The sequence below is a fragment of the Pedobacter sp. 01N310 genome (assembly GCF_056399805.1).
Genome location: NZ_JBFTSB010000010.1, coordinates 1 through 57,671, shown reverse-complemented (window position 1 = coordinate 57,671; position 57,671 = coordinate 1). Strand labels below are relative to the sequence as shown.

The 57,671-nt window shown below is 36.8% G+C and carries 52 protein-coding genes (1 of these 52 running past the window's edge); 42 read left to right on the top strand and 10 right to left on the bottom strand.

Annotation, left to right across the window (positions count from 1 at the left end):
- The 5 genes from AC1DNH_RS18750 to AC1DNH_RS18730 form a co-directional block, all read left to right on the top strand.
- Positions 1-195: the end of a DUF3472 domain-containing protein gene (locus AC1DNH_RS18750; RefSeq protein WP_477578472.1), read on the top strand. The gene continues 1,098 nt to the left of window position 1, outside the view; 195 of the gene's 1,293 nt are visible here — the last part of the coding sequence; its start codon lies off the left edge, out of view; it ends in the stop codon at positions 193-195.
- A gap of 55 nt (positions 196-250) precedes the next feature.
- Positions 251-448, top strand: a complete 198-nt coding sequence (locus AC1DNH_RS18745) for a YwbE family protein (RefSeq protein WP_477578473.1) — start codon at positions 251-253, stop codon at positions 446-448.
- Positions 448-990, top strand: coding sequence for a hypothetical protein (locus tag AC1DNH_RS18740; protein ID WP_477578475.1), 543 nt, complete (start codon positions 448-450; stop codon positions 988-990). The genes AC1DNH_RS18745 and AC1DNH_RS18740 overlap by 1 nt, the downstream gene beginning before the upstream one ends.
- A gap of 104 nt (positions 991-1,094) precedes the next feature.
- Positions 1,095-1,343: a DUF4834 family protein gene (locus AC1DNH_RS18735; protein WP_055903040.1), complete on the top strand. Its 249-nt coding sequence runs from the start codon at positions 1,095-1,097 to the stop codon at positions 1,341-1,343.
- Between the two features lie 102 nt (positions 1,344-1,445).
- Positions 1,446-1,895: a nuclear transport factor 2 family protein gene (locus AC1DNH_RS18730; protein WP_477578476.1), complete on the top strand. Its 450-nt coding sequence runs from the start codon at positions 1,446-1,448 to the stop codon at positions 1,893-1,895.
- A gap of 6 nt (positions 1,896-1,901) precedes the next feature.
- Here the strand turns inward: AC1DNH_RS18730 and AC1DNH_RS18725 are convergent, their stop codons facing one another.
- The 6 genes from AC1DNH_RS18725 to AC1DNH_RS18700 all read right to left on the bottom strand — a co-directional run bounded on the left by AC1DNH_RS18725 (position 1,902) and on the right by AC1DNH_RS18700 (position 6,393).
- The gene (locus AC1DNH_RS18725; RefSeq protein ID WP_477578477.1) at positions 1,902-2,351 is read right to left on the bottom strand and encodes an SRPBCC family protein; all 450 of its coding nucleotides are present in this window, start codon (positions 2,349-2,351) and stop codon (positions 1,902-1,904) included.
- Between the two features lie 3 nt (positions 2,352-2,354).
- Positions 2,355-2,750: a hypothetical protein gene (locus AC1DNH_RS18720; RefSeq protein WP_477578478.1), complete on the bottom strand. Its 396-nt coding sequence runs from the start codon at positions 2,748-2,750 to the stop codon at positions 2,355-2,357.
- Between the two features lie 37 nt (positions 2,751-2,787).
- The gene (locus AC1DNH_RS18715; RefSeq protein WP_477609140.1) at positions 2,788-3,744 is read right to left on the bottom strand and encodes a TIGR01777 family oxidoreductase; all 957 of its coding nucleotides are present in this window, start codon (positions 3,742-3,744) and stop codon (positions 2,788-2,790) included.
- A 5-nt stretch (positions 3,745-3,749) separates the two neighbouring features.
- The gene (locus AC1DNH_RS18710) at positions 3,750-4,565 is read right to left on the bottom strand and encodes a DUF393 domain-containing protein (protein ID WP_477584970.1); all 816 of its coding nucleotides are present in this window, start codon (positions 4,563-4,565) and stop codon (positions 3,750-3,752) included.
- Positions 4,566-4,738: 173 nt separating this feature from the next.
- Positions 4,739-5,245 (bottom strand): GbsR/MarR family transcriptional regulator, encoded by a 507-nt coding sequence (locus AC1DNH_RS18705; protein WP_029278585.1) that lies wholly within the window; start codon positions 5,243-5,245, stop codon positions 4,739-4,741.
- 62 nt (positions 5,246-5,307) lie between these two features.
- Positions 5,308-6,393: an alginate lyase family protein gene (locus tag AC1DNH_RS18700; protein ID WP_477584971.1), complete on the bottom strand. Its 1,086-nt coding sequence runs from the start codon at positions 6,391-6,393 to the stop codon at positions 5,308-5,310.
- A gap of 129 nt (positions 6,394-6,522) precedes the next feature.
- Between AC1DNH_RS18700 and AC1DNH_RS18695 the strand changes: the two genes are divergently transcribed.
- The 34 genes from AC1DNH_RS18695 (at position 6,523) to AC1DNH_RS18530 (ending at position 47,624) form a co-directional block, all read left to right on the top strand.
- Positions 6,523-9,018, top strand: coding sequence for a YfhO family protein (locus AC1DNH_RS18695; RefSeq protein WP_477625577.1), 2,496 nt, complete (start codon positions 6,523-6,525; stop codon positions 9,016-9,018).
- Positions 9,019-9,672: 654 nt separating this feature from the next.
- On the top strand, positions 9,673-10,527 hold the full coding sequence (locus AC1DNH_RS18690) for a UDP-2,3-diacylglucosamine diphosphatase (protein ID WP_477583832.1): 855 nt from the start codon (positions 9,673-9,675) through the stop codon (positions 10,525-10,527).
- Between the two features lie 20 nt (positions 10,528-10,547).
- On the top strand, positions 10,548-11,537 hold the full coding sequence (locus AC1DNH_RS18685) for a glycosyltransferase family protein (protein ID WP_477583833.1): 990 nt from the start codon (positions 10,548-10,550) through the stop codon (positions 11,535-11,537).
- 852 nt (positions 11,538-12,389) lie between these two features.
- On the top strand, positions 12,390-13,370 hold the full coding sequence (locus tag AC1DNH_RS18680; protein ID WP_477583835.1) for a DUF6427 family protein: 981 nt from the start codon (positions 12,390-12,392) through the stop codon (positions 13,368-13,370).
- 154 nt (positions 13,371-13,524) lie between these two features.
- A complete protein-coding gene (locus AC1DNH_RS18675; RefSeq protein ID WP_477608325.1) occupies positions 13,525-14,259 on the top strand; it encodes a type III pantothenate kinase in 735 nt (244 codons plus the stop codon).
- Positions 14,240-15,553 (top strand): BamG family beta-barrel-assembly machinery protein, encoded by a 1,314-nt coding sequence (bamG, locus tag AC1DNH_RS18670; RefSeq protein WP_477625576.1) that lies wholly within the window; start codon positions 14,240-14,242, stop codon positions 15,551-15,553. The genes AC1DNH_RS18675 and bamG overlap by 20 nt, the downstream gene beginning before the upstream one ends.
- Positions 15,553-16,125 carry a hypothetical protein gene (locus AC1DNH_RS18665; RefSeq protein WP_477585994.1) on the top strand — a complete coding sequence of 191 codons (573 nt, stop codon included), beginning with the start codon at positions 15,553-15,555 and terminating at the stop codon, positions 16,123-16,125. The genes bamG and AC1DNH_RS18665 overlap by 1 nt, the downstream gene beginning before the upstream one ends.
- 274 nt (positions 16,126-16,399) lie before the next feature.
- Positions 16,400-18,484, top strand: a complete 2,085-nt coding sequence (locus AC1DNH_RS18660) for a peptidylprolyl isomerase (RefSeq protein WP_477583466.1) — start codon at positions 16,400-16,402, stop codon at positions 18,482-18,484.
- A 66-nt stretch (positions 18,485-18,550) separates the two neighbouring features.
- Positions 18,551-19,066 carry a DUF2480 family protein gene (locus AC1DNH_RS18655; protein ID WP_477583464.1) on the top strand — a complete coding sequence of 172 codons (516 nt, stop codon included), beginning with the start codon at positions 18,551-18,553 and terminating at the stop codon, positions 19,064-19,066.
- 150 nt (positions 19,067-19,216) lie between these two features.
- Positions 19,217-19,990, top strand: a complete 774-nt coding sequence (locus tag AC1DNH_RS18650) for a DUF3108 domain-containing protein (RefSeq protein WP_477583463.1) — start codon at positions 19,217-19,219, stop codon at positions 19,988-19,990.
- Positions 19,991-19,992: 2 nt separating this feature from the next.
- Positions 19,993-20,556, top strand: a complete 564-nt coding sequence (locus AC1DNH_RS18645; RefSeq protein ID WP_086549448.1) for a DUF3109 family protein — start codon at positions 19,993-19,995, stop codon at positions 20,554-20,556.
- A 242-nt stretch (positions 20,557-20,798) separates the two neighbouring features.
- Positions 20,799-21,851, top strand: a complete 1,053-nt coding sequence (rfbB, locus tag AC1DNH_RS18640; RefSeq protein ID WP_477611085.1) for a dTDP-glucose 4,6-dehydratase — start codon at positions 20,799-20,801, stop codon at positions 21,849-21,851.
- A complete protein-coding gene (gene rfbC / locus AC1DNH_RS18635; protein ID WP_477611084.1) occupies positions 21,851-22,399 on the top strand; it encodes a dTDP-4-dehydrorhamnose 3,5-epimerase in 549 nt (182 codons plus the stop codon). The genes rfbB and rfbC overlap by 1 nt, the downstream gene beginning before the upstream one ends.
- A complete protein-coding gene (gene rfbD, locus AC1DNH_RS18630) occupies positions 22,396-23,256 on the top strand; it encodes a dTDP-4-dehydrorhamnose reductase (protein ID WP_477580054.1) in 861 nt (286 codons plus the stop codon). Before rfbC ends, rfbD begins: the two co-directional genes overlap by 4 nt.
- Before the next feature lie 71 nt (positions 23,257-23,327).
- Entirely contained in the window at positions 23,328-24,188 is an 861-nt protein-coding gene (rfbA, locus tag AC1DNH_RS18625; RefSeq protein WP_477580052.1) for a glucose-1-phosphate thymidylyltransferase RfbA, read from the top strand.
- Between the two features lie 283 nt (positions 24,189-24,471).
- On the top strand, positions 24,472-25,749 hold the full coding sequence (locus AC1DNH_RS18620) for a nucleotide sugar dehydrogenase (protein WP_477610301.1): 1,278 nt from the start codon (positions 24,472-24,474) through the stop codon (positions 25,747-25,749).
- Positions 25,750-26,367: 618 nt separating this feature from the next.
- The gene (locus tag AC1DNH_RS18615; RefSeq protein ID WP_477580048.1) at positions 26,368-27,108 is read left to right on the top strand and encodes a tyrosine-protein phosphatase; all 741 of its coding nucleotides are present in this window, start codon (positions 26,368-26,370) and stop codon (positions 27,106-27,108) included.
- Positions 27,109-27,302: 194 nt separating this feature from the next.
- Positions 27,303-28,091: a polysaccharide biosynthesis/export family protein gene (locus AC1DNH_RS18610; RefSeq protein ID WP_477625575.1), complete on the top strand. Its 789-nt coding sequence runs from the start codon at positions 27,303-27,305 to the stop codon at positions 28,089-28,091.
- A 20-nt stretch (positions 28,092-28,111) separates the two neighbouring features.
- Positions 28,112-30,457 carry a GumC family protein gene (locus tag AC1DNH_RS18605; protein ID WP_477580044.1) on the top strand — a complete coding sequence of 782 codons (2,346 nt, stop codon included), beginning with the start codon at positions 28,112-28,114 and terminating at the stop codon, positions 30,455-30,457.
- 16 nt (positions 30,458-30,473) lie between these two features.
- Positions 30,474-31,601, top strand: coding sequence for a GDP-mannose 4,6-dehydratase (gene gmd / locus AC1DNH_RS18600; protein WP_477625574.1), 1,128 nt, complete (start codon positions 30,474-30,476; stop codon positions 31,599-31,601).
- Positions 31,601-32,560, top strand: coding sequence for a GDP-L-fucose synthase family protein (locus tag AC1DNH_RS18595; protein WP_477580040.1), 960 nt, complete (start codon positions 31,601-31,603; stop codon positions 32,558-32,560). The genes gmd and AC1DNH_RS18595 overlap by 1 nt, the downstream gene beginning before the upstream one ends.
- 2 nt (positions 32,561-32,562) lie before the next feature.
- The gene (locus tag AC1DNH_RS18590) at positions 32,563-33,267 is read left to right on the top strand and encodes a GNAT family N-acetyltransferase (protein ID WP_477580039.1); all 705 of its coding nucleotides are present in this window, start codon (positions 32,563-32,565) and stop codon (positions 33,265-33,267) included.
- Positions 33,255-34,397 (top strand): dTDP-4-amino-4,6-dideoxygalactose transaminase, encoded by a 1,143-nt coding sequence (gene rffA, locus AC1DNH_RS18585; protein WP_477609312.1) that lies wholly within the window; start codon positions 33,255-33,257, stop codon positions 34,395-34,397. Before AC1DNH_RS18590 ends, rffA begins: the two co-directional genes overlap by 13 nt.
- A gap of 5 nt (positions 34,398-34,402) precedes the next feature.
- Complete coding sequence (locus tag AC1DNH_RS18580; RefSeq protein WP_477625573.1) at positions 34,403-35,755, top strand: lipopolysaccharide biosynthesis protein; 1,353 nt, start codon at positions 34,403-34,405, stop codon at positions 35,753-35,755.
- On the top strand, positions 35,748-37,040 hold the full coding sequence (locus AC1DNH_RS18575) for a glycosyltransferase (protein WP_477610731.1): 1,293 nt from the start codon (positions 35,748-35,750) through the stop codon (positions 37,038-37,040). Before AC1DNH_RS18580 ends, AC1DNH_RS18575 begins: the two co-directional genes overlap by 8 nt.
- On the top strand, positions 37,033-38,268 hold the full coding sequence (locus AC1DNH_RS18570; RefSeq protein WP_477625572.1) for an O-antigen ligase family protein: 1,236 nt from the start codon (positions 37,033-37,035) through the stop codon (positions 38,266-38,268). The genes AC1DNH_RS18575 and AC1DNH_RS18570 overlap by 8 nt, the downstream gene beginning before the upstream one ends.
- A 7-nt stretch (positions 38,269-38,275) precedes the next feature.
- Complete coding sequence (locus AC1DNH_RS18565; RefSeq protein ID WP_477625571.1) at positions 38,276-38,827, top strand: acyltransferase; 552 nt, start codon at positions 38,276-38,278, stop codon at positions 38,825-38,827.
- A 28-nt stretch (positions 38,828-38,855) separates the two neighbouring features.
- The gene (locus tag AC1DNH_RS18560; RefSeq protein WP_477625570.1) at positions 38,856-39,629 is read left to right on the top strand and encodes a glycosyltransferase family 2 protein; all 774 of its coding nucleotides are present in this window, start codon (positions 38,856-38,858) and stop codon (positions 39,627-39,629) included.
- 50 nt (positions 39,630-39,679) lie between these two features.
- Complete coding sequence (locus AC1DNH_RS18555; RefSeq protein WP_477584982.1) at positions 39,680-40,792, top strand: glycosyltransferase family 4 protein; 1,113 nt, start codon at positions 39,680-39,682, stop codon at positions 40,790-40,792.
- Positions 40,792-41,484 carry an acyltransferase gene (locus AC1DNH_RS18550; protein WP_477608910.1) on the top strand — a complete coding sequence of 231 codons (693 nt, stop codon included), beginning with the start codon at positions 40,792-40,794 and terminating at the stop codon, positions 41,482-41,484. Before AC1DNH_RS18555 ends, AC1DNH_RS18550 begins: the two co-directional genes overlap by 1 nt.
- A gap of 72 nt (positions 41,485-41,556) precedes the next feature.
- Entirely contained in the window at positions 41,557-42,660 is a 1,104-nt protein-coding gene (locus tag AC1DNH_RS18545) for a mannose-1-phosphate guanylyltransferase (RefSeq protein ID WP_477608908.1), read from the top strand.
- Between the two features lie 351 nt (positions 42,661-43,011).
- On the top strand, positions 43,012-44,121 hold the full coding sequence (locus AC1DNH_RS18540) for a DUF1972 domain-containing protein (protein WP_477608906.1): 1,110 nt from the start codon (positions 43,012-43,014) through the stop codon (positions 44,119-44,121).
- A 393-nt stretch (positions 44,122-44,514) separates the two neighbouring features.
- Positions 44,515-45,906 (top strand): undecaprenyl-phosphate glucose phosphotransferase, encoded by a 1,392-nt coding sequence (locus tag AC1DNH_RS18535; protein WP_477625569.1) that lies wholly within the window; start codon positions 44,515-44,517, stop codon positions 45,904-45,906.
- 110 nt (positions 45,907-46,016) lie between these two features.
- A complete protein-coding gene (locus AC1DNH_RS18530) occupies positions 46,017-47,624 on the top strand; it encodes a gliding motility protein RemB (protein WP_477584705.1) in 1,608 nt (535 codons plus the stop codon).
- A 239-nt stretch (positions 47,625-47,863) separates the two neighbouring features.
- Here the strand turns inward: AC1DNH_RS18530 and dxs are convergent, their stop codons facing one another.
- A complete protein-coding gene (dxs, locus tag AC1DNH_RS18525; RefSeq protein WP_477584706.1) occupies positions 47,864-49,792 on the bottom strand; it encodes a 1-deoxy-D-xylulose-5-phosphate synthase in 1,929 nt (642 codons plus the stop codon).
- 190 nt (positions 49,793-49,982) lie between these two features.
- Between dxs and AC1DNH_RS18520 the strand changes: the two genes are divergently transcribed.
- From AC1DNH_RS18520 to glmS, 3 genes are all read left to right on the top strand, one after another.
- Positions 49,983-50,726, top strand: a complete 744-nt coding sequence (locus tag AC1DNH_RS18520; RefSeq protein WP_477625568.1) for a segregation and condensation protein A — start codon at positions 49,983-49,985, stop codon at positions 50,724-50,726.
- Positions 50,727-50,788: 62 nt separating this feature from the next.
- The gene (gene glyA, locus AC1DNH_RS18515; protein WP_477609214.1) at positions 50,789-52,060 is read left to right on the top strand and encodes a serine hydroxymethyltransferase; all 1,272 of its coding nucleotides are present in this window, start codon (positions 50,789-50,791) and stop codon (positions 52,058-52,060) included.
- 147 nt (positions 52,061-52,207) lie between these two features.
- Positions 52,208-54,046 carry a glutamine--fructose-6-phosphate transaminase (isomerizing) gene (gene glmS / locus AC1DNH_RS18510; protein ID WP_477584719.1) on the top strand — a complete coding sequence of 613 codons (1,839 nt, stop codon included), beginning with the start codon at positions 52,208-52,210 and terminating at the stop codon, positions 54,044-54,046.
- 561 nt (positions 54,047-54,607) lie between these two features.
- Here the strand turns inward: glmS and AC1DNH_RS18505 are convergent.
- The 3 genes from AC1DNH_RS18505 to AC1DNH_RS18495 form a co-directional block, all read right to left on the bottom strand.
- The gene (locus tag AC1DNH_RS18505) at positions 54,608-55,900 is read right to left on the bottom strand and encodes a hypothetical protein (protein WP_477584718.1); all 1,293 of its coding nucleotides are present in this window, start codon (positions 55,898-55,900) and stop codon (positions 54,608-54,610) included.
- Positions 55,901-56,041: 141 nt separating this feature from the next.
- Complete coding sequence (locus AC1DNH_RS18500) at positions 56,042-56,740, bottom strand: ComF family protein (protein WP_477625567.1); 699 nt, start codon at positions 56,738-56,740, stop codon at positions 56,042-56,044.
- A 725-nt stretch (positions 56,741-57,465) separates the two neighbouring features.
- On the bottom strand, positions 57,466-57,671 hold a 206-nt coding region (locus tag AC1DNH_RS18495), incomplete at its 5' end, for a hypothetical protein (protein WP_477584716.1).

Sequence of the window (57,671 nt, the reverse complement as noted above, 5' to 3'; positions counted from 1 at the left end):
TTAAAGTCTGCCCGCTTTACTACCGACAATACAGGAGCAAAAGGATACCGGATGGATTATCAGGGAGGGATAGATAAAGGCGCCTTTTATTTAAAGAACGGTGGCTTTTTTAACGATTATACCACACCAAGAAAAATTCTTACCAGAAGCACTACAGGTAAAAAACCTGAAATAGATTTCAGTAAATTACCTTAACACTCAAAATAATTATGGAATTTTGAAACTTTAATCATCATTACATTACAGCACAATGGACGGGCAAAACAGAAAAGACATTTATCCAGGCTTGGAAGTCGGAATTATTTTGAAGAAAGATCAGCAGTCGGGAAATATCACCTATGGTGTAGTGAAAGATCTGCTTACTTCATCGGCATTTCATTCCAGAGGGATAAAAGTGAGGCTCGAAGATGGTCAGGTAGGCCGCGTAGCTGAAATTATTGAAGATTAATGAAACATACTTATCTTATTATTTTAGTTTTTGTATTTATGGGTAGTGCATCTGCTCAGGTTGTTGATACAATGAATGTAAAACCTGTTGAAAATAAGGTTGTTACCGATCAAAAAACAATCAGGATTTGTGTGCCATCTAGAGCTGGTATTATTTCAAACCCACCTTTATATGTAGTGAACAATATTGTGCTTAGCGGCGTAAATGTAATGGAATACATCAGGCCAGCTGGTGTCGAGGCCGTATATGTGTTGAAAGATAGACCAGCAACTGAAAAGTATGGAGTGAATGGAAAGAATGGTGTAATTGAGATTACTTTGAAGAAAGATGTTCAATTATGGAGCCTGGAAGAACTGTTTAAAAACTTTAGGATAAAAAAGAGAGATAGGAACCTGCCGGTTTTTATTGAACTGGAAAGGTTGGTGGGCTACAACGATTTTTACATCGCCAGCGACATGGTAAAGAACGTAGAGGTTATTGCGTCAAAAGGTGAATTATCATCACAGGAAAGATTTATTAAGGTGTGGTTAAAACCTTTATAGGCTTATTTACGTATTATATTTGTAATCAAAATGCAATTAAAGGCTCAGTAAGTAACAAAATAAATTTTATGACGTCTATATTTGTAACAACAGTAATTTAAAAAATGGCATTAGTAAAATTCATTTTCATCACAATATTGGTACTTTGGCTGATCAGAATGTTGATTAGGTTAATTCTGCCAATGCTGTTTAATAATCTGGCCGGCAAAATGCAAAGTCAGGCTACGGGACAGCAACAACAAAGACGGTCAAAACCTGAAGGTTCTATTTCGATAGATTATATGCCTCCAAAGCCTGATCAAAGTAAAACAGATAAACTCGGCGACTTCGTAGACTACGAAGAAGTGAAATAAAACTAAACCCTGAACTTGTTTCAGGGTTTTTTTGTTTAAAGTATATAGTTTAAGTTTATATTTTTAAACCTCAACCAGAAAACCAAAACTATACCGGTAACTATGAAATATTTTATTGTTTTTATCTCCTTGTGGATGGTAAGTGCGAAATGCTTTAGCCAGACAAAACAGGATAGCTTAGAAATCAAACGTGCAGTCCTTGATTATATAGAATCGCAGCATATCCCAAACCCTAAACAAATGGAGCAGGCTCTGCACCCAAGGCTGGTTAAACGCACGTTTTGGACGGATAAGGAAACAAACAAGGATTATGTTCGTGAAACCTCTGCAGAATCGATGGTTATCTTAGCTGAAAGTTATAACCGCAAAAAAGATAAATTCCCTGCTGTTCCTAAAAAGGAAGTTAAAATGCTTGATATTTCAGAGAAAACGGCCTCAGTTAAACTAATTGCAGATGAATGGATAGATTATATGCACCTTGTTAAATTAAATGGGGCCTGGAAAATTATTAATGTGCTATGGCAATTTAATGATAGTGCAAGGCACAAATAGCGCATATTACCATTCAGCTTGAAATTTGATTACCTTATTTCTTTTCTCAATTAGTTTCAACATATAATTTTTAAGAAATATTTTTTCTACAAGCTGGCCTAATAAGCCAAATGGTGCCTGAAACTCAAAAACATCAGTCATTTCTGTCTGAGAACCAATTATTTTAAATTGGTGTTGGTGATGGAGTTTTTTAAAGGGGCCTTTAACCATCTCATCTACAAAGAGCGTTGGGTATTCCATTTTACTAATCTTATTTGTCATTTCGAATGGAATGCCAAAATGTTTGGCCCGCCAGGTAACCGATTCATGTAAATTGATCAAACCATCTCTCTTCCCAGCGATGGCTTTCTCACCGGAACTTTGCATCGACTGTACATGAAGGTCGATACTTCTAGCCAGATCGAAACAGCGTACAATAGATGCATTGATTAGTGTCTTTAAAATAATTGTTGCCATATTTCAGTTAAGAAGCCATATGCGAACCAGATAATGCCAGAGGGCACCGCCAATGAAGGAGAACAATAACGATGAGGTAAAAAGGATGATACCAATTTTATATTTTGTTTTTTTGTTTATTTTGAACGGTAAAAGGGATAAACAACTCCCCATCAATGATAAAAAATAGCCACTGGTAAATGCACTGTTCATTATTTCCAGATACCTGATATGTTTATCCCCTGGACTGTACATCGAGCGGATTGGAATCACCCTATATCCTTCTTGTGCAGAAAAAAAGCCATTTTTCATTAAATTAATAATGGTAAGCGGACCTCCAAAGGGGCTGCACAAAAATAGCAACAATTCTAGTGCACAGATCGATACCGAAATGATATAGATGACCTTTAATATTTTCATATCTTGAAAGACAATTGTATTTAAATATTATTCCCGCTCAATGCCTCCCGCCTTCCAACCCTCTGCCTTCTGACCCTCCTCCCTCAACCCCCTTCACTGCCTCATCTATCTTCGCATACTTAAATTCAAAGCCATTGTTCAACAATCTTCTTGGTTTAACCCACCTGCTTTTTAAAATCAGTTCGGTTTCGGTTCCGATTATTTTTGCGCCTATGGCCAGTAGCCAGGCAGGAGCAGGCAAACCAAAGTTGATGCCGTAAGCTTTTCTGATGCTGCGCATAAACACGTGGTTTTTAATTGGCTCAGGTGCGGTACAGTTTATTATACCTTCAATCTCATTGTGGTTCAGTAACCATTCAATACTACCTGCGGCATCTAACTCGTGCACCCAGCTTACATACTGTTCGCCATTGCCCTGTTTACCACCCATGCCCAGTTTAACCAGGTTGAGCAAGCGTGGAAATGCGCCATCTTTTAGTCCCAGTACAATGCCCATCCTAAGGGCTACTTTTCTGGTTTTTGGGGTTTCGTTTTCAAAGAAACTACTTTCCCAGGCCTTGCACACCTCAATCGAAAAGCCATCACCGATTTCTCCCGTCAGTTCATCTTGTGGACGGTCTTCGGCATGCCGGTAAATGGTCGCAGAGGTAATGTTGATCCAAAGTTTTGGTGGGTTTTGCAGGCTTTTGATTACTTCGCCGAGTAAACGGGTAGGGATTAACCTGGAACTGATAATTTCTTTCTTGTTTTTAGGGGTGTACCTACAGTTTACATTTTTACCACAAAGGTTAACCAATAAATCGGCACCTTGAAGGCTTGTTACCCAGTCACCCAGGGTTTGGCCATCCCACAGCAGGGTTTTAATGTTCCCTGCTGCGGCTTGTGGTTTTCTAGATAGGATAATCACTTCACCAGCCAGACGACTAAAGTGATTGGCCAGTACGGTACCTAAATATCCGTTTCCTCCTGCGAGTACAATTCTTCTGTATTTCATGATTCCTATAAAGTAAAGATTAAACCTAAAACAATTAAACGGTAAAGCACCCAGGTAATACTCATCGTCCAGCCCAAGTGTAACAGCTTGTTTCTGCGGAGGTGCTCCAAAAACATAAGTCCGGCCACCATCAAAAAGTAAAGAATAAAAAATATAGAAGGGATGATGAGGTATTGTGCGATAACCAAAACAGGCAAAAGCAAAAGTGCACCAGCAAAAGAGATGGTCATGATGTTGCCCAGGTAATCCCAGCGTTTTTCTTTTCTATAAAAAACAATGATGGCGCCCTGAAGAAATATTTGTCCACCACAGATGAGGTATTCACGATATTGGCTCCCCAGTGGGACAAAATCGGTAAGAAGATGTGCATAGGCGGTTAAAATGTAAGCTGTAACAAACCAGGTAAAAAGTAGATAGGCCAAACGGTATTGGATTTTAAAGCTAGGCTGTATAGTGTTTTCTTTAACGGGCGCAGGAATAATTACTTTACGGTTGTAAGAGATAAAGGCATAAAGCTTACGCATCAAATAAACAAATGGCCCAAATAAAAACAGCGATTTAAAGATGGGCATGGCATGCGCAATAATTTTAAATAAACTCTGGATACCATAAGTTACTTCACCGTTTTCGGTGTTTACGAGCGCAATCTCATTGGCGGCTCTTTGTTTGTCAACCAAAGGACAAATGTTTTCAGGCATACTTTGATAAGCCTCACGGCCACCTTTGGCCAGCATACCTGTTTTTACAAATGTTTTGGTATAGGCATAACACATTGGGCATTCATTATCAAATAAAATCACATGGTTCTTAAGCGTTTTCATTTTATTTAAATTTTAATACTTTCAGTAAAAAATGAAAGTTGTGGTTAAAAAATTAAGCCGAACTTAAGGGTAAGGCTTTTTAGTGGTTAGGGGTAATATGTCTTGATACCCGATACTTACTACTTGATACTCAAATCTTGCTACTCAATACCTCCCTCCCAAATCTCACGTCTCTATTTAAACACTTTCAATACCGAACCCCAGAACCAACTTTCTTCTGCTTTAAGCATCGTTTCTAAAGTTTTATCTACATTGAGGGCAAGTTTGTTAATATCGCTTACTGATTTTTTAAAGGTTTTAAATTCAGGATCTTTTTCATCGCCCACTACCGTTGACAGTTCATTTAAAACTTTTAAAACAGGCTCTAACTCTCTTTTTTTACGCTCTTTAGCTACCTGTCGGGAAATATTCCAAACATCCTTATCGGCAAAAAAGTATTCTTTGCGCTCGCCTGCTTTGTGCTGTTTTTCAATTAAGCCCCATCCAATTAAATCGCGCAGGGTCATGTTGGCGTTTCCCCTGGAGATACTCAACGCCTCCATAATTTCTTCGGTGGTAAGCGCTTCAGGAGAAATGAGTAATAGCGCATGTACCTGGGCCATGGTGCGGTTAATTCCCCATTCGGAGCCTAATTTGCCCCAGGCTTCTATAAATTTTAATTTTGCTGCTGCTAATTCCATACACAAATATAAACTTATTTTTAAACTTTCAATAATTATTGAAAGTTTATTTGTTTTGGAAGCTATTTGCTTTCTTGCTGTAGTTTATCCAATACCATCTGCCAGCTGGTATCATTGTTATTTACTTTTTTTAATAGATCAGCCTGTGCCCTATCGAAATAAACAGATAGTTTCAATACAGGTAAAGCCAAATCTGGTTTAAACATCGTCCCGGGAGCAAATCCAGGTTCATTGTTCTTTGTACGGTCGCGATCGAATTTAACGGTCGTATTCACATATTCTTCGTGCTGTTTTTCACCATTAATGTATGGGATCATCCATTCTACAGATTTTTTGATCGAAGATCCTTTCGGTGACTCATAAGTATAAAAATTGGTGCCTTTCGCTCTGTCGATCATAATGGCCAACTTTAACATAGGTTCCAGGTCGTAAATGTGGTAATGCATGGCATCGCGCTCTTTAAAATCCAAACTTGTTCCGTCAGCATATAGATTGATATTGATGTGGCTTTTTAAATTGTCGATAGTCCATTTAATAAAATCCTGATTGTTTAAGGTGTAACCGATTTCGCCAACTTCTTTTAGCCGGTGAGCATTCCAGTTATTAATGGCGGTAGCTCTCCCCGCTTTCATCCGCTTGCTGTTAATTTCTGCCCAAGCCGTTTCAGTAAGCCATTGTTCAATCTGTTTTTTATCAGCTGTTGGGATGTCTTTTTTAATCAGGTCGTAAGCTTCAATGGCTTTATCCAGATTGGTATCGTCAATAGGATCGCCATTTGGTTTATTGATTTTGGCCCATGCACCAAGAAATTCTACACATTTGTTTAAATATTTTTGATCATCGGTGATGCGGTATTGTAAGGCCAGTACAAACATTTTGTTCATATCTGCCAGGGCTAATCTGGTTTTCTCTTTTTTTGGATTTCCCTTTAATAATCCTTCAGTTCTGATGGTATCAATTGGATTCGGGTTTTCGTTTAGATAATTTAATGCCGATTTTTCAAAGCCCAGGTATAGTTTTTGGGTTTCCTTATCATTTTTGATCTGGGTTTTCAGCTTTTTAATTTCATTGGTATTTAAACTTACAATTTGCGAAAACGAAGAAAAAGATAATAAAGCCAGAGCGATTGTAACGACAAACTTTCTCATAATAAATAGGTTGAATTTTTATTCTTTGCTACAAATCTAATTTTTTATTCAGCATGCATTTAATTTATTACTTTTTTATACCGCCCAATTTTTTATTTTTGACGTTCGTTTAAACTTAAACAAACCTTAATGAATAACTGGTTTAATAAAAATGGCATTCACTTAGCCATTATTGCGTTTTTTGTAGTCATCACTTTTGCCTACTTCAGTCCTGTTTTGCAGGGTAAAGCGCCACAGCAGGGCGATGTTTTGCAGGCTAAAGCCATGCAGAAAGAAATTATGGATATTAAGGCGAAAGATGGTAAAGGACCACTTTGGACCAACCAGATGTTTGGTGGTATGCCCGCCTACCAGATTTGGGTGCAGTATCCTTTAAATATTACCACTTATGGTATCGATGTAATAAAAGGTATATTCCCTGATCCTGTTGGAACGGTGCTGTTATACCTTTTAGGTGCTTATTTATTATTTTGTGTATTAAAAATAAATCCATGGCTTGCTGCAGCGGGTGCAATTGCTTTTGCATTTACCTCGTATAATTTTATCATTATTGCTGCGGGGCATAGCAATAAGGCCCTGGCCATTGGTTTCTTCGCTCCTATTTTGGCTGCCATTATTCTCATCCTAAGGGGCAGGTATCTGGTAGGAGGCAGTTTGCTGGCGCTGTTTATGGCGCTAGAGATCCGCTCGAACCACATCCAAATGACCTATTATTTATTTATAGCGTTATTTATTCTAGGCTGTATAGAACTTTACCATGCCTTTAAAGCAAAACAGCTTCCGGCATTTGGTAAAGCTGTTGCTTATATTGCTGCGGGTATTTTCTTATCGGTTCTGGTAAATGCAGGTACCTTGTGGACAACCTACGAGTATGGCAAAGAAACCATCCGTGGTAAATCGAACTTAACTACCGATAAGGCTGAACCTGCAAATGGTTTAGATAAAGAATATGCCTACCAATGGAGCCAGGGTGTTGGAGAGAGTTTCTCATTTCTGATTCCGAATATTTATGGTGGTGCAAGCAGTATCGACGAAATTATTAAACCTGAAAGCAATACTTATAAAGCAGTTGAAAAAAATCTTCAGGGCGTTGATCCAAAGCAGGCCATTGGTTATGTGGCGCAAAATTTGGGTACCAACCAGTATTGGGGCAACAAACCGGGTACTTCAGGTCCGTATTATTTTGGCGCCATTATCTGTTTCTTATTTGTTTTCGGACTGTTTATTGTAAAACACCGCTGGAAATGGTGGATCTTAGGATCAAGTGTCTTATTGCTGTTCCTTTCCTTTGGAAGTAACTTACCGTTTATCTCGGATATATTCTTTAATTACCTTCCCGGTTATAACAAATTCAGGGCTGTTGAATCGATATTGGCCGTTGTAGGTTTATTGGTACCCTTGCTGGCTATACTGGCCATTAAAGAAGCACAAGAAGGAAAATACGATCAAAAATATTTAGTGCAGCGATTAACCTGGTCAGCAGGTATTACCGGTGGTTTTGCTTTAATTATTGCCGTGATCCCTACGGCGTTCTTCAGCTTTACGCAGGCCAACCAGGCACAGGTTTTAGATGCTTTAACACAAACCTTGCAGAACAACCGCGGTGCCGCAATGGAAATTTTAAATGGCATTGTTGCCGACCGTGTGGCTTTAGCACGTGCTGACGCTTTACGTACCGTATTGTTTATAGCCATTGGTTTTGGTGTTACTTGGGCTTTCATCACTAAGAAAATGAATATGCAATTGGCCTTCGGTTTATTGGCACTATTTGTTTTGATTGATTTGTGGCAGGTAGACCGTCGTTATTTAAACAACCAGAACTTTGTGAGTAAAAGTGACCTGAACAACCATTACCAGCCTAGAGATGTAGATAATTTTATCGCGGCTGATAAAGATCCAAACTTTAGGGTTTTCGATTTATCGTTGGGCGATCCGTTTAAAAGTGCCGAAACTTCTTATTTCCATAAAACCGTTGGTGGTTTCCACTCCGCGAGGTTAAAACGTTTTCAGGAGTTGGTAGATAACCAATTAACAAAAAGTGTTAACCAGGATGTGTTGGATATGTTAAATACCAAGTACATTATTACGCAAGATCCTCAGAATGGATCGTATAAAATGCAGCGTAATGCAACGGCCGCGGGTAATGCCTGGTTTGTACAAAGTGTTCAGTTTGCTAAAAATGCTGATGAAGAAATGAAGGCCATTAGCAGTTTTGATGCTAAGAAAGAAGCCATTGTTGATGAAAGTTTCAAAAATTCGATTGATACCAAACGTTTAGGAACGGGTCAGGAAGGTTTTATTAAATTAACCAACTACAACCCTGATCATTTAACTTATGAATACTCAACCGCTAAAGATGTAATCGCAGTGTTTTCCGAAATCTATTATGATAAAGGCTGGAAAATGTATATCGATGGTGTTGAAAAGCCATACTTCAGGGCTGATTACGTTTTACGTGCAGCGCAGTTAGAAGCAGGCAACCATAAACTTGAGTTTATTTTCCACCCAACATCATATTATACCGGAGAGAAAATCTCTTTAGCAGGATCTATCTTGTTGTTGGCCGGATTAGGTTTTGGGTTTTACTCAGAAGAAAAGAAGAAAAAGAAAGCAGTTAAAGCTTAATATTTCTTTAAATAGATTTACGCCCCGCAAGATCAAAATCTTGCGGGGTTTTGTTTTTTAGTTCTAAGTCGTTCACTCCCCGCAACTTATCATCCCTTCTTTTCTCGCGTCATTTCGAGCGGAGTGCAACGCAGTCGAGAACCCGAAGGCTCAGCGAAGCTAAATCTGTCCAGATAGATCTCTCCATTTCACTGCGTTCCAGTCGAGATGACGATTTTTCTATTGGAATCCGTCAATGATAGCGCAATCAAAAGATCTTTAATATGAATTCATTGCACACCTTGAGATTCTGAGCATTCACACTTGCGATCGTCCTCCTGAACTTGTTTCAGGATCTATGAAAAGGAACTAACCTAAATCTTTGCCATTAACCGATTAGCTAACCATTGCGCTAATGAACAATAAACGGAATAGAATAATAATTTAACAATGTCGTAACATTTGTTTGATATACAGAGTCTTACCTTTGTAATGTAAATCAGATGATATGTTAGAATCATTCTTTGCCGTGTGTTTATTAATTGTTGTACTTTATTTCTTTAGCCCCTTTGAGGTAAAACTCGATGAGGAAGAGGAGTGGTAACACAGCTAATCTATCTCTGAACTGCTTTAATCGAGCGGTAATAAGACTCTTCCCCCTAAAATTTCCCGTTTATGGATAAAAGAAATGTCGATGTAGTCGTAATATCCGATGTACATTTAGGTACCTATGGTTGCCATGCAAAAGAACTTTTAAAATACCTTAAGAGCATAAAACCCAAAACGCTGATCTTAAATGGCGATATCATCGATATCTGGCAGTTTAGCAAAAGTTATTGGCCCGAATCGCACATGAAGGTGATCCGTAAACTGATGAAATTCGTATCGGAGGGTGTTCAGGTTCACTACCTAACGGGAAATCATGATGAAATGCTCCGCAAATTTGATGGCATGGAAATGGGTACTTTCCATCTCCAGAATAAATTAATTTTAGAGTTGGACGGTAAAAAGGCATGGTTTTTTCATGGCGATGTTTTTGATGTTACCATGCAGCACTCTAAATGGCTGGCTAAACTTGGTGCGGTTGGCTACGATACACTGATCCTCATTAATAGTTTTGTAAACTGGGTACTTACCGCATTTAGGCGGGAGAAGATGAGCTTTTCGAAAAAAATAAAAGCAAAGTTTAAAGACGCCGTTAAGTTCATCAATAGTTTTGAGCAAACTGCGGCAGAACTTGCCATCGAAAAAGGGTATCAGTACGTAGTTTGTGGCCATATTCATCAGGCTGAGCAACGTGAAATTGTTACCGAGGATGGAAAAGTGATTTACCTGAACAGTGGAGATTGGGTGGAAAGTTTAACCGCTTTAGAGTATGAAAATAAAAACTGGACGGTTTTTAAGTACGAACATCAACATTTTACAAAAGACGAATTGGATGAAGGAATCCTTTCTGATGCCGAGGATTTAAAAAGTAAACTGGACATAAATATTCTTTTACAGAATATAAAATATGAAATTGCCCAATAATTTTAGATATTCGGGCATAAATGAAGATACTTTACGCAATACAGGGAACAGGTAATGGTCATATCAGCAGGGCGAGGGAAATTATTCCTTTACTTCAGCAGTATGGCGAATTGGATATTTTAGTAAGTGGAACACAGGCCGATGTGAAACTCAGTCAGCCTGTAAAATATCAATTGCATGGTTTCAGTTTTATCTTTGGGAAAAAAGGCGGTGTAGACCATTTTAAAACATGGCTGAACATGAATCTTTTCCGATTTAGAAAAGATATGAAGCAGCTGCCTTTGAAAGAGTACAACTTAATTGTTAACGATTTTGAACCTGTAAGCGCCTGGGCCTGTAAACTGCAGGGCATAGAATGTGTATCATTGAGCCATCAGGCTGCATTTAAATCTAAAAAAGTACCCCGTCCTAGAACTTTAGATTGGGGGAAGTTGATTTTGAGCCGTTATGCGCCTACCAAATATCACATTGGCTTTCATTTCGACCGTTACGATACTTTTATCCATACCCCGGTAATCAGGGCAGAGATCCGAAATCTGAAAAGTGAAAATTTAGGACATTATACGGTATATCTTCCAGCCATTGACGATAAACGTTTGGTAAAGCTTTTTACTCAGCTCCCTGAGGTTACCTGGCAGGTTTTTTCTAAACACAGTAAAGTTGCCTACCAGGAAGGGAATGTTTTTGTAGAGCCTGTTAACAACGAAAAATTTAATAAAAGCCTGGCCACCTGCGAAGGTTTGTTTACCGGTGGCGGTTTCGAAGGACCTGCTGAAGCGCTTTATCTAAAGAAAAAACTGCTGGTGGCGCCTATGCGTTTTCAGTTTGAACAACAATGTAATGCCTATGCCTTAAAACAGTTTGGTTTGCCAGTAATTTGGGGAAGTACCAGGAATTGGTTGCCGATTATCAAAAACTGGGTAGAAAATCCTCAAAAACATGAGTTCAATTTTCCGGATGAAACAGCGCAGATCATTGATGATATGGTGAAGAAATACGCGAGGGTTTAGTCCTGAGTTTTCAGTCCTGAGTTCAAAGTCAATTTGCCTATGATTTGTTATCCTGAGAGATAATTTTTTTTTCATAAAATTCAATAAATGCCAGTTGGATTAAAAAGTAAATCTCCTCAGATTATCGTCATTGCGAGAAGGCTTTTTCAGCCGACGAAGCAATCTTACAACGATCGCTACCAGCGTGCGCATTAAGATTGCTTCGTCGTTCCTCCTCGCAATGACGACCTTTCTTTTGGAATATGTCATTGATAGTGTAGTCAAAGGATCATTTGTGATGAATTTAGTCATTAGATCTAAGTAGCAGTGGCTTTAGTTGATTACTTGCGTAGCAAAACTAGTTGGTTATTAACGGTCTTCGACTCCGCTCAGACTGACAAATCTTTAAGAGAGAGACAACTATATACATCCCTGCTTTAGTCTTTTAAGCTTTGGTTTTAGCTTGTTCTAATCCGTGGCACAATACTGCGTAATCTAAACCTGACAGGAGCGGACATCCCGATTTTTCATCGGGATAAAGCGGATGGCAGGGCTGCTGGAACCGATACAGACAGGAACCTGCTTTTCTAAAAAAGAATAGACCCCTCCTCATCAGTCTTTCTACTTTTTTATTTACCAAATGGTCTTCGACTCCGCTCAGCCTGACAGATTTATGGATGTCTTTTAATAGGATAAATAACATAAACCCTCCCTTTGGTCTTTAAGCTTTGGTCTTTCTACTTTTGTCCTTCCGCTCAACGCTTATCGCCCTCCGCTTTGGTATTTAAACTTTGGTCTTTAGTCTTTAAGCTTTGGTCTTTCTTCTGCTACTATTAAATTATTTTCTTTACTTTGCCTACTCTTTAAAAAGGCATGATTAATCAGTTTAGAAAACTAAATCCAATTAACCTCGTATTCTTGCTGGCGTACACATTCTTTTTGCGTATTGCCATTTTTCATGAAACGCACGATAAGCTGAACTTTGATTTTTTGGAGCCATTTGCCCGGTTATTGATCAATATAGATTTAGACAATGCCTTTACGCCATATACCAATATTTTTATCGCGGCACTTTTGGTTTATGTACAGGCTTTAATTTTCAATCGAGTTGTAAACAATCATAATTTATTGGCCAAACCCAGTTTCCTTCCTGGGCTGATGTTTGTAACAGGAACAAGTTTGTTCATGCCTTTTATGATCCTAAGTCCGGCATTGTTATGTAACTTTCTGTTGATTTGGATTATAGATAAGTTTTTAAAACTGGGTAAAAGTGCGAACTCCATTACCACTGTGTTCGATATCGGGATGATTATTGGGATTGGAACATTGATTTATTTTCCGTTTATGGCCATGTTGCTTATGATCTTTTTAGCACTGTTGCTTTTTAGGTCGTTTAATTGGCGCGAATGGGTAGCTGGCTTGATTGGCTTTATTACGGTTTTCTTTTTTCTGGCCGTATTTTATTATTGGAATGATAATTTAAGCTCGTTTTATCAGATATGGAAACCATTAGGCAATAAGTTTCCTTCGGTTTTTAAAATCAACTATAACGATTACCTGGTGCTGATCCCGGTAACGGTAATTATCATACTGGCATCACTACAGCTCCGGGAAAATTTCTTTAGGAGTTTTATCAGTACACGGAAGAGTTTTCAGCTGTTATTTTTCATGTTTATTATTTCTGCAGCAAGTTTTTACCTCAAACCGGATTTCAGGACCTGGCATTTTTTGCTGTGTGTACCGCCAGGATCGGTACTGTTGGCATACTATTTTAGCAATGCCAAAAAACGCTGGTTTTACGAAACATTGTTCGTTTTATTTGTGCTTTCGATACAGTATTTTCTGTTTGTTTAACCTTTTTTAACAAATAACTAGAGCGAAACTTGACAAAGATTAATAGCTTTGTGCATGATTTTAGAATTAAAGCTTTTTTAGTTTTAATCAAGATGGATAAAAAATGGAGTCATTGGAATTTCTAAGAACATATATTTGCAGTGGGAGATTTTAAATGCGTAGGCTAAGCATTGATATTGGAAATTCTGCTGTTAAGGTTGCAGTTTTTGCAGATAAGGAAATTATTCACCATCAGCGTTTCAATAAAATTGGGATACTTGACCTGGCTCAATTGATTGAGAAGTTTTCGCCAGCGAAATCCATCATCAGTAGTGTTAACCAGGAAGTTGGACCATTAGAAGTATTTTTAAAAAAGCATACCGAGTATATCCGTTTTTCAACCATGTTGACGAACGGCGTACAAAATAGATATAAAACGCCAGTTACTTTAGGATTAGATAGATGGGCTGCTATTTTGGGTGCAAATGGCTTACATCCAACAAACGCAAGTTTAGTGGTTGATGCAGGTACCTGTATTACTTACGATGTTTTAAGTAGCACGAAGGAATATTTTGGCGGAAGTATAAGCCCTGGTATTGGCATGCGTTTTAAAGCTGTACACGAATTTACCGGCCGTTTGCCTTTGGTGGATTGGGATGCAAATGAGGCTATTGTGGAAGGTACTGATACCCAATCGGCAATCAAAAACGGCGTTTTACAAGGAATAATAAACGAAATTGAAGGCTTTATTGCCCTAAATAATAAAAAAGAAAGTGCTCTGAAGGTAATTATAACGGGGGGTGATGCTAATTTTTTGTATAAACAATTACAAAACAGCATCTTTGCGCCTCAAATTATAAAAGATCCTTACTTAGTATTAAAAGGATTAAATGAAGCTATTGCAGATTAAAATGTACAAAAGAATAAATTATATTGCAGCCATACTCGTTCTAGTTTGTGGTTTAAGTGCTCAGGCACAGGTTACCACTTCATCACCATATTCAAGATATGGACTTGGAAATATAAAGGGATCTTTGTTGCCCCAGCTTAGAGCAATGGGTGGAATTTCTACCGCAGTAGGTAAAGTAACAGGGTTCAATTATATTAATATGCAAAACCCTGCATCTTATGCCGGAATAACTTTAACCACCATTGATGTGGGAATGAGTGCTGGTTTAACCAATCTTTCGCGAAACAATTTAAGCGAAACGAGTTTCAATTCTACTTTTAGTCATTTGGCATTTGCCGCTCCAGTTACCAAAAGATCGGCCTTGAGTTTTGGTATTTTGCCTTACTCAGATTTGGGTTATTCTTACAGAAACACGACCAAAGTTGATACAACCACTTTAGACCAGCTTTATGAAGGCGAAGGCGGCTTATCAAAGGCTTATTTAGGTTATGGCTATCGTTTTGGCGATCATTTAAGAATTGGGGGTAACTTAGAATATATTTTTGGTAACCTTCAAACTACCCGCGCTACCGAATTTCAATCAGCAGGGTCTTACAATGCCAAACTTCAAAATAAAAACAGTGTTGGCGGTATAAATTACTCTTATGGCATACAGTACGATTTTAATATTGGTAAAAAGACGATTATGACCCTGGGTTATTCTGGAAGCACCTCTGGAAAAATAAATTCAACACAAACTTCTTTTGCTACGTTCTACACAAGAGATCAAAGTGGTAATGAAAACCCTGCAGCCGATACGTTAAATATCGCGAATAACGGAAAATCTAACCTTACCTTGCCATTAACGCACAATTTTGGGATCTCTATCCAGCAAAATGATAAGTGGATGATTGGTGCCGATTTTAGAATGAGTAAATGGTCTGCAACAAGTATCAATAATGTAAACCAAGGTTTGCAAGATAGCTGGGGTGCTTCTTTGGGTGGCCAGTGGACGCCAGATGCATTTTCTTACAACAGTTACATGAAACGTGTAGATTACCGCCTTGGTGTTAATTACGATAAAACTTATATCAAAATCGGTAATCAGGATATCAAACAAATGGGTGCATCGTTAGGTTTTGGCTTCCCGTTGCCTACTGCTAACGGTGGTTCAGCATTTTATAAAATCAACTTTACAACCGAGTTCGGACAAAGGGGAACATTAAGCGATAATCTTGTTAAAGAGAAGTTTATTAATTTCCACTTAGGCTTTACCTTGAACGATACCTGGTTCCGTAAGTACCGTGTAGACTAATGAATTTAAGGACATTTTTATGTGGTCTGTTTCTGGTGTTGCCTTTTTTTCTGGCTTCCTGTGGAGACGACGATCTAAAAAATGCCAATTCAGTCTCAGCAAATAAAGTAATCCTGTCCAGGGATCGGACCATTGGTGTCGATATCACTTACAGCGATTCTGCCAGAATTAAGGCTAAAGGATATGCCCCAATAATGGATAAGGTTACGCCTTCGAACGGAAGCACTTATCAGGAAATGATTAAGGGTGTAAATATCGATTTTTATAACCCTAACGGAACCATTGATGGAAACCTGGTTTGCGATTACGCCATTAGGAAAGACAATGAGCTTAAAACCGAATTTAGGAAAAATGTAGTCGTAAAAAACAGTAAGGGCGATACTTTCTCTTCGCAGGAACTGATCTGGGATGAGTCGAAAAAGATTTTTTATTCCAATCAAAGGGTATATGTGAAAGGAGTAGATGGAAGCATAGGTGAAGGCATCAACTTTAAAGCTCCGCAGGATTTTAGTACCTATGAAATGGATAGTGGAAACGGTGAACTGAATATGAAGGAAGGTGTAGCGCCTTAGTCGCAATGTATAAATGATGGAATGAGTGAATTATTGAATGTTTAAATGGATTTATTCAAATCATCTTTCAATAACTCCATCATTCACTAATTTTGCCATTCAACAATTCTGGTCATTCAATCACTCAAAATTCTGTCATTCAAACATTAAAACAGGGCTTGTATTTACTTAAAAATTAAACACTTGATAAATAAAATTTTGTGTTTTCTTTTTTGAGGCAAATTTGTATCTTGCGCCCTCTTAAAAAAGAACTAAATAAATTTATAATTACAATATGGGATTAATGACATTTTTGCGTAACCGTGCAGGCTATATTCTAGTTTTTGCCATCGGTTTTGCAATTGTTGCATTTTTAGTAGGTGATGCAATTAACGTGGGTAAACCTTTTTGGTCGGCAAATCAAAAAGTTGTAGGGTCTATTGATGGTAAGGATATCAATATTGATGAATTCGGACCAAAAGTTGATCAAGGTGTAAACCAGATGAAACAACAATATGGCGGCAGTGCAAATGCACAGATGACCGCTATGGCTGTTGACCAGGCATGGAATGCAGAGTTAGCAAAAGTTTTGTTAACTAAAGAGTACGATCGTTTAGGTTTAACAGTTTCTGAAGATGAACTGGTAGATTTATTACAAGGTCAAAACCCTAGCCCCCTAATTAAACAATATTTCTCTAATCCTCAAACAGGACAGTTAGACCGTGCTACTTTGATGAACTTTCTAAAATCGAAAGAACCTCAGGCTTTGCAACAATCTACCATGTTACAGGAAGAGATTAAAAATCAGGCCCTGCAAACAAAATATTCGAACTTAATCCGTAATTCGGTTTATGTAACTTCTTTAGAAGCTACTGATGAATATACCAACCGTAATAAACTGGCTAATTTTAAATACGTAAGTTTAGATTATACTTCTATTCCTGATGCTTCCGTTAAATTAACAGACAACGACTACTCAGAATATTATGATCAGAACAAAGCACGTTTTAACAATCCACAAGAAACACGTGCTTTCGAATACGTTACTTTCAGTATCAGTCCAACCAAAGCAGATTCATTGGCAATCAAAGCTCAGGTAGACAAAATTGCTGCTGATTTTCAGGTGGCTAAAAACGATTCACTTTTCGCTGCAATCAATTCAGACGTAAAAGTTCCGTTTACTTATATCACAAAAGGTAAATTGGATCCGGCTGTTGATTCAGTAGTATTTGCTTTACCAGCAGGCAGTTTTTATGGCCCTAAATTAAGCGGTAACTCATACAAAATTGTAAAGGTAGTATCTACCCGTATTTCTCCTGATTCGGTAAAAGCAAGCCACATCTTAATCGATCCGGCTAAAGTTGGTGGCGAAGATAAAGCACTTAAGTTAGCTGATTCATTAAAAGCATTAATTTTAAAAGGCGCTAACTTTGCAGAACTGGCTAAAAACTACAGTGTAGACGGTTCGAAAGATAAAGGTGGCGAAATGCCAGCTTTCGCCCGTGGTGCTATGGTACCTGAGTTTGAGAATGCAGCCTTTGATGGAAAGACAGGAGATCTTAAAGTAGTAAAGTCTCAATTTGGCTACCATGTGCTTAAAATCGAAAAACAGATCGGTTCATCTAAAGTGGCTAAATTAGCTTACGTAGAAAAAGCATTAAATGCAAGTAGCAAAACCCAGGCGGCTGCTTACAAAGCAGCAAGCAATTTCTTAACGGATGTGAAAGGTAACGACTTTAGCAAATTTGCTGCACAAAAAGGATTAAAAGTTGCTGTTGCTGATAAGGTTGCATCAACACAAGGTTTTGCAGCTGGATTGGATAATCCACGTAAATTAATTCAGGATGCTTACGCAGCAGATAAAGGTGACGTATTACCTGAAATTTATACCATGAGCAATGCTTATGTTGTGGCCCGTTTAACTACCATCAGTCCAAAAGGTATTTTATCATTAGCTGATGTGAAGAAAGAAATTGAGCCAATGGTAATTAATGCAGTCAAAGCAAAACAATTAAAAGAAAAATTAGCTAATGCAGGTAAAGGAAGTATCGATCAGGTTGCAGCTAAAGTTGCACGTCCGGTTAATCCAGTACAAAATGTGGTATTTGCTAATCCAGTAATCCCAGGCGTAGCACAGGAAAATGCTTTAGTAGGAAGCGTTTTTGGTTCGCAGCCAGGTAAAGTATCTGCTCCTGTTCAGGGAGAACGCGGTGTTTATGTATTTTCAGTTGATGGATTTACCAGTCCTGCACCAATTGCCAACATGTTCAAACAAAAAGAAAGCATGATGTTAAGTTTAGGACAGCGTTCATTAGGATCGGCTTTCCAGGCTTTACAAGAAAATGCAAAGATAAAAGACAATCGCGTGAAATTCTATTAAATAGAAAATACGTAATTTTGTAACCGTTCCGATGATTAGTCGGAACGGTTTTTTTTATTTAAGAACATGGAAATTCAGGAAAACATTATTAACAAAGTAGCCAATAGCGGTTTAATTACTTTAAATCTCGAAGATTTTTATCATAAAGGCGAAAGAGTGGTTTATGATATAGTGGATAATCTATTTCATGGTTTAATGTTAAGAGAAAAGGATTTTAGAGAGTTTATCAAAACTCACGATTGGGCGCAATATCAGGATAAGAATGTAGCCATTATCTGCTCGGCCGATGCAATTGTACCTACCTGGGCTTATATGTTGCTTGCCAATAAACTAAAACCTTATGCCAATGAAGTAGTATTTGGCGATTTAAATACATTGGAAGCTGTTTTATTTACCAAGGCATTGGCTAAAATTAATCCTCAAGATTATGCCAACGAGCGTGTGGTGGTAAAAGGATGTGGAGATATCGATGTTCCGGTTTCAGCCTATGTTGAGGTAACCAACCTGCTTACCCCGATAGTTAAAAGCATTATGTTCGGCGAGCCTTGCTCTACGGTTCCTGTATATAAAAGAAAAGATTAAATTTTGGTTTGCTTTTTGTATATCTTCATGGAGGAAGAGTTTAATTTCTTTTAAAGGAAAACCTTTTTCCCTTTTCGGTACGTCATCCTGAATTTATTTCAGGATCTCTCATGCTGATAATGAACACACACACAAATGAGAACAAAAGCAATGAAGAAATTATTTATAACCGTCACGGCTGGCTTATGCAGTCTTTTGGGAACGGCTCAGCAACTTCCCCTGAAGAAAGAGGCGGTATTTCAGGAAGGAGAGGTTTTGCAGTATAAATTAAGGTATGGGTTTATCACGGCGGCAGAGGCCACCATTAAGGTAGCCAATTCTGATTTAAAGTTTGATAACAGGTCAACTTATAAGCTTACGGTTGATGCGCAGACCTCTGGCACCTTTGACGTGTTTTATAAGATAAGAGACCATTACGATTCGTATATCGATAAAACTGACCTTTTACCTTACTTCTATCAGGAGAATATCCGTGAGGCCAGTTATAGACGCCAGGATAAGGCCCGGTTTACGCAGGATGCTAAGAAAGTAGTTTCGAACAGAGGGACTTTTACAACGCCGACTAATCAGACTTTTGATCTTGTTTCGGCTTATTATTTTGCCCGGAGCCTGGATATCAGTAAAATCAAAATTGGTGATAAGTTTAAACTGAACTATTTCTTGGGTGACGAAATCTCAGCCTTAGAGGTAGAATATATAGGAAAAGAAACGATTAAAAGTAAGTTGGGGAACATCCGTTGTTTAAAATTTAGTCCATCTATTAAACCGGGAAGGATATTTAAAAAAGATAGCAGGTTATACCTCTGGGTAACCGATGATGGAAACCGCGTGCCGGTAAAGGCCCAGGTAGAGATATTGGTAGGAGCAGTTACCATGGAATTAAAATCGGCCAGTGGCCTGAAATATGCTTTAGCAAAAGAATAATGATGATAGAAGTTGAACAGGTGCTGGTGCACGAAGACGTATTGAAAGAAAACTTTGTTTGTAATTTAAGCAAATGCAAAGGAATCTGTTGCGTGGAAGGTGATTCCGGTGCACCATTGGATAATGACGAAAAGGCCATTTTGGAAGAGATATATCCAAAAATAAAACACCTGTTGAATGAAAAGGGTATTAAAGCCATTGAGGAACAAGGCGTTTACGTAGTTGATGAAGATGGCGATTTAACCACCCCTTGCGTAGATAAAAATAAAGAATGTGCTTACGTGCTTTTTGAGGGTGGTATTACGAAATGTGCCATTGAAAAAGCGTATGAGCAAGGTATTGTAGATTGGCAGAAGCCGATTTCTTGTCACCTTTACCCTATTCGGATAACGAAATATCCAGAATTCGACGTGCTAAATTACGACCGCTGGCACATCTGTCACGATGCCTGCACCTTTGGCCGTGAACTTAAAGTACCAGTTTATAGTTTTTTAAAAGGACCACTAATCCGTAAATATGGAGAAGAATGGTATAAAGAATTGGAAAGCTCTGTGGCGGCGATGTAGTTTTTCTTCCTTAAATTTTCATGTTATTGGTGCAACAGTAAAGTCAAATATAAGCGTCATCTATACTTTTCTTGCGTATATCTATTGCAACTGCAAGCTTATCTATTTTATGTAGAAGATGGTCAGGAAAACTGACTAATTGCTTCTAAATTATTCGTTCGGTTTTCAGCTTATGTCAAAATTAAGTTGTTTTTTGCCGAAATCTAACTTACTTTAGCGGAATTGAAAATCATTTAATAACTGTGAAAAAAATCTTAATCACTGGTGGTGCGGGCTTTATTGGCTCTCATGTAGTTCGCCGTTTTGTTAACAACTATCCTCAATACGAGATCGTCAATTTAGATAAACTTACCTACGCAGGTAATCTGGCTAATTTAACCGATATTGAAAATAAGCCAAATTACAGATTTGTAAAAGAAGATATTACTGATGCGAACGCGATGTTCGATCTGTTTAAAACAGAAAACTTCGATGCCGTTATCCACCTTGCAGCGGAGAGTCATGTAGATCGTTCTATTTCTGATCCAACGGCTTTTGTAATAACAAATGTAATTGGTACTGTAAATTTATTAAATGCTGCCCGTGAATATTGGAAAGGTGATTACAATAAAAAACGTTTCTATCATGTAAGTACCGATGAGGTTTATGGCGCTTTAGGTGAAACAGGGATGTTTACCGAAACCACTGCTTACGATCCGCATAGCCCTTATTCGGCCTCAAAGGCGAGTTCAGATCACTTTGTAAGGGCCTACCATGATACTTATGGCATGGATTGCGTAATTTCTAATTGCTCTAACAACTATGGTTCTCATCATTTTCCTGAGAAGCTGATTCCATTAGCAATTAATAATATCAAGAATAACAAACCGGTACCGGTATATGGTAAAGGGGAGAACGTACGTGATTGGTTATGGGTAGAAGATCATGCCAGGGCAATCGATGTAATTTTCCACAACTCAAAAACAGGAGATACTTACAACATTGGTGGACATAACGAGTGGAAAAATATTGATCTCATCAATTTGCTTTGTACTATTATGGACCAAAAACTTGGTCGCGAAGCGGGAGAATCAGCTAAACTAATCACCTATGTAACCGACCGCGCGGGGCATGATTTGCGCTATGCCATTGATTCGAGTAAACTGCAAAATCAATTGGATTGGGTACCTAGCTTACAATTTGAAGAAGGCTTAGCCAAAACGGTAGACTGGTATTTACAGAACGAAGATTGGTTAAACAATGTAACCTCAGGCAACTATCAATCCTACTACGAACAACAGTACAGCAGTAAATAATGGAAATTGAACAAACGGGATTAAAAGACTGTCTGATTATTAAGCCAAGGGTGTTTGAAGACCCCCGGGGGTATTTTTTTGAAAGTTTTAACCAAAATACATTCGAAGAAAAAACGGGTTTATCAGGCAGGTTTGTTCAGGATAACGAATCTTATTCTTCTTACGGTGTAATTAGAGGTTTACATGCCCAAACCGGAGAATTTGCACAAGCCAAATTAGTCCGTGTAACCAAGGGGGAAGTATTGGATGTTGCGGTAGATGTACGTCCAAGCTCACCAACCTATGGTAAACATTTTGCCATACGCTTAAGTGCAGAGAATAAATTACAGCTTTATATACCAAGAGGTTTTATACATGGCTTTTCGGTATTGAGCGAAACGGCAGAATTTTTATACAAATGCGATAATTTTTTCAATAAAGCTTCAGAAACCGGCGTAATTTATAACGATGCGGACCTGAATATCGATTGGTTAATTCCGGAGAAAGATCAGGCGGTATCTGATAAAGATTTACTTTTAAACCCCTTTTCAGCTTTACAACATATATGAGCAAAATATTAGTAATTGGTGCCGGCGGACAGTTAGGCCAGTGCTTAAAGGTGGTTGCGGAGCGAAGAGGAATTACAGAAATTGTTTTTCCAGCTGAGCAGGATGCCAATATTTTGGATGAATCTGGTTTGAATGATCTGTTAGCTGCTGCGCAACCTGCTTTTGTGATTAACTGTGCCGCTTATACTGCTGTAGATAAAGCAGAGGATGAAGTTGAGCTGGCTAAAGCAATTAACGAAACAGGTGCGGGATACCTGGCCTCAGCTTGTCTGGTAAATGGGGCAACGCTTATACATGTTTCCACTGATTTCGTTTTCGAAGGGAATGAAGTAAAATTACTAAAGGAAGACGACGAGGCTAGACCAATCAATGTTTATGGTGTAACCAAACTGGATGGAGAAAAAGTAGTTTCATCCAAGCTGCCAACCCATTTTATTGTCCGCACCAGCTGGTTGTATTCTGAATACGCCAATAATTTTGTGAAAACCATGCTTAAACTTGGTGCGGAGCGTGACGAGCTGAATATTATTGCCGATCAGGTGGGTACGCCAACCTACGCGATTGATCTGGCAAATGCTATTTTTGATATTATCGCATCTTCATCTACCTCGTACGGAGTATACCATTATAGCAATGAAGGTGTAACCTCATGGTTCGATTTTGCAAAGGCCATTTTTGATATCAGCGAAACGGCGGTTAAAGTGAATCCTATTCCAGGGTCTGCTTACCCAACCAAAGCCACACGGCCAGCATTTTCGGTAATGGATAAATCTAAAATAAAAAATACATTTAATATTGAAATCCCTTATTGGAGAGATAGTTTGGTGGAATGTATAAAACAAATTAAAATACAATAAATAGGTATCATTATTTCATTTAGGTCTGCAATGACCAATGAACCAATGACCAATGAACTAATGACTAGAATATGAAAGGTATAATCTTAGCTGGTGGCAGCGGAACCCGTTTGCATCCTTTAACTTTGGCTTGTAGTAAACAGATGATGCCGGTTTACGATAAACCGATGATCTATTATCCTTTATCTACGCTGATGTTGGCTGGGATAAAAGAAATTCTGATTATTTCTACCCCACACGATCTGCCAAATTTTGAGAAATTATTGGGGGATGGTGCTTCTTTAGGCTGTAAATTTAGTTATGCCGTACAGGCCGAGCCGAATGGTTTAGCACAGGCTTTCGTGATTGGCGAAGAATTTATCGGTCAAGATAAGGTAGCTTTAGTGTTAGGCGATAATATCTTCCATGGCGATGGTATGGCCAAATTATTACAGGCCAGTTCCGATCCCGATGGCGGTGTGGTATTTGCCTATCAGGTTTCAGATCCAGAACGTTACGGTGTGGTTGAGTTTGATGCTGATAAAAAAGCAATTTCTATTGAAGAAAAACCTGTTCAACCCAAATCAGACTACGCAGTACCAGGATTGTATTTTTATGATAATGAGGTTGTAGAAATTGCCAAAAATATTAAACCTTCACCTCGTGGCGAGTACGAAATTACCGATGTGAACCGAATCTATCTAGAACGAGGTAAATTAAAGGTAGGCGTATTAAGCCGTGGAACAGCCTGGTTAGATACCGGGACTTTTACCTCTTTAATGCAGGCAGGGCAATTTGTGCAGATTATTGAAGAGCGACAAGGCTTAAAAATCGGGTGTATTGAAGAAATCGCTTATCGTATGGGCTTTATCGACGCAGAACAGCTTAGGGCTATTGCTACACCTCTGGTTAAGAGTGGTTATGGAAGTTATCTCTTGAAGCAGATTAAATAACAAATTCGACTACAGTTAATATACTCAAAATAATAAATCACCATTCAATGCCATTGTATTGACTGGTGATTTTCTTTTATTTGGGATTTTTGTCATCCTGAGCGCAGCGAAGGATCTCTAAAATGCATATGCAATCTTTATTACCATATAAGATATAAGTTCATTTAAGCATTACGCTCCATCCAACGCTGCGTACTTCGCGCTTTCTCTTTGTGTCCTTTGTGGTTAAAAGAATTAAGCATTCTACATTTATCTTATATTTGCCCAATTACCGAAAGAAAAAATGAATACAGAAAATCAGATTGCTATTATTGGTTTAGGTTATGTAGGCTTACCCCTGGCAATCGAATTTGCTAAGAAATATAAAGTAATTGGTTTTGATACGAATGAGGAGCGGGTAGCGGAGTTAAATCAGTTAAAGGACAGAACAAATGAAGCCAATCTGGAAGATCTGAAAACTGTAATTTCGGCATCGGAGATGGGATTAACCCTGAGTGCCAATTTAGCCGACCTGGCCAAATGCAGCATCTATATCGTTACCGTCCCTACCCCTATCGACCATCTTAAAAGGCCGGATCTGCAACCTTTACTTGCGGCCAGTAAAATGTTAGGTATTGTATTAAAAACAGGTGATATCATCATTTATGAATCAACTGTTTATCCAGGTTGCACCGAAGAAGATTGTGTACCTGTTTTAGAAAAAATTTCAGGATTAAAATATAATATCGATTTTTTCTGTGGTTATTCCCCAGAACGGATTAATCCTGGAGATAAAATTAATACCCTTACCAAAATTAAAAAGGTAACATCAGGCTCTACGCCTGCAATTGCTGCTGAAATTGATCAACTCTACGCATCAATTATTACGGCAGGTACCCATTTGGCACCCAGCATTAAAGTAGCAGAAGCCTCAAAAGCAATAGAAAATGCGCAGCGGGATGTAAATATCTCTTTTGTAAACGAACTGGCCTTAATTTTCGATCGCATGGGCATTGATACAACAGATGTATTGGCTGCTGCTGCAACCAAATGGAATTTTCTAAACTATAAACCCGGCTTGGTTGGTGGCCATTGTATTGGCGTAGATCCCTATTATTTAGCACATAAGTCAGAGTCATTAGGCTATAAGCCTGAAGTAATCCTATCTGGCAGAAGGGTGAATGACAATATGGGGATGTTTGTGGCCAATAAGGTGATCAAAATGCTGGTGGCCAAAGATAAAGTGATCAATGGCGCTAAGGCCCTAATATTGGGTTTCGCTTTTAAAGAGAATTGCCCCGATACCCGAAATACCCGGGTAATTGATATTTACAAAGAATTGAAATCGTTTAGTATGGACGTTGATGTATACGATCCCTGGGCCAATGCAGCTGAAGTGGAGGCTGAATATAATATCCGGATGATTCAAAATGATGATTTCGGGTATTATGATGTAATCATTTTAGCAGTGGCCCACCAGCAGTTCTTGCATATCGATTATGCTAACTTTAAAGCAAAAGGTTCGATTATTTTCGATACCAAATCCTTTATCAACAGAGATTTGGCGGATGCAAGGTTATAATATTGCTATATAACACTAATATTTGTTTACCCCTTCTGTACCCTTTGTTTACCCTTTCTCTATACCAAGTTAACCCCAGGGTTACCCCATGCTTACCTATTCTTTACCTTTTTATTACCTAAAAGGTAAACAAACAATGTAAAAATGGCCGATAAAAGGAAATGTATAAAGCAGCAAAAGGCTTGGCTAGTGTGAGCTTGGTAAGAAGAATGGGTAAAGGTAGTAAATACGATTTAGCAGCTTTGGTTAACGATATGGTCATTTCTGATCTTCATTTATGAAAAAAGATGATATTTTAAGGGGTGTTTTAAAGCCTTAACTATTTTGAATAACATTTCTGAAGTACTGTTGATCGTGTATAAGTTATATTTTTGTTAATTCTCTTGCACAAATTAAGCTGTAGAATCTTTTTAAAGCATCATTTTCGACTATTTGTCTGATTTAATCTACTCTTTATTGGAAAATAGCATGAATTTTCTTAAATTTAACTCGTTAATTAGAATACTTTTGTTGTTCGGTAAATAATACTTTCAATTCGCATATTATTGCAGTGATTGTTTCGTTTATAAACGAGTGATATGATAAGGCGATTTAATTTGATATTCCATTGTTATAAATATGTTAAATTTTTTTTCAAAAAAGAATAAAGTAACTGATATCTCCTGGTTAGGCGTTGATATTCATTCGCATATCCTGCCAGGTATTGACGACGGCTCTCCTGATATGGAAACTTCCGTTCGATTTGTAAAATCGCTTACGGAGCTGGGGTTTGCTCAATTAATTGCGACCCCTCATATTTATAAAGAGCTCTATCCAAATACGAAAGTAAGTATCGATAATGTTAAAGAAAATCTACAAGAAGTACTTAACAAGGAAAATATATCAACCAAATTAGGAGCGGGTGCGGAGTATATGATAGATCAGGATTTTACTCTGGATGAAGATTTATGCCCGTTGGATCAAAAGCATTTACTTATAGAAATGTCTTACCTATCTGAAAGCCCTGATATTAGTCAAACCATATTTAATATCGAAATTAAAGGATATAAGCCAATTTTAGCACACCCAGAACGTTATACATTTTATTTTAAAGATAAAAGCCGATTAAAGAGGTTTAAAGAAAAAGGCTGTTTATTACAGTTAAACCTACTATCTGTTTTGGGGTATTATGGGCGCGATGTGAAACAATTGGCCGAGATGCTATTAAAGGAAAAAATGTATGATCTAGCAGGAACTGACCTTCATCATGATAAGCATTTGCTTACCTTAACTGATGCGGTACAATCAGGTAGGTTGCATGATCTCATAGGTCATTACAGTTTTAAAAATCAAGAGACATTTAGTTCTATTTATGCTTAAGAGTGCTTTAAATGGAATACTCTTTCAATTTACAAATTATGTTAAAGGTTTAATATAAAAACTTGATGTAAAATATTCAAATTTCTAAAATTAATCGTTTTTAGATATTACAATTAAATGATTAAGTTTGCAAGCTGTTTAAAATGATCATTTTCATTTTAAATGGATATATACCTATGAATAAAAAAAATAACATGAAAAGAGAGGTGAAATTAATAATCGTATTGTTAATTATTACCTTAAGCTCATCTTGTGTGAGTAATAAAAAAATAGCTTACTTTCAAGATATACAGGGTGTTAACAGTGCGAAGCTTGAAAATGCAACAGCCTATACTGAGCCTGTAATACAGACAGATGATATCTTAAGTATAAATGTTTTTACCCTGAATCCTCAAAGTGGTGCCATCGTTAATCAAGCAGCTGCAACTCCTGCCCTTGGAGGAAATACAAATAGCAGCCTCTCTACGCAAAATACAGGATTTCTTGTAGATAAAAATGGAGAGATTGAACTTTCTTTAATCGGGAAAGTTAAGGTTGCAGGGTTAACAACCTATCAAGCTAGGGAATTGATTAGAGGGAAAGCGACAGATATTTATAAAGAACCGAATGTACAATTGAGATTTGCTAATTTTAAAGTTAGTGTTCTTGGTGAAGTGAATGCTCCATCAGCTTATACATTGCCTAATGAGAAAGTATCGATTCTTGATGCCTTGAGTTTAGCTGGAGATCTGACCATATATGGGCGCAGAGAAAATGTACTTGTAATCCGTGATAATAACGGAAAGAAAGAATTCGCCCGACTAGACTTAAACTCATCAGAAATTTTTAATAGTCCCTATTATTATTTAAAGCAAAATGATGTTGTTTATGTCGAGCCAAACAAACGTAAGGTTTCGGCCTCTAATTCTGCCCAGATACAAACCATAGGTGTAATCGCATCCGTAATATCCGTAATTGTATTGGCAATAAGTAGTTTCAAATAATAATCGAGCTTAGTTTATACATGAATAATTTTCAAGAAAATCCGAATATAGAAGAAGAGGAAAGTGTTGATTTAAAAAAAATATTTTCAAAAGTTGTAGAAAAATGGCCCTGGTTCTTTGTGAGCATTATAATTTGTTTACTAGCTGCATTTTTATATGTGAAATTTACCGCTCCTAGTTATCAGATCACTGCTAGGGTTCTGGTTAATGACGATGAAAAGGGTGGGGGTATGGCAAAAGAAGCGGGCGCTTTGATGGATTTAGGCGGACTATTAGGGTCCAAGAATTCTGTCGATAATGAAGCTGAAATTCTCAAAACACGTTTTTTGATGGAGCAGGTAGTTCGTAAAATGGAACTTAATATTACCTATAGTACCAGAGAAAATTTTATTAAAAGAGAAATTTATGATGCGCCATTTAAATTAGAAATAATAAATGGAATTGATACAATTAAAGCAACTGCGCTCGATATAGAAAAAATTAATAATGGTAAATTCAGAATAAAGGGTAAAAAAATAGATAAAGAAGTCTCTTGGAACCAACCCTTTAAGTTAGATGATGTCGGCCTGGTAAAATTGGTTCCAAAATTTGGTAACTATGCTTTTTCTAATACATATGCCGTACTTATAACTTCATTAGACGAACGTGTAGCCACATTGATGAAGAATCTGTCTGTTACGGTTTCTAATAAACAGGTAACTATTATAGATTTAGGATTATCTTATCCATTACAAAAGAAAGGAGAGGATATTCTGAATACCCTGATTGGACAATATATTGCATCTAGCTTGTACGATAAAAATATAATAGCCGATAGTACAACCAAATTTATCCAAAACCGTTTGGGCAAGATTGCTAATGAGCTGGGGGATGTTGAAAGTAGGGTTGAAGAATTTAAGAAAACTAATAAGCTTGCCGATATGTCGGAACAAGGTAAACTTTTAGTTCAAAACTCAGGGGAGTTTGCTTCAGAGTTAGCTAAGGCCGAAACACAAGTTGCTATATTGGATGATTTGGAAAAATATCTCAAAGATGAAGGTAAAAATAAACGTGTTTTTCCAACATCGTTACTTCCTCAGGATATGGTTTTCTCAGGCATTATGAATCAATATAATGCACTGTTGATCGAACGAGATAAACAGTTGTTGAGTGTAACTGAAGAAAGTCCTTTTGTTAAAAATATTGATGATCAAATCGCTGGATTACGGAATGGAATATTGGCTAATATTCAGAGTACTAAAAATACCTTTGTTGTAACGCGGGATAAATTACGTAGTCAAGTAAACCAAACAGAAGGGAAGATATCGGGTGTTCCTCAAATTGAGAAAGATTATTTAAAGCTGGCTCGGAATCAAAAAATCAAAGAAGAGCTTTATATATTTCTAATGCAGAAAGCAGAAGAAACTGCGATATCTAAAACCTCTAACATTTCAATTGCTAAAACGATAGATCCACCAAAAGCCAATGTGGAGCCAATAAGTCCTAAACAAAAAGTTATATATTTAGCAGGGTTTTTTGCTGGTTTAGTTATACCACTTATATTTATCTTTATCTCTGATTTCTTTAATACAACCATTTCTACAAAAGAAGATATTACAGCAAAAACCAATGTCCCGGTTATTGGAGAAATCAGTCACAATGAATATAATGATAATTTAATCGTTGCTAACAAAGAGAGATCAGCCATTTCTGAGCAATTCCGTGCGCTGCGAACAAACCTTTCCTTTTATCTGAAAAGTAAGGAAGAAAAAATTATACTACTTACATCTAGTATGAGTGGAGAAGGTAAATCTTTTACAGCTATTAATTTAGGCAATATTTTAGCCCTGGCCGGGAAAAAGGTATTGTTGATGGAATTGGATTTAAGAAAACCCGGCCTTTCGGCTAAGTTAGGTGTTTCAAATGATATTGGTTTTAGTAATTACACCATAAGTAGTGATGTTAAAATTCAAAGCATTATTAAGCAACTTGCCATTAATAAAAATATGTTTATTATTTCGTCTGGGCCCTTACCACCAAACCCTGCCGAGACCTTAATGAGTGAGCATACGCCTGTTCTGATAGAAGAATTAAAAAAGCAATTTGACTATATCATCATGGATGCTCCACCGGTGGGGATAATTACTGATGCCCAACTGTTGGCTAACTATGCTGACGTGACACTGTATTTAGTTCGACAAAAAGTAACCCATAAAGATCAGTTAGCTATCGTTGAAGATCTTTACAAGAAAGGTAAAATGAAGAAACTGGGTATAGTTGTGAACGATATTGTTAGCAAATATTACGGGTATGGTTACGGCTACGGTAATTATGGAGAGGTCAAAAAAAGTTCAATTTTTGAGAGGGTATTTAGTAAATTCAAATGACGCAAGATAATATAAAATGAAAACTGCACTAATAACAGGAATTACAGGACAAGATGGTGCTTATTTAGCAGAATTACTGCTTGAAAAGGGTTATATGGTTCATGGAATTAAGAGAAGAAGTTCGATGTTCAATACTGATCGTATTGATCATTTATATCAGGACCCACATGAGGACAATGTAAGATTTAAATTGCATTATGGGGATTTAACAGATTCAACCAATTTAATTCGTATTGTTCAAGAGGTACAACCAGACGAAATTTATAATCTAGGCGCGATGAGTCATGTGAAAGTGTCCTTTGATTCTCCCGAATATGTAGCTAATGTTGATGGTATAGGAACGCTAAGAATATTGGAGGCAGTGCGAATTTTGGGGCTAGAAAAGAAGACCAGAATATATCAAGCATCAACTTCCGAATTGTATGGTGGTATGCCGGAGAATAAAAATGATAAAGGATTTTATGATGAAAATTCACCTTTTTATCCACGCTCACCATATGGCGTCGCGAAGATTTATGGTTTTTGGATCACTAAAAACTATCGGGAGGCCTATGGCATGTTTGCTTGTAACGGCATCTTGTTTAATCATGAAAGTCCTTTACGTGGCGAAACTTTCGTAACGCGTAAAATCACTAGAGCTGTAGCTAAAATCGCTCAAGGTTTACAAAGCAAATTGTATTTGGGCAATTTGGATGCAGAACGAGATTGGGGGCATGCTAAAGATTACGTAGAAGCCATGTGGCGGATCCTACAACAAGATGTGGCAGAAGATTATGTTATTGCAACAGGAGTTACCACGCGGGTAAGAGAATTTGTACGAATGGCTTTTGCTGAAGTTGGTATTGCAATCGAATTTAAAGGAACTGGTATTGAAGAAAAAGGATATGTAGTTGCCTGTGGTAATAAAGGTTATCAACTTGAATTAGGGACTGAGGTTGTGGGGGTAGATCCCGCATATTTCCGTCCAACTGAAGTAGATCTTTTAATTGGCGACCCTACAAAATCCAAAACTAAGTTAGGCTGGATTCCTAAATATGACCTAGCTGCTTTAGTAAAGGAGATGGTAGCTGCGGATGTTGATCATTTCAGCAAAGAACAATTATTGAAAGCCCATGGCTATGTTATTAAAAATCAGTACGAATAATGTCTGAGGTTTATTTAAATGATAAATCCGCTAAAATTTACATTGCTGGTCATAGAGGAATGGTTGGCTCTGCGATTTTACGGAAATTAAAAAGTGAGGGTTTTAGCAATATTGTAACTAGGTTATCAAATGAGCTAAATTTGAAAGATCAGACTGCCGTAAATGATTTTTTTGATTTAGAAAAGCCAGAATACGTATTTTTAGCAGCTGCCAAGGTCGGCGGTATCATTGCCAACAATACTTATAGAGGTGAATTTTTGTACGATAATTTGATGATTCAAAGTAATGTTATTGAAGCATCTAGAAATGCCAATGTGAAAAAATTGATGTTTTTAGGCTCCTCATGTATTTATCCAAAAATGGCGCCACAACCCTTGAAGGAAGAATACTTATTAACTGGTGAATTAGAATTGACGAATGAACCTTATGCGATTGCAAAAATTGCTGGCATTAAAATGTGTGATGCATATCGAAATCAGTATGGTTGTAATTTTATATCAGTAATGCCAACTAATCTATACGGTATAAATGATAATTATCATCCAGAGAATTCTCATGTTTTGCCTGCATTGATACGTCGATTTGATGATGCAAAAGCACAAAACGCTCCTTATGTAACAATATGGGGTACTGGATCTCCCAAAAGAGAGTTTTTATTTGCTGATGATTTGGCTGACGCCTGTTACTTTCTAATGCAAAGTTATAATGATAGTGGATTAGTAAATATAGGTTGTGGAGAAGATTTGAGTATTAAAGATTTGGCATTAATGATTAGTGACGTTATAGGCTATAAAGGAGAAATACGGTTTGATAGATCGAAACCCGATGGAACCCCTCGGAAATTAATGGATGTTTCAAAGTTAACATCACTTGGATGGAAGTACAAAACCAATCTTATTGATGGGATATCTCTGGCTTATTCAGATTTTAAGAGTAATCCGTTAACGAAAATAATTTAGCAATGATTTGTAAATTAGTAGAATGGGATTCAAATTTTTTTTCCAAGAAAATTTATAAAGCTACTCTAAATAATAACTTTACAGACGAGGAAAAGACTGAAATTCAAGATTTAAATGCCGATTTAATTTATATAGTAGCTTCGGAGCCAAATCCTAGTTTGATTAAGAATATTACTAACCTTGGCGCTCTCTTATACGACAAGAAAGTAACTTACAAAAAATCATCTTTTTTTGATCAAAAAGAATTTACTAATAATTTATCTTTTAATTCTGCAATAAATTTGAGTTCTAATCTTGAAAAAATGGTTTATCAAAGCGGTAAATATTCGAGATTTAATTTAGATAGAAATTTAAACTATAACTACGAAAGGCTCTATAGAACTTGGATTGATAAATCTTTAAGCAGAGAATTAGCCGATGAAGTATTAGTTGCAGTTGATCCTACAAATAACGAAGTGGGTTTTATAACCTTGAAAAAAACCGAATATGCAGGGAATATTGGTCTTATTGCCGTTGATGAAAAATATAGAGGGAAAAAAATTGGTGTCGATTTACTTTTGATGGCTGATCAGTGGTATAAAGAAAACAGTGTCAAAGAAGCAACTATAGTTACTCAATTAGATAACATTCCTGCTTGTAACTTATATGAAAAAATGGGCTACAGTTTGGATAAATTAGAATACATATTTCATTTATGGAAGAAATAAAAAAAATTCCTTTTAATAAACCGTTTTTAACGGGGAAAGAAAACCATTATCTATATCAAGCAGTTTTATCTGGAAAAATCTCTGGTGATGGTGTCTTTACGAAAAAGTGTCACACTTTTTTTGAACAAAAATACCACTTCAAGAAAACTCTATTAACAACATCATGTACGGATGCCTTGGAAATGGCATCAATACTAATTGATATTAAGCCTGGTGACGAGATTATTGCACCTTCCTATACATTTGTGTCTACCGTAAATGCATTTGTTTTGCGTGGAGCCAAAATTGTTTTCGCGGATAGCTGTGCTGAGAATCCTAATATTGATATAAAACAAATAGAGGCATTAATTACAGATCGAACAAAAGTAATTATCCCGGTGCATTATGCCGGAATAGCCTGCGATATGGATGAGATCATGGCTTTGGCGAAGAAATATAATTTATATGTAGTGGAAGATGCTGCCCAAGCTATAGATTCATACTATAAAGGAAGTCCACTCGGCGGAATTGGCCATCTGTCAGCTTTTTCATTTCATGAAACTAAAAATATAATATCTGGAGAGGGTGGTCTGCTGGCAATAAATGATGAGAAATTTTCTGAAAGGGCTGAAATTATTAGAGAAAAAGGAACAAATAGGTCTCAGTTCTTTAGAGGAGAGGTAGATAAATATGGATGGGTAGATATTGGATCGTCATTTTTGCCCTCTGATATTATTGCGGCATTTTTATATGCACAGCTGGAAAATTTAGACGAAATTCAATTTAGACGTAAGCAGATTTGGAATCAATATTATTCTTTGTTGAATAAATTAGAAGAGCGTGGGGTGCAATTGCCTTATATCCCTGATTATGCAACTAACAACGCTCATATGTTTTATCTAGTTTGCAATTCTTTAGAGGAGCGGTCAAGACTTATTTCAGCACTGAAAGAGAAAGGAATCTTGTCGGTGTTTCATTATTTATCGTTGCATAAATCTCCGTTTTATAGTAGTCGGTATAAAAGCCCTGAATTGGCAAATTCAGATAGATATACTGATTGTTTACTTCGACTACCTCTTTTTTATGAATTGACTAATGACGATGTAGACTTAATTTCAGATACGATAATTGAGTTTTATAGACATATTTAAAGCAAATGCTAACCAAAATTAAAGATTTTTTTAGTAAGGGGCATGAAAGAAGCATAAAAGCTAAAAAGAATATTTTGGCAATGCTAGTAATTAAAGGTATAAGTATTTTAGTGGGGCTTGTACTTGTGCCTCTTACAATTAATTATGTTAGTCCCGAACGTTATGGGATATGGGTAACTATTTCCTCAATTATTGCTTGGGCTAGCTTCTTTGATATTGGCTTTGGCAACGGCATGAAAAATAAATTTGCCGAATCACTTGCAAAAGATAGAAAAGATTTGGCAAAGGTTTATGTCAGTACTACTTATGCTATTTTAACGATCATAACATTACTTTTATTAATCATATTTTTTTTCATAAATATTTTTTTAGACTGGAGTAAAATACTTAATGCGCCAAGGTATTTAAGTGGGGAACTGAGTACGCTGGCAATCATTGTATTTTCTAGTTTCGCATTTCAATTCGTTTTAAAGTTAATAACAACTCTGCTCTCTGCAATTCAAAAACCAGCGTTATCTTCTTTTTTTGATATGCTTGGACAATTACTGGTTTTAGCTCTGGTGTTCTTACTAACTAAATTTGGCGATGGATCACTAATTACACTAGGTTATGCTCTTGGGGGAGGACAAATTTTTATACTTCTTGTATCGACGTGCTGGTATTTTTCGAGAGATCTCAAAGAATATTCGCCAAAATTTAAATATGTTAAGTTTAAGTATGCGAAGGATTTGATGTCAATTGGATTGAAATTTTTTGTTATTCAGATTGTAGTTATAATTATTTATGAAACAAATAATATTATAATTATACAGTTATTTGGTCCAAATGAAGTGACAATCTATAATATATCTTATAAATATCTAGCGGTAGTACCAATGGTTTTTACCATTTTAATTGCACCATTTTGGATCGCCTTTACAGATGCATATGCCAAGCAAGACATACAATGGATGAAAGGTGTTTTAAACAAATTAAGAAAAGCTTGGGTTTTGCTACTTTTACTTTCAATATGTTTGGTAATTATTTCACCTTATGTTTACCAGATTTGGATTAAGGATTCTGTTACCATTCCTTTAGTGCTGACATCAGGAATGGCTTTTTTTACGATCGTGAATACTTGGGGAAGCTTGCACTCCCAATTGTTAAATGGAATTGGAAAGTTAAAGATCCAATTAATCAGCGCTATAATAATAGCGCTTTTGAACATTCCATTATCACTTTACGTTGGTCGGCATTTTGGGCTAGCAGGGTTAATTTGGGGCCAATCTTTGTTACCTTTGGTAAGTACAGCTTGGTGGGCTCCTATGCAGGTGAATAAAATATTGAAAGGTAAAGCGGAAGGAATTTGGAATGAGTAAGAAACTTAATATTCTACTTTTGTCGGGGACCCCGCCATATTCTCATTCAGGGATTCTTGCTCTTGATATCATCAATTCATTAAATCAAAAAGGCCACTATGCCGAATTGATTACCAAATTCTATGACCCTAAGTTTGAACCTGGAGTAAAATCTGTTTATAATCAATTCGAATCAAAGCTGGTTAAGCTTAAAAATAAAATATTTGCACTTTTTGGCAAGAAGATTAAATCAAACTTTGATTATTATATTTTTGATCTGAGCTATTCTAAGAAGAAAATTTCTACAAAAAATGTTTTGTCAAAAATTTCTAAAAAACCAGATTTAATCATTTATCTGTTCCCTCATTTTTTTCTCAACGAAGAGAATATCTACGAGCTATATAATAAGACAAGAGCGCCTGTTATTTTATTCCCCGTAGATATGGATCCTCTTACGGGAGGCTGCCACTATTTTTGGGATTGTGAGGGGTTCACGAAGCTGTGCGGGAATTGCCCTGGATTATATTCGAATGATCCCCATGATGCTACATTTAAAAATATGAATTACAAGAAAGAATTTATTGATAAAACAGAGATTTATCCCATTGGTGGGAAATATATGTTGAGTGTAATCAATAAAAGCTTCTTGTACAAGGGAAAAAATAAATTTAACATTGATTTGGTGATCAATGAAAATCTTTTCTACCCAGGGGATGTCGAAAAATCAAGGAGTAAATTTCTGTTGCCACTTGATAAAAAGATAATTTTTTTTGGAGCGCTATCCTTAACTGAAAGGAGAAAAGGAATGCTTTTTCTCATTGAAGCGCTGCAACTACTGAAGAATTCATCTGATGAAACTTTGAATGATAGGATTGTAATAGTTATGGCCGGAGCCATAAAAGATAACATACAGGAAATGATTCCTTATCCTATTTTTCAATTAGGGTGGCTAAGTCAGGAGGATTTACCCATAGCATTTAGGGCAGTGGATCTATTTATTTGCCCCTCCATTGAGGACGCGGGACCAATGATGACTATACAATCGCTCATGTCTGGTGTTCCGGTAGTCGCTTTTGAGACGGGCAATGCAAATGAAATGATAACAAATGGATTCAATGGGTTTAAGGTTCCGATATTCAATGTCGAAGGATTAATGAATGGAATTCGAAACATATTAGAAATGAATCCAGAGGAAAAAAAACTAATGGATTTAAACTGTAGAAATACAGCATTAGAAAAATCTTCATACAATGCCTTTTCTGCAAATATTTTATCTGCATATAATTCTATTAAAGGATATGCTTAGAAAAACATTTTTTAGAGAGTTATTGCCCACATTAACACCTGGGGCAATTGTATTTTTTTTAATAATTTTTCAAAGTTGTGGAATACCTATTTTTGAAAAAAAGGGAACCATAATCGCTGTTGTTGTGCTTTTTCTTGCTCGGAATGGGTTTCAATATCTTACAGCAAAACACCTTCTCATTATTTGTGGAATATTATTGTTTTTAATAGTTAATTTTAGCGTCAATCCCGCGTTTGAATTATCTAATTTAATTTTCCAATGTTGTTTGGTTATAGAGACCTATATATTCTTGTTATCGTATAAAAAAGCCGGTATTTATAGATTGCAAAATGATTTTATTCGGTGTTTACACTTCATTTTTTTACACTCATTGGCTGGTTATCTATTATATTTAACGATACCCGTACTATTTCAAGAAGTTTCTTTCAATTATCCTTACAGGACATTTATGTTTTGTTTCTATGTAACTGTTGATAATAATGATGTTGCTAGAAATACGGGGATTCTTTGGGAGCCGGGGCTGTTGCAATTAATGTTGAACATTTTTTTGTTTTATGCCATTAGAACGCGTCGGCCAGATTGGTTTTTGCTAATCATAGTAATAACTGTGTTGACAACATATTCTACATCGGGATATTTTTGTTTAGCAGTAAACTACTTATACTTTGTACTATCAAATCTTAAAACAAGAAAGAAATTTGTGATGACGTTAGTGGGGCTTACCGTATTTTTTTCTAGTTTTTTAGTTTTTATACTCGAGAACATTAATGATAAACTTGGAGGCGAAAACCTTTCAGGTCTCGCTCGTTATAGAGATTTCTATATTGGATGGGAGCTTATAAAGGAAAAACCACTAATGGGACATGGCTTATTTAACGAATCTTATCTCTTTACTAAACCATATGTTACTGCTATCGAAGTCAGACTTTTTGGGGCCAGAACTCTAGATATTATTGGCTCAATTTCTGGAGGATTTGTTAATGGGATAATGGATGTATTTGCTTGGTTTGGATTACCAGCTGGATTGCTTTTATTTATTCTTTTTTATAAGAATAAATTTGTTGGTGTAAAGCTAGAGCGTATAGTTTTCTTTATTATATTATGTTTTACTTTCTTTGCTGAACCGATAACCTACACATCATTTTTTTTAATGTTCCCTTTCTCGGCAATAATATTTGAGCAGAAGCTCAATAAGATAACCGGTAAACAATCAATTAAATTAACTTAATTAGTAAATGGAAAATATGAAAACCACTTTTATGAAGTATGCTTTCGCAGCAGTATACATTTTTTGTGGAGCTATAGCACTTTTACCCTTCCATAATTTAAGAATTTTGTTAATGAGGTGTTTAGGCGCAAAAATCGGCAAAAAGGTTGGGCTTTATAGAGGTTTTGAAATCAGAAGTCCATGGAAATTGGAAATTGGTAACAGCACATTAATCGGCCACAATGCATTGCTTGATGCAAGAAAAGGTCTGATAATTGGTTCTAATGTAAACTTAAGCAATGATGTTATGATATGGACATTACATCACGATTACAATAGCGAATTTTTCGATACCATAGGAGATCGTGTAGTTATTGAAGATTATTGTTGGATATGTTCCAGAGCGGTTATTCTTCCAGGAGTTAAAATTGGATACGGTGCTGTTGTAGCAGCAGGTTCTGTGGTGACAAAAGATGTTCAGCCTTACACAGTAGTCGGTGGAATTCCTGCAAAGGTAATTTCGGTTAGAAATAAAAAGTTAAGCTATAATTTGGGGAATGATATCTGCCCAATAATCTAGTAAATCAAATGACTAAATAATAAAATTGATGAACAAAATTTCTATAATAACGGCAACATATAATGCAGGAAAAACACTTGAGTCTTTAATACAAAGTATTATAATTCAAGATAGTGATAATTTTGAATTCATTATTGTTGACGGTTGTTCGAAAGATAATACAATGGATATTATAAATAAATATAGAAATTATATAACCGAATGGATCAGCGAACCAGATAAGGGTATTTATGATGCATGGAATAAAGGCGTTTTAAGAGCTAGCGGAGATTGGATAATGTTTTTGGGTGCAGATGATATATTATTACCAACAGCGTTGTCAAAATATCAAAATTTTTTAGCAATGCAGTCTAATTTGGATTCTTTAGAATACGTTTCTTCCAAAAGACAAATGATTGATCTCAAAGGGAAAATTATTAGGACAGGGGGCTTCCCCTGGCAGTGGCCTTTATTTCTTAAAGAAATGACTGTTTCACATCCTGGGTCGTTACATTCAAAGAAAAAATTATTTGACATTTACGGAGTCTATGATATAAGATACAGAATTTGCGGAGATTACGAGTTACTTTTAAGAGCAAAGGATAAATTAAATGCAGCCTTTATGGATGAGGTTACAGTTAAAATGAGTGAGGGAGGTGCAAGTGATTCAATTGCCGCTATTACAGAACATTTCCAAGCGGCGACAGAAACGGGTGGAGCAAGCTATATTTCTTCCAAGTTTAATGAATGTTATTACAAACTGAAGTTTGTTGTGAAGAATTGCTTTAGAAAGATTGGTTTAAATGTCTATCTAAAGAAGTGATAGCCATAGATTGATAATTTTTTGAAAACGATTATATTATATTAAAGCAGATGAAGATCAAAGTTGGGATTGATGCGAAATGGTATTTTGATGGCCCACCTAGCGGAAAGGTGGTTGTTAGAAATTTGGTTGATGAATTAATTAAAATTAACAATAATCATATTGAACTTTTTCTTATTGTCAGCAGTAAAAATATAGATCAAGCTGAAGAATTGTTTAGAGGCAAAGCCAAACTTATCCCTGTATATGCTAAGCCAAATTTACTTTCCAATTTGATAATTGTTCCATTTGTGGTTAAAAAGTATAACTTGAATTTTATACTATATCAAAACTTTGCAAATTATGGGAAAAGTAAATGGAAAAAAATAGCATTTGTTCACGATGTACTTTTTTTAGATTACCCCCAGTTTTACAGCCCTGTTGAGTTATTGTACTATAAGCCAATGAGTCTGTTAGCGAAACGTTCAGATTATGTAATCACTATTTCTAACTCAGAGAAAACGAGGATCTTAAAACATCATATTGCTGAAGACCAAAATACGGCTGTGGTATATCATGGAGTAAATGATAATTTTATGCCGCTAGACAAATATAACGTAGAAAGTATAAGATCAATAAAAAAGAGATATAATTTGCCAGATAAATTCGTTCTATACGTTGGGCGAATCAATATTAGAAAAAACTTATTGAATTTGATTAGAGCCTTTATACATATAGACGAATCTGTAAAACTTTTAATTGTTGGAGAAAGAGAGTTTAAAAATGAGGATATAGAAAAATGTATTCTAGACAATAACTTATTGGATAGGATTTCTTTTTCTGGTTATGTCCCACAAGCAGATCTTCCTCTTATTTATGCTCTTGCAAAGGTATTTTGCTTCCCGTCCTACGCCGAGGGTTTTGGTATGCCTCCACTGGAAGCTATGAAATGTAGAGTTCCAGTTGTTGTTTCGGATAGAACATCATTGCCAGAAGTTTGTGGTGATGGAGCTGTTTACATAGATCCTGACGATCCAATGGATATTGCAATGAAAACCAATACGTTGTTGCAAGATGAAAAATATTATAATTTAATGGCTGGCAGGGCGTTAGCACATGCAAATCATTTTACTTGGCAAAAGTCCGCGGAGAATATTTTAAAATTTATAATGGAAAAAAGCTAATGATCGAAAAGATTATACGGAAGCTAAAAAAAGACCCTAATTACAGATGGGAAAGTAAATATACTGTAAGGGATATAATTGTGGTTTCTTTTGAAAGGTTGAAACAGATGCTTAGAGGAGGTTATAGAAGATTTTTTTTTAAACGGACAAAAGGCCTATTATTTATAGGTCAGGGAGTTAAAATAAAACATGCATATAAGGTTTCCGCTGGAGACAATCTAATCCTCGATGATCGGGTCTATATTAATGCAATTTCTTTAGAAGGGATCAATATAGGTAATAATGTTTCAATTGGAAGAAATTCTGTTTTAATGGGATCACATGTCATTGCCCACCAAGGGATTGGCATAAAGATTGGCGATGGTACTGGCATTAATGCTTTTGCATACTTAGCAGGCCAAGGTGGGATAGATATTGGTGAAAATGTGATTATTGGCCCATATGTTAAAATTTTTTCTGAAAATCATAACTTTTCTGATGATACTGAGTTGATTAAAAATCAAGGCGTTACACGGTCTGAAGTACGGATTGAAAGCAATTGTTGGATAGGCTCTGGTGTAACAATTTTAGCTGGTGTAACTATTGGTTCCGGCACTGTCGTAGCCGCAGGAAGTGTTGTAACCAAATCTTTTCCAGGAAAAGTAATAATAGGAGGGATTCCCGCCAAAATAATAAAAAATAGAGGGGCCTAGGTTATAATGATTTAAAAAAAAACGCATTTTATTCAAATTAGCATTGCAATTGCATTTACCTGAAGTAAAAATATGAATTTTAATAAAAATACCTATGTTCTTATTATGGCGGGGGGAGTTGGTTCTCGATTTTGGCCCAAAAGTCGTAACCATTTCCCAAAACAGTTTATTGATATTTTAGGAATTGGCAAATCTCTGTTACAACTCACCTATGAACGTTTTTTAAAGATATGTCCAAATGATCAGATTTACATATTGACGAATGAAGGTTATTTTGATTTGGTTACCGAACAGTTGCCAGCCATCTTGCAGCGGAATATCTTGTTGGAGCCAAGCCGGAATAATACGGCGCCTTGTATTGCATATGCTACTTATAAGATTTCGAAACTAAATCCAAAGGCAAATATTGTTGTTGCACCTTCCGATCACTTGATTTTAAAGGAAGAGGTGTTTTTGGAGAAGATTGAAGGGGCATTGGATTTCAGTTCGAAAAATAATGCCTTATTGACCCTAGGCATTACACCGACGAGACCAGATACGGGCTATGGTTACATTAAGTATCAAGATTTGAGTATCGAGAATCAAGGTGTACCAGATGAAATTAAAAAAGTAAATGCCTTTATGGAGAAACCTATTTTGACTAAAGCTGAGGAATATTTAAAAAGTGGCGATTGTGTTTGGAATGCAGGCATATTTATCTGGTCAGCAAGTTCGTTGAAGAAAGCATTTGAAAAGCATGCTCCGGAAATTACTACAGTATTTGAAAGCGGTTTGCTCTTTTATAATACAGTTGATGAAGCCAAATTTATTACCGAAAATTATCCATTAAGCCCTAATATTTCTATTGATTATGCGATACTGGAAAAAGCAGATAATGTATACACTATACCTGCTGATATTGGCTGGTCGGACTTAGGCACCTGGGCATCTTTACACGCGGTTGGCGAAAAAGATGCTGCTAACAACATGGTAAACTTAGAAAAGATTAATTTGAAAGATACGAACAATTGCATTATACACTTACCCAATGACAAAGCAGCGGTAATAAGAGGATTAGATAACTACATTGTTGTTGATGATGGTGATGTGCTTTTGATTTATCCAAAATCGGAAGAACAAGAAATTAAGCAAGTGGCTAAGGATATGGTTAACGATCACGGGAGTAAATATGCTTAGCACTTATAAGATATCGAGAAATAGGTAGTTTCTCGTTTATTATAGTCTTTTTTAGGGTTTAAATTAGACGTATTAATCAACTATTTGCGTGGATGAAGACACTTTTTGTTTCTGCAATCTTTTTTGCTTTACATAATATGAATATTAACTTTTGTTATAATTGTTAAAACAAAAGGACGAGAATATGTTTAAATTTTCTTACTAAACCTGTGAAAGCGAAATAGATGTTGATCTTGAAATTTATTTTATATGCTCGTTAATAACCGTACAGTGGAATAGGTAACAACTCGTGCATAGTTAACAGAAGTAGTAGGCTAAGTGTCTATCGATATAAAGGAAGTATAATATACAATGAATATAGGAATTATTGGAACAAGAGGAATACCAAATCACTATGGCGGATTTGAGCAGTTTGCGGAATATCTCTCTATTGGACTTACCAAGAGAGGACATGCCGTTAGTGTTTACAATTCTCATAAACATCCATTTCAAGAAAGGACTTGGAATGGAGTTGAATTGATTCATCGCTATGATCCGGAAGATAAAATTGGGACAATAGGACAGTTTATATACGATTTTAATTGTATACTAGACAGTAGAATTAGAAAATTTGATATCATACTACAACTTGGTTACACCAGTAGCTCTATTTGGGGTTGGCTTTTGCCTCGTAGGACATCAATAATCACAACAAATGTAGATGGACTGGAGTGGAAAAGAACCAAATTTTCTCCAAAGGTTAAAAAATTTCTTAAATATGCTGAAAAATTAGGTATTAAGTTTAGTGATTATTTGATATCTGATTCAATTGGGATTCAAGACTACTTAAGAGAAACATATAGCAAAAATTCCCTCTATATACCTTATGGGGCAGACATTTTTAAAATCCCAAATGAAGAGTTAATTATAAAATATGATGTTAAACCGTTTGAATATAATATGTTAATTGCAAGGTTGGAACCTGAGAACAGTATTGAGATAATTTTAGATGGTGTGGTGATGGCCAATCAGTCTAGCAAATTTTTGGTAGTTGGAAAACACAATACTAAGTTTGGAACTTACTTAAAAGATAAATTTAAACATTTTAAAAATATCTGTTTTGTTGGAGGGATTTACGACATTAATATTTTAAATAACCTAAGGCATTTTTCTAACTTATATTTCCATGGTCATACTGTGGGGGGAACAAACCCTTCATTACTTGAAGCTATGGCTTCTCAATCACTAGTTGTCGCAAACCAAAACATTTTCAACGAATCGATTTTAGGTGCCGATGCATTTTACTTTAGAAACCAAAATGATGTTTGCGATGTACTGAGAAAGGTTAAAAAGCAAGATAATTTGAATTTAATAACTAGGAACGAATTTAAAATCAATGAAACATTCTCCTGGGATAATATTATAAGTCAATATGAAGCCCATTTTATAGATATTTATAATGCTAAGAAAAAAGTGTCTTAATATTTGACCACGTCAATAATTGTCATAAATATTAAAATGATTCCTATCTATAAGCAAATTATTGTCTCAGTTAAGATCCCTAAGAGAGGAATGGTACGACAAATAATCTGTCCTTGCCAATTAAAGGATTTGGTTCTATAGATAAGTATTTCAAAGAAGAGAATACAATTTCTATGAATCTACAGAAAAGTTGAATTAGTCGACTATTTATTAGCTCATAAATATTCTTCTTTATAATGCTTATTATTAAGTTTATATTGTAAAAAAATATTGGTTTTTAATTTGTTAATGTTTATTTAACTTTGCGTTCAGGTTTTAGGCATTAATTTTGTTCATTACGATTCACTTAAAACAAAAACAGAGGATAAATGTTTAAGTCTTCCCTTTAAGCCTATGCAAACACGTTACTTATTTATACTTAAATATATTTTACCAATAACTGACCTGATTATGGTCAATATTGTGTACTTTTTTGCCTACGAATTTACCGCTTATATGGGTAAAGCCGTAAGTTCTGAATTACAATGGCATTATATCGTGGTGTGTAATCTGATCTGGATTGTGAGCACTACAAGTTTTGGACTTTATAGCGAATATGGGTCGCGTAGGATTGAGCGAATCTATCGCGGAACTTGGAAAAGTGTGGTTTTACATGCAGTGTTGTTTTCTATTTACCTTTTCTTTTCTAAACAAAATGATTTCTCGAGATCTTTTCTGGTGATTTTTTATGGTATGCTGGCCATTCTATTTTTAGTGAACCGTTTTATTGGGACCTCGTTTCAGTTTTTACTATTTAATCATTTACGAGGTGTTAAATCTGTAGCCATTATGGGGAATAATCCTACAGGTTTGCAATTGGCCAGTTATTTTGAGAAACAACGTTATATCGAATTTCATGGGTTTATCAATGATATGCCAGAAGATTACCTAGATCGGAATGGTCAAATTTCTGATGTTGTAGGCCGTCAATTTAAAATGGCGGTTGATAAAGGGATTAAAGATATTTATGTGACCATCGCTCCAGAAAGGATGGCTGATATGGCATTATTAACAGAAGAGGCAGAACGTCAATGTGTGCGCTTAAAGTTTATTCCGGATATTAGTGGCGCCTTATTGTCACCTTATACGGTAAGTTATTTGGGTAACGAATTTCCAGTAATTTCATTACGCTCTGAGCCTTTAGAGAAAATACACAACCGATTTAAGAAACGTGCAATTGATGTGGTATTTAGTGGCCTGGTTATTCTATTCGTGCTAAGTTGGTTATATCCCATTATTGCTTTGTTAATTAAAATGCAAAGTAAAGGCCCAGTACTATTTAAGCAATTGAGAAGTGGCCGGGACGATGAGCCTTTCTGGTGTTTTAAATTTAGAAGCATGCGCATGAATGCTGACAGTGATAAACGGCAGGCGAGTAAAAATGATGATCGTATTACATCGATAGGTAAATTCCTTAGGAGATCAAGCTTAGATGAGCTGCCACAATTCTTTAATGTATTTATGGGGCACATGAGTGTGGTGGGGCCCCGACCACATATGTTGAGCCATACCGAACAGTACAAAGGTATTGTAGATCAATTTATGGTTCGCCACTTTTTAAAACCAGGTATTACAGGTTGGGCACAAGTAAACGGTTACCGTGGTGAAACGAAGGAAGATTACAAAATGGTAAAGCGGGTAGAACACGATATTTGGTACTTGGAAAACTGGAGTGCTATGCTGGATGTTAAGATTATTTTTATGACCGTGATTAATATGGCCAAAGGTGAAGAGAATGCATTTTAAATAAATATAAAGAAAGCCCTAAAGGGCTTTTTCTTTTATCGAAGTTTGGAGAGGATCGTTAATTTCATAATTAATAACGTTCTTTGCCGTTTGAATTAAAAATTTACCAAATGAAGAAAATCTTATTACTGCTGTTTTTAGTCGTTTCCGTTCACAAATTAAAAGCTCAAGCCGTTTATCAACCTTACTCTTATCAATTCTACCAGAAGCTGAGTAGCGAGATTTATAATCCAAATACACGGATTCACAGCTCTTTAAAACCTTTTTTTATTGATGATAGTTTATTGCGAGATAGAAGTAGGTTGTTGTTAAGCATCGGAACAGACTCAACTAGAAAATCGTGGGTATCGAGAAAATTATTTCAGGAACATTTACTAGACATACAGAAAGAAGATTTTACAGTATATGCTGATTTTTTGCCAGATTTTCAGATCGGTAGGGATTTTTCGGGCAAACAAAATGTTTGGTTAAATACACGGGGTTATCAGGTTGGTGGAACAGTTGGAAAAAAATTCTCCTTTTACACCAGTGGCTTTGAAAATCAGGGACAATTCTCTAAATATTATAATGATTATGTGAAAACTAGTGGCGTAGTTCCAGGGCAATCTTTTAACCGCGCTTATGGTTTTAATGGAGGCAAAACTTCTTTAGATTGGTCTTACGTAACTGCTACTATATCTTATACTCCTATAAAATATTTGAATATTACGGCGGGTTATGATAAAACCTTTATCGGTGATGGGTACCGGTCATTATTATTATCCGATTTTTCTTCTCCGGCGCCCTTTTTAAAACTTACAGGAAATTTAGGTAATGTACAGTATATGGCTATGTGGACTTCAATGCAGGATCCGGGTGCGACCAAACTATCTTACGATGCCGGTAACCGTAAAAAAGGAGGGATTTTTCATTACCTCGATTGGAACGTCAACAATAAATTATCGATTGGATTTTTCGACTCTATTATTTGGGCACAAACAGATGATGCTGGAAATAGAAGAGGATTTGATTGGGGCTATGCAAATCCCATCATCTTCTTAAGGCCCGTAGAAGCTTCTAGTGGCTCTCCAGACAATGCTCTGCTGGGTTTTACTGGTAAATATAAATTTGCGAAGGAACTGGTTGCCTATGGACAATTTTCGCTGGATGAATTTGAAGCTAAAAGTTTCTTTTCCAGCTCTGGCAGTTCCAGAAATAAATATGGTTGGCAATTGGGATTGAGAGGCGCGGATGTATTTCATGTTGAAGGATTAAACTATTTATTGGAATACAATACAGCTAAACCCTACACATTTTCTTCCAGAACCCGTATTGGCAATTACGCCAACTATAATGAGCCTCTAGCACATCCTTTTGGTGCTAACTTTAGAGAGCTTGTTAGTTTATTAAACTATTCTTACAAACGTTTTGATTTTAGCGGCGAACTGATGTATGCTAAGTATGGTCTGGATATCGCTGGGCAGAACTATGGTAAGAATATTTTCGAGCCATATACTGACGCGGTACAGCCTATTGGGAATTACACCACTCAAGGGATTCGCACAGACCTTTTTTATGCTGAAGGAAAAGTAGCTTATGTAGTTAATCCGAAATACAACCTACGCTTAGAACTAGGTGGTGTGGTTAGGAGAGAAAGTAACAATTTAGGTAAAAATACTACCGGATTGATTACTTTCGGTTTACGGAGTTCGTTCAGGAATTTGTATTCTGATTTTTAATAAACTACATGATATAAAAAGAGCCTCAGTTATTTGTTAGCTGAGGCTTTTTTGTTAATTAACCTGAGTTCGATTAATATTTGAATATAGTTGGTGTTTTACAGCCGCTTCACCTCACGCGATAGTCATGCTGAATTTATTTCAGCATCTTTCCTGCTATTAAGACCCTGAAATGAATTCAGGGTGACGACACTAATACTTAAAAACCCCCTCAGAATGACAAGTAATACGACAAGTTTCTACCCTGCCATACTATCGGTTGTTCTTTTGATGGCAACTTTTCTTACTGCCGCTACAATTGCGTTTTTATCATAACCGCATTCGGCCCAAAGCTCGGCCTGTTCGCCATGTTCGATAAACTGATCTGGAATACCTAAACGGATTACATTTGCGCTATAACCATGATCGGCCATAAATTCTAATATTGCAGAACCTACTCCTCCAGGTAATGAACCATCTTCTACGGTGATTACATGTTTATACTTAGCAAATACTTCATGTAGTAATTGCTCATCTAAAGGCTTTACAAAACGTAAATCGTAGTGGGCAGGATAAAAACCTTCGCTGTTTAACTCGGCTCGTGCCTCAACGGCAAAGTTACCCACGTGACCAATAGTTAATAGGGCTACATCTTCACCATCACAGATCTTACGTCCTTTGCCAATTTCTAATGCTTTGAATGGTCGTTTCCAATCGGGCATTACACCATTACCACGAGGATAACGGATTACAAACGGCCCCACATTTTCTTGTTGGGCAGTAAACATCAGGTTACGCAATTCTTCTTCGTTCATTGGAGAAGAGATCACTAAATTCGGGATACAACGCATGTAAGCAATATCATATGCGCCATGGTGTGTCGCACCATCAGCACCTGCTAAGCCTGCCCTATCCAAACAAAATACTACGTTCAATTTTTGAATGGCTACATCATGAATCACCTGATCGTAGGCCCTTTGCATAAAGCTTGAATAAATATTGCAAAACGGAACCAATCCTTGAGTGGCCAGGCCAGCCGAGAAAGTCACGGCATGTTGCTCTGCGATACCTACATCGAATGCACGTTTTGGCATCGCTTTCATCATAATATTTAACGATGATCCTGATGGCATAGCAGGTGTAATACCTACAATTTTATCGTTCGCCTCAGCCAGCTCGACCATGGTATGTCCGAAAACATCCTGGTATTTTGGTGGTTGTGGCTTGTCTGGAATACTTTTTTTGATTTCGCCGGTAATCTTATCGAAAAGACCTGGAGCATGCCACTTGGTCTGATCTTTTTCTGCCAGTGCAAAACCTTTACCTTTTACGGTAATACAGTGTAAAAGCTTAGGGCCAGGAATAGCAGATAAATCTTTTATGGTCTGCGCTAAACGTTTTACATCGTGCCCGTCAACAGGACCGAAATACCTAAAGTTTAAAGCTTCAAATAAATTACTTTGTTTAAGTAAGGTTCCTTTAATGCTTTTCTCAATTTTCTTAACGTACTTATGTGCGTTAGGGCCTAGTTTAGAAAGCCCTGCGAGTACATGAGAAATATCATCACGGAAACGGTTGTACGATTTTGAAATGGTGATGCTGGTTAAATATTCCTTAAGTGCACCCACATTCGGATCGATAGACATGCAGTTATCATTCAGGATTACCAGCACATTGCTGTTTTCGATCCCTGCATGGTTTAATCCTTCAAAAGCTAAACCAGCTGTCATGGCGCCATCACCGATAACAGCCACATGCTGTCTGTCTGTTTCGCCTTTTAATTGCGAAGCCACCGCCATACCCAAAGCGGCCGAAATGGAAGTAGAAGAATGGCCTACACCAAAGGTATCATACTCACTTTCCGAAATTTTTGGGAAACCGCTAATACCGCCGTATACACGATTGGTATGGAATAAATCCCTACGGCCGGTTAATATTTTATGTCCGTATGCCTGGTGGCCTACATCCCAAACCAACTTATCGTAAGGGGTATTTAATGCATAGTGTAAGGCTACTGTTAATTCAACAACACCTAAACTGGCGCCAAAATGGCCACCGTTAACACTAACAACATCAATGATATACTGTCGTAATTCCTGGCTTATTTGTTCTAAGTCAGAATCGCTATATTGCTTTAAATCAGCGGGATAGTTGATTTTAGATAATAGGGGGCCAGCTTTTACTTGCATTCGAAATTTATGGTAAAAAACAAGATACAAAGTAAGGCAAATTTGTTTTAATATAGAAGAGAAAAATAGTGGTTTATTATTGAGCGTTAAGCGGTTGGCGGTGAGGGCTTAGCGGATGCAGGTTAAGGGGTAGGGTTTAACGGTTAAGATTGTTTGGGACTAAAAATTTTCATTATGTTTGTCTCTTCACATGCAGGCAGAGAATTTTGAAATAAAACTTCCGGTATTCGAAGGGCCCTTCGATTTGTTGCTGTTCTTTATAGAGCGGGATGAACTTAATATCCAGGATGTGGAGATTGCCAAAATCACCAACGACTTTTTGGCCTATATCCATCAGCTCCTAGCTTTAAATGTAGAAGTTGCCAGCGAATTTATCTTAGTGGCTGCAACGTTGATGCGCATTAAATCTAAAATGCTTTTGCCAAGGATTGAGGTTGATGAAGCCGGAAATGAAATTAATGCTGAACAAGACCTTATTGCAAGGCTTATCGCCTATAAGCAGTTTAAATCTGCAGCAGAAGAAATGAAAGTTTTTGAAGAGGAACGGTTTAAACAAGATCAGCGGGGTAATATTGCATATGATTTAACCCTGGCCGCTGCATCTTCCAGTCATCAGGATGAACTTTTATCATTGGATCTCTATAAACTTTTAACCGTTTACCACCGAACGATGCAGAAATATGAGCTGCGCAGCGAAGAGGTTAAACACACCGTGGTACAATATCCTTACACTATCGAGCAGCAAAAACACTTTATTGCGAATTTGCTCGATATCAATAAACAGATCGATTTTGCTTTAGTGCTTAAAAATTCGGATAATAAAGTGCATTTCGTTTATAATTTCCTGGCTATTTTAGAAATGTTGCAGCAACAAATCATAGAGATAACCATTGGGAGCGGCTTTAACAACTTTAATGTGAAAGCATTATCCTAATACGGCCTAAATTAAATTTGAATTTCTTACTTTTGCAAAAAAAATACAAACCTCATATAATGATGACACGCGACAACCAAATTTTTGAACTTATTGATAAGGAGTTAAACCGCCAAGAGCATGGTTTAGAGCTTATTGCATCAGAAAACTTTGTAAGCAAGCAGGTAATGGAAGCTGCCGGATCGGTACTAACCAATAAATATGCTGAAGGCTTACCAGGAAAACGTTACTATGGCGGTTGCCAGGTAGTGGATGTAGTAGAGCAAATTGCTATCGATAGAGCAAAAGAGTTGTTCGGTGCAGCATGGGTAAACGTTCAGCCGCACTCTGGCGCACAAGCTAACGCAGCAGTAATGCTTGCCGTTTTGCAGCCAGGCGATAAAATATTGGGATTTGATCTTTCTCATGGAGGTCACTTAACGCATGGCTCGCCTGTTAACTTTTCGGGTAAACTATATCAGCCTTTATTTTATGGGGTAGAAAAAGAAACCGGATTAATTGACTATAAAAAATTAGAAGAAGTTGCTTTAGCCGAAAAACCTAAATTAATTATCTGCGGTGCATCTGCTTATTCCCGCGAGTGGGATTACGCTTTTATCCGTGCAGTAGCTGATAAAATCGGTGCTTTGGTTTTGGCCGATATTTCTCACCCTGCAGGTTTAATCGCAAAAGGATTGTTGGCTAACCCACTTCCACATTGCCATATTGTAACCACTACAACCCACAAAACTTTACGTGGCCCACGTGGGGGTATGATTATGATGGGACAGGATTTCGAAAATCCATGGGGATTAAAAACACCTAAAGGTGAAACCCGTTTAATGAGTAACCTGCTCGATATGGCGGTTTTCCCTGGTACACAAGGTGGTCCGTTAGAGCATATTATTGCGGCTAAAGCAATTGCTTTTGGCGAAGCTTTAAGCGAGGAGTACGGAACGTACATTAAACAAGTTGCAGCTAATGCACAGGCAATGGCCAAAGCATTTGTAGCTAAAGGATATGGCATTATTTCTGGTGGCACAGATAACCACTTGATGCTGATCGATCTTCGAAATAAAAATATTACTGGTAAAGTAGCTGAAAATGCTTTAGAGAAAGCAGAAATTACAGTGAACAAAAACATGGTTCCTTTCGATGATAAATCGCCATTTGTAACTTCAGGTATCCGTGTAGGTACTGCCGCAATTACTACCCGCGGTTTAAAAGAGACTGAAATGCAGAAGATTGTAGATTTAATCGACCAGGTTTTAACCAATCCGGAAGATGAAGCTAACCTAAATAGTGTAAAAGCTGAGGTGATTAAGTTGGTAAGTGCTTTCCCATTATATAAATAAAATTATACACTCACTCGGCTAGAGTGGCAATAAGACAAGCAGTTACATTAATTTGTAACTGCTTTTTTTTGTGAAGTAAGTTTTTCGCCCTAATGATGCAAAACAAACGTTTGTTTTATATATTTGACCAATAAAATGATGTAACTTATGTGTGGAATAGTAGGCTATATTGGCTACAGAGAAGCCTGGCCAATTGTATTGAAAGGTCTTAAAAGATTAGAATACCGGGGTTATGATAGTGCTGGTATTGCACTGATGAACGATAGTGGTCAGCATATTTATAAAAAGGCTGGAAAAGTAGCTGTTTTAGAAGAATATGCAGAAGACAAAGATAAGTGTGGTACAATTGGTATGGGACATACGCGATGGGCAACTCATGGCGTGCCTTCCGATCGAAACTCTCATCCCCACACATCAAATGGCGGGAAGCTGTCTATTATCCATAATGGAATTATCGAAAACTACGCCACCTTAAAAGAAGAATTGACTAGTCGTGGCCACGAGTTTAAAAGCGATACGGATACAGAGGTATTAATTCACCTGATTGAAGAAATCCAGGAAATTGAAAATATTGATCTTTTAGAAGCAGTTCGTTTGGCTTTGCAGGAAGTGAACGGTGCCTACGCCATCGTGATTATGGATAAAGAACACCCTGATCGTTTAATTGCTGCGAGGAAAGGAAGTCCGATGGTAATTGGCGTTGGAGCAGGAGAATATTTTATTGCCTCTGATGCTACCCCGATTATTGAGTATACTAAAACCGTAATTTATTTAAAGGATGGCGAAATCGCCCTGATTACCAAAAATGACCTTTTAGTTAAACAATTGGATAACGTAGTGCAAACCCCTTTAATTCAAGAGCTACAGCTAAAACTAGAGATGTTGGAGAAGGGTGGCTTTGATCACTTTATGCTTAAAGAAATTTATGAGCAGCCACGTTCAATTAAAGATTGTATGCGTGGACGTATTTATCCTGAAGAAGGAAAAGTTCAGCTTGGCGGGATCAAAGAATTTGCAGAGAAATTAAAAAATATAGACCGGATCATTATTGTGGCCTGCGGAACATCGTGGCATGCAGGTTTGGTTGGCGAATACCTGATCGAAGAATATGCCCGTATACCTGTAGAGGTGGAGTATGCTTCAGAATTCAGGTATAGAAATCCAATTATCACCGAAAAAGATGTGGTAATTGCCATTTCACAATCCGGCGAAACTGCTGATACCATGGCGGCCATCGAGATGGCTAAAGAACGTGGAGCAACTATTTTTGGGATCTGTAATGTTGCGGGGGCTTCCATCCCGCGTTTAACCCATGCCGGCGTTTACACCCATGCTGGTCCAGAAATTGGCGTAGCTTCAACAAAAGCATTTACTGCCCAGGTAACGGTTCTAACCTTGATGGCCTTTTACATGGCGCAGCAAAAAGGAACCATTACCACCTCAAAATTAATCGAGCTTTTAACCGAACTGGACCATATCCCTGAAAAAATTCAGGTTGCTTTAGAATCGAACGATCTGATCAAAGAAGTTGCAGAAAAGATCAAAGATTCTACCAACTGTTTGTTCTTGGGAAGAGGTAGTGGTTTCCCTGTGGCCTTAGAAGGTGCCTTAAAGCTTAAGGAAATTTCTTACATCCATGCAGAGGGTTATCCTGCAGCAGAAATGAAGCATGGGCCTATCGCTTTAATTGATGAAGAAATGCCGGTGGTTTTTATTGCTACGCAGAATTCATCATACGAAAAAGTGATCAGCAATATACAAGAAGTAAAAGCAAGAAAAGGTAAAGTGATTGCGATTGTAACCCAGGGAGACACGGAGGTGAAGAAAATGGCCGATTACTGTATCGAAATTCCTGATGCTAATGAAGCCTTTTTACCACTTATAGCAACTATTCCACTTCAGTTATTATCGTATCATATTGCAGTGATGCGTGGTTGTAATGTAGATCAGCCTAGAAACTTAGCTAAATCGGTAACTGTAGAATAATTTTATAACAAACAAATAACCTGAATTCGATAATTAAATACTGATTGATATCTAAACTCAGTTTTGGGTTAAATCGGTCGTCACCCTGAATTTATTTCAGGGTCTTTCCTGCCAAAAAGGATGCTGAAACAAGTTCAGCATGACGATGAGATTAGGAATAAACCTTGTCTGATAGTTATTTTTACAATTTAATAATCGAACTCAGGTAAATAGATAAAGCTTTGCATTAATTTGTAGCCACTTTTTTGGTTATAGGCGTATTCAAATAATTTATATATTTTGATATTGATGAATTAAAACGGCAGGGGGGAAAGCGGGGCTGCAGGCTGCCATAGGTACCAATGCTAAATTCTAAAGAAATAAATCTTGTTGGAGATTAAAGCGATGTTAAAAAAAATAGCTTAAAAATTTAGTGGCAACCCTATAATCTTAAAATCTTGGTAAAAGTAAAGGGCCGATATTCTTAGAAGAAATATCGACCCTTACCATCTAAATTAACGCTCTCGAATATATAAACGGAAATTATCGCCGTTTTGTTTTGAGAAAATAAAAAAAAATAAATTATTTCTCGTAACTGCCTAAGGTTGAGGGATAAATTCTTGCATTTCCTTTCGCATCCTGATTAAGGTAATTAAAGAAATACGGATCAGTACTTAAATCAGCTCCCTTTTTTCTGACGATGCTACCGGGAGATACTCGAAAATCTTCTAGATCTTGATTAATGAAAAGAGGATCGGTATTTAAAATGTTGCCATTGTTGCTGTAAGCGCTGTTGGTAGATCGGATTAAATTGCTCCATAAATTGAATTGCACTATTGCAGACGTTTTCTTTTGGATATCCAATTCATTCGTTAAACTCCCCCATATGATATTATTGGTTAAATCTACCTGAAGTTTGTTATAAGCATTTGCCGATAAATAATCTGAAAAACTCAGAGAGGCAGTTTTACGCGGGAAATTTGAGTTGTAACCAGCAAAAGTATTCTGTTTTAAGTTGTAATTCCCTCCCCCTACTGCATATATTAAGTAATTTCCGCAGTTATACATCACATTATTAAATGCAAGCAGTTCCGAGTGGTAGCCAATGTAAGCCGCCACCTGCATGTTTTTAATTATACTGTTGCTTAAAATTAATTTGGGGTTGTTGTTAATGGCCAAAGAATCGGAGGTAATGCCAACAGATGCATTTTTGATGATCGCATTTTTAATAAGTCCACATCCAGTCCGTTTTAAGAAAATCCCTTTCCATTGCCCAGGCTCATCACTATATATGTATTCCAGCCTATCGCTACAAAATAGTACAGGTTCAGCAAGGCTGCCATTAACCACTAGATTCCCTTCTATGTTTAAATTTGCATCCTTGTGAAAATAAATTTTAGTTCCAGGTTGGATCGTTAGTGAGCCCCCGCTCTTAACAGTTAACGATCCATTAATAATGTAGGGTAGAGCTTTTGTCCAGATGGTATTGGCATTAATTGTCGATTCGTTAACAAATACAGCATTCTGTCCATAAGCTAAAAGCTGAATTACCTGTTTATTCCCATTTGTATTTAATATGATAGAATCTTGAACCAGAAAGGGCAGGTTAGTTGAATTTGGATTGATCGAAACTTTGACAAAGAGGTTTATAGAATCCCGGCCGTTTATAATGAGATCATTTTTGCTCTGCGTTTGCTCCCCGTTAATGTTAATGCTAAAAGCCGAAGTATTGCCACCTGATAATCTGATTTCGGAAACTTTAACCGCATCATTATTTTTGTTGACAATCTTTATTCTTTTAGTTGTTGATCCTACTGAAGTAAAGATGGTATCAAATAATACTTCTTTATTAGAGATGTTTAGTTTAGCATTCATATCTGTGGTTATACGCTCCCCTTTCCGGCAAGCTGAACCAATGAATAAAATTAAAAGCACTAAACCAATATTTAAACGCATAAATCAAACTTAGAAAAATGTTTGGCTACTTACAATAGCGCTTAAACCGTGTAACAGTAATTATTCTGCAAAGGCAAGCGCTGCAATGCTCACTTTTGCCGCCCCAATAGCTAAGAGTGTATTGGCGCAGGCTTCAAGCGTTGCCCCAGTGGTAATTACATCGTCAACCAGTAAAATATGTTTACCAATTATATCTTCAGCAGAATTTACCTGAAAAACATCTTTCATATTTTCATACCGGTTATACCTGCTTTTTTTAGTTTGACTCTCCGTTGAAGTAGTCCGGATAAGGTGATCTTCACTAATATCTATTCCCATTTGTGTTGCAATTCCTTTTGCAATAAAGCTACTTTGGTTATAACCCCTAATCTTATATTTTTTACGATGTAAAGGAACTGGGATAACCATGTTGATATCTTGATAAAGAATTCCGGTTTTTAGCCGTTCTCCTAGCATATTGCCTAATAGTACCCCAACATCGGTTCTGCCATTATATTTTAAGTTATGGATTAAGTTTTGAACCTTCGCTCCTTTTCTAAAATACAACATGGCCATTGCAGCATTAAGTGGTAAGCGGCCCCATAACTGCTTGGCAACCCTATTATCTGCATGTTGGTGATAATCGGTAAAAGGAAGGTCGTATAGGCATTTTAAACAAATCAACTCTTCGTGGCGAAACAAAGAATTGCCACATGCATTACATAGATTTGGAAATAGTAATCCAAATAAGTCAGAAGTCCATTGTTTAACCAAAAGCATCTAACTAATTTATAAAATATTTTTGATTTCCGAAGTTTAAGAGGCCAAGGCGATGGAAAGGGCTTCGGAACACTAGAGATTGAATTTTTAATCTTTTTTAGCAAAGCAGGTTCTTACTACTATATAGGTATGATTTCAGTAAATAACTTCCGAGGTTTAAAAGAGCGGGGTGTAAGGATAACTTCGGAAGTTTGCCTAGTGGTATATTGTTTGTGATTTTTAGGAAAGCAGGTTCAGTACTACTATGAGGGTTTGTTCCCGCTTTTCATTGCAAGTCCTCGCTGCGCTGTGGGCTTTCCATTGCAATCGGGTTTATTCTGCAGGGTCTTCCGAAGTTTCGGAGGGCCAAAGCTCAGGAAAAACTTCGGAAGTCTAAGGGCAGGGGAGTGCATAAACATTATTTGTTCCAGAAAGTTTTGCCCACTGCAACATTTTTTCTGTCTGAAAACCATGTGGTTAACAGAATCCTTTCGTTGATCCGTAAAAAAGCTTTGCGTTAGTGTTAATTTTTTCTACTTTTGCATCCCGCTTCGGAGGAAGGGTTTTGAATGAAAGGATGGCGCAGGGGATAATGAGAGCGGGATTTATTTTAAAATAAATGTTGCGGAAGAGGAAAAGATTGCTACCTTTGCAGCCCGTTCGGGAATGACGGAAAGCTGGTTAACATCAGCGTATTGAAAAGAGGGGAATAGGAAAAAGAGGGGGTTAAAAAAATAAAATTTATTTTATTTGTGATTCCGGAAAAGATCCTTACCTTTGCACTCCCAACGATAAGGAAGGGTAAAAGAATCGGAACGGCGGATGTCGGGAAGATAGAAAAAAAAGATTGAGATAAACAGAAACACAGGAGAGAGGAAGAAGACTTTCCGCAACTGAAGTTTAACGATATATAAGTGATCGGCCGCGAGGTTTACCAGATCAACAAGTTCTT

Bases quoted from the DNA above. Each gene is read 5' to 3' on its own strand.
- AC1DNH_RS18620 (WP_477610301.1), top strand. From the start codon at position 24,472: ATGAATACAGAAAATCAGATTGCTATTATTGGTTTAGGTTATGTAGGC.
- rfbD (WP_477580054.1), top strand. From the start codon at position 22,396: ATGAGCAAAATATTAGTAATTGGTGCCGGCGGACAGTTAGGCCAGTGC.
- rffA (WP_477609312.1), top strand. From the start codon at position 33,255: ATGGAAGAAATAAAAAAAATTCCTTTTAATAAACCGTTTTTAACGGGG.
- AC1DNH_RS18700 (WP_477584971.1), bottom strand. From the start codon at position 6,393: ATGAGAAAGTTTGTCGTTACAATCGCTCTGGCTTTATTATCTTTTTCT.
- dxs (WP_477584706.1), bottom strand. From the start codon at position 49,792: ATGCAAGTAAAAGCTGGCCCCCTATTATCTAAAATCAACTATCCCGCT.
- AC1DNH_RS18660 (WP_477583466.1), top strand. From the start codon at position 16,400: ATGGGATTAATGACATTTTTGCGTAACCGTGCAGGCTATATTCTAGTT.
- AC1DNH_RS18575 (WP_477610731.1), top strand. From the start codon at position 35,748: ATGAGTAAGAAACTTAATATTCTACTTTTGTCGGGGACCCCGCCATAT.
- AC1DNH_RS18720 (WP_477578478.1), bottom strand. From the start codon at position 2,750: ATGAAAATATTAAAGGTCATCTATATCATTTCGGTATCGATCTGTGCA.
- AC1DNH_RS18505 (WP_477584718.1), bottom strand. From the start codon at position 55,900: ATGAATGCTAAACTAAACATCTCTAATAAAGAAGTATTATTTGATACC.
- AC1DNH_RS18590 (WP_477580039.1), top strand. From the start codon at position 32,563: ATGATTTGTAAATTAGTAGAATGGGATTCAAATTTTTTTTCCAAGAAA.
- AC1DNH_RS18655 (WP_477583464.1), top strand. From the start codon at position 18,551: ATGGAAATTCAGGAAAACATTATTAACAAAGTAGCCAATAGCGGTTTA.
- AC1DNH_RS18725 (WP_477578477.1), bottom strand. From the start codon at position 2,351: ATGGCAACAATTATTTTAAAGACACTAATCAATGCATCTATTGTACGC.
- AC1DNH_RS18680 (WP_477583835.1), top strand. From the start codon at position 12,390: ATGATTAATCAGTTTAGAAAACTAAATCCAATTAACCTCGTATTCTTG.
- AC1DNH_RS18595 (WP_477580040.1), top strand. From the start codon at position 31,601: ATGTCTGAGGTTTATTTAAATGATAAATCCGCTAAAATTTACATTGCT.
- AC1DNH_RS18735 (WP_055903040.1), top strand. From the start codon at position 1,095: ATGGCATTAGTAAAATTCATTTTCATCACAATATTGGTACTTTGGCTG.
- AC1DNH_RS18500 (WP_477625567.1), bottom strand. From the start codon at position 56,740: ATGCTTTTGGTTAAACAATGGACTTCTGACTTATTTGGATTACTATTT.
- bamG (WP_477625576.1), top strand. From the start codon at position 14,240: ATGAAGCTATTGCAGATTAAAATGTACAAAAGAATAAATTATATTGCA.
- AC1DNH_RS18705 (WP_029278585.1), bottom strand. From the start codon at position 5,245: ATGGAATTAGCAGCAGCAAAATTAAAATTTATAGAAGCCTGGGGCAAA.
- AC1DNH_RS18745 (WP_477578473.1), top strand. From the start codon at position 251: ATGGACGGGCAAAACAGAAAAGACATTTATCCAGGCTTGGAAGTCGGA.
- AC1DNH_RS18665 (WP_477585994.1), top strand. From the start codon at position 15,553: ATGAATTTAAGGACATTTTTATGTGGTCTGTTTCTGGTGTTGCCTTTT.
- AC1DNH_RS18550 (WP_477608910.1), top strand. From the start codon at position 40,792: ATGATCGAAAAGATTATACGGAAGCTAAAAAAAGACCCTAATTACAGA.
- AC1DNH_RS18570 (WP_477625572.1), top strand. From the start codon at position 37,033: ATGCTTAGAAAAACATTTTTTAGAGAGTTATTGCCCACATTAACACCT.
- AC1DNH_RS18530 (WP_477584705.1), top strand. From the start codon at position 46,017: ATGAAGAAAATCTTATTACTGCTGTTTTTAGTCGTTTCCGTTCACAAA.
- rfbA (WP_477580052.1), top strand. From the start codon at position 23,328: ATGAAAGGTATAATCTTAGCTGGTGGCAGCGGAACCCGTTTGCATCCT.
- AC1DNH_RS18645 (WP_086549448.1), top strand. From the start codon at position 19,993: ATGATAGAAGTTGAACAGGTGCTGGTGCACGAAGACGTATTGAAAGAA.
- AC1DNH_RS18685 (WP_477583833.1), top strand. From the start codon at position 10,548: ATGAAGATACTTTACGCAATACAGGGAACAGGTAATGGTCATATCAGC.
- AC1DNH_RS18740 (WP_477578475.1), top strand. From the start codon at position 448: ATGAAACATACTTATCTTATTATTTTAGTTTTTGTATTTATGGGTAGT.
- AC1DNH_RS18605 (WP_477580044.1), top strand. From the start codon at position 28,112: ATGAATAATTTTCAAGAAAATCCGAATATAGAAGAAGAGGAAAGTGTT.
- AC1DNH_RS18690 (WP_477583832.1), top strand. From the start codon at position 9,673: ATGGATAAAAGAAATGTCGATGTAGTCGTAATATCCGATGTACATTTA.
- AC1DNH_RS18650 (WP_477583463.1), top strand. From the start codon at position 19,217: ATGAAGAAATTATTTATAACCGTCACGGCTGGCTTATGCAGTCTTTTG.
- AC1DNH_RS18730 (WP_477578476.1), top strand. From the start codon at position 1,446: ATGAAATATTTTATTGTTTTTATCTCCTTGTGGATGGTAAGTGCGAAA.
- AC1DNH_RS18580 (WP_477625573.1), top strand. From the start codon at position 34,403: ATGCTAACCAAAATTAAAGATTTTTTTAGTAAGGGGCATGAAAGAAGC.
- gmd (WP_477625574.1), top strand. From the start codon at position 30,474: ATGAAAACTGCACTAATAACAGGAATTACAGGACAAGATGGTGCTTAT.
- AC1DNH_RS18615 (WP_477580048.1), top strand. From the start codon at position 26,368: ATGTTAAATTTTTTTTCAAAAAAGAATAAAGTAACTGATATCTCCTGG.
- glyA (WP_477609214.1), top strand. From the start codon at position 50,789: ATGACACGCGACAACCAAATTTTTGAACTTATTGATAAGGAGTTAAAC.
- AC1DNH_RS18560 (WP_477625570.1), top strand. From the start codon at position 38,856: ATGAACAAAATTTCTATAATAACGGCAACATATAATGCAGGAAAAACA.
- AC1DNH_RS18610 (WP_477625575.1), top strand. From the start codon at position 27,303: ATGAAAAGAGAGGTGAAATTAATAATCGTATTGTTAATTATTACCTTA.
- AC1DNH_RS18535 (WP_477625569.1), top strand. From the start codon at position 44,515: ATGCAAACACGTTACTTATTTATACTTAAATATATTTTACCAATAACT.
- AC1DNH_RS18540 (WP_477608906.1), top strand. From the start codon at position 43,012: ATGAATATAGGAATTATTGGAACAAGAGGAATACCAAATCACTATGGC.
- AC1DNH_RS18520 (WP_477625568.1), top strand. From the start codon at position 49,983: ATGCAGGCAGAGAATTTTGAAATAAAACTTCCGGTATTCGAAGGGCCC.
- AC1DNH_RS18675 (WP_477608325.1), top strand. From the start codon at position 13,525: ATGCGTAGGCTAAGCATTGATATTGGAAATTCTGCTGTTAAGGTTGCA.
- glmS (WP_477584719.1), top strand. From the start codon at position 52,208: ATGTGTGGAATAGTAGGCTATATTGGCTACAGAGAAGCCTGGCCAATT.
- AC1DNH_RS18715 (WP_477609140.1), bottom strand. From the start codon at position 3,744: ATGAAATACAGAAGAATTGTACTCGCAGGAGGAAACGGATATTTAGGT.
- AC1DNH_RS18545 (WP_477608908.1), top strand. From the start codon at position 41,557: ATGAATTTTAATAAAAATACCTATGTTCTTATTATGGCGGGGGGAGTT.
- rfbC (WP_477611084.1), top strand. From the start codon at position 21,851: ATGGAAATTGAACAAACGGGATTAAAAGACTGTCTGATTATTAAGCCA.
- AC1DNH_RS18555 (WP_477584982.1), top strand. From the start codon at position 39,680: ATGAAGATCAAAGTTGGGATTGATGCGAAATGGTATTTTGATGGCCCA.
- AC1DNH_RS18710 (WP_477584970.1), bottom strand. From the start codon at position 4,565: ATGAAAACGCTTAAGAACCATGTGATTTTATTTGATAATGAATGCCCA.
- AC1DNH_RS18565 (WP_477625571.1), top strand. From the start codon at position 38,276: ATGGAAAATATGAAAACCACTTTTATGAAGTATGCTTTCGCAGCAGTA.
- AC1DNH_RS18695 (WP_477625577.1), top strand. From the start codon at position 6,523: ATGAATAACTGGTTTAATAAAAATGGCATTCACTTAGCCATTATTGCG.